Annotated in this window: 38 protein-coding genes and 4 tRNA genes (1 of these 42 cut by a window edge); 19 read left to right on the forward strand and 23 right to left on the reverse strand. The window is 71.7% G+C overall.

Annotated elements, in window-relative coordinates; genetic code table 11:
* Positions 1–186, reverse strand: the 5' end (the start) of a protein-coding gene (locus J3P36_RS10225; protein ID WP_307807037.1) for a peptidoglycan DD-metalloendopeptidase family protein. Its footprint begins 1,065 nt before the window's first position; the window shows 186 of its 1,251 coding nt (coding positions 1–186); it begins with the start codon at positions 184–186; the stop codon falls past the left edge of the window.
* 261 nt (positions 187–447) lie between these two features.
* Here J3P36_RS10225 and J3P36_RS10230 point away from each other — a divergent pair.
* From J3P36_RS10230 to J3P36_RS10240, 3 genes are all read left to right on the forward strand, one after another.
* Positions 448–520, forward strand: a tRNA-Glu gene (locus J3P36_RS10230).
* Positions 521–550: 30 nt separating this feature from the next.
* Positions 551–624 (forward strand) — tRNA-Asp (locus tag J3P36_RS10235).
* Positions 625–667: 43 nt separating this feature from the next.
* Positions 668–740 (forward strand) — tRNA-Phe (locus J3P36_RS10240).
* A gap of 3 nt (positions 741–743) precedes the next feature.
* Here the strand turns inward: J3P36_RS10240 and J3P36_RS10245 are convergent.
* Entirely contained in the window at positions 744–1,730 is a 987-nt protein-coding gene (locus J3P36_RS10245) for a site-specific integrase (RefSeq protein WP_210507708.1), read from the reverse strand.
* A 94-nt stretch (positions 1,731–1,824) separates the two neighbouring features.
* On the opposite strand from J3P36_RS10245, the gene J3P36_RS10250 reads away from it, so the two are divergent.
* On the forward strand, positions 1,825–2,238 hold the full coding sequence (locus tag J3P36_RS10250; RefSeq protein WP_210507710.1) for a hypothetical protein: 414 nt from the start codon (positions 1,825–1,827) through the stop codon (positions 2,236–2,238).
* Positions 2,239–2,265: 27 nt separating this feature from the next.
* On the opposite strand, the gene J3P36_RS10255 is transcribed toward J3P36_RS10250, so the two are convergent.
* Entirely contained in the window at positions 2,266–4,176 is a 1,911-nt protein-coding gene (locus J3P36_RS10255) for an AAA family ATPase (protein ID WP_210507712.1), read from the reverse strand.
* A 376-nt stretch (positions 4,177–4,552) separates the two neighbouring features.
* Entirely contained in the window at positions 4,553–5,614 is a 1,062-nt protein-coding gene (locus tag J3P36_RS10260; protein ID WP_210507714.1) for a replication initiator, read from the reverse strand.
* Between J3P36_RS10260 and J3P36_RS10265 the strand changes: the two genes are divergently transcribed.
* A tRNA-Ser gene (locus J3P36_RS10265) sits at positions 5,607–5,686 on the forward strand. The two genes, J3P36_RS10260 and J3P36_RS10265, sit on opposite strands and share 8 nt — an antisense overlap.
* Positions 5,687–5,801: 115 nt before the next feature.
* Here J3P36_RS10265 and J3P36_RS10270 read toward each other — a convergent pair.
* A complete protein-coding gene (locus J3P36_RS10270; protein WP_307807038.1) occupies positions 5,802–7,037 on the reverse strand; it encodes an FAD-dependent oxidoreductase in 1,236 nt (411 codons plus the stop codon).
* 7 nt (positions 7,038–7,044) lie between these two features.
* Positions 7,045–7,242 carry a ferredoxin gene (locus J3P36_RS10275; RefSeq protein WP_210507718.1) on the reverse strand — a complete coding sequence of 66 codons (198 nt, stop codon included), beginning with the start codon at positions 7,240–7,242 and terminating at the stop codon, positions 7,045–7,047.
* A 173-nt stretch (positions 7,243–7,415) separates the two neighbouring features.
* Here J3P36_RS10275 and J3P36_RS10280 point away from each other — a divergent pair, with 173 nt between their 5' ends.
* Positions 7,416–8,270, forward strand: a complete 855-nt coding sequence (locus J3P36_RS10280) for a zinc-ribbon domain-containing protein (protein ID WP_210507720.1) — start codon at positions 7,416–7,418, stop codon at positions 8,268–8,270.
* Positions 8,271–8,274: 4 nt separating this feature from the next.
* On the opposite strand, the gene J3P36_RS10285 is transcribed toward J3P36_RS10280, so the two are convergent.
* Complete coding sequence (locus tag J3P36_RS10285; protein WP_210507722.1) at positions 8,275–8,850, reverse strand: GIY-YIG nuclease family protein; 576 nt, start codon at positions 8,848–8,850, stop codon at positions 8,275–8,277.
* Between the two features lie 122 nt (positions 8,851–8,972).
* On the opposite strand from J3P36_RS10285, the gene J3P36_RS10290 reads away from it, so the two are divergent.
* Positions 8,973–9,263 carry an antibiotic biosynthesis monooxygenase gene (locus J3P36_RS10290; RefSeq protein ID WP_210507724.1) on the forward strand — a complete coding sequence of 97 codons (291 nt, stop codon included), beginning with the start codon at positions 8,973–8,975 and terminating at the stop codon, positions 9,261–9,263.
* Positions 9,264–9,345: 82 nt separating this feature from the next.
* A complete protein-coding gene (locus tag J3P36_RS10295; protein ID WP_210507726.1) occupies positions 9,346–10,386 on the forward strand; it encodes an SDR family oxidoreductase in 1,041 nt (346 codons plus the stop codon).
* Positions 10,387–10,474: 88 nt separating this feature from the next.
* On the opposite strand, the gene epsC is transcribed toward J3P36_RS10295, so the two are convergent.
* The 9 genes from epsC to recQ form a co-directional block, all read right to left on the reverse strand.
* Positions 10,475–11,011, reverse strand: a complete 537-nt coding sequence (gene epsC / locus J3P36_RS10300; RefSeq protein ID WP_210507728.1) for a serine O-acetyltransferase EpsC — start codon at positions 11,009–11,011, stop codon at positions 10,475–10,477.
* Position 11,012: 1 nt separating this feature from the next.
* Positions 11,013–11,948, reverse strand: coding sequence for a cysteine synthase A (gene cysK / locus J3P36_RS10305; protein WP_210507730.1), 936 nt, complete (start codon positions 11,946–11,948; stop codon positions 11,013–11,015).
* A gap of 10 nt (positions 11,949–11,958) precedes the next feature.
* A complete protein-coding gene (locus J3P36_RS10310; protein ID WP_210507732.1) occupies positions 11,959–12,540 on the reverse strand; it encodes an HdeD family acid-resistance protein in 582 nt (193 codons plus the stop codon).
* Between the two features lie 94 nt (positions 12,541–12,634).
* A complete protein-coding gene (gene pip, locus J3P36_RS10315; protein ID WP_210507734.1) occupies positions 12,635–13,591 on the reverse strand; it encodes a prolyl aminopeptidase in 957 nt (318 codons plus the stop codon).
* A 1-nt stretch (position 13,592) separates the two neighbouring features.
* Positions 13,593–14,531 (reverse strand): cation diffusion facilitator family transporter, encoded by a 939-nt coding sequence (locus J3P36_RS10320; RefSeq protein ID WP_210507736.1) that lies wholly within the window; start codon positions 14,529–14,531, stop codon positions 13,593–13,595.
* 22 nt (positions 14,532–14,553) lie between these two features.
* Positions 14,554–15,426, reverse strand: coding sequence for a neutral zinc metallopeptidase (locus J3P36_RS10325; RefSeq protein WP_210507738.1), 873 nt, complete (start codon positions 15,424–15,426; stop codon positions 14,554–14,556).
* A gap of 101 nt (positions 15,427–15,527) precedes the next feature.
* Entirely contained in the window at positions 15,528–17,096 is a 1,569-nt protein-coding gene (locus tag J3P36_RS10330) for an ATP-dependent DNA ligase (RefSeq protein WP_210507740.1), read from the reverse strand.
* A 204-nt stretch (positions 17,097–17,300) separates the two neighbouring features.
* The gene (locus J3P36_RS10335) at positions 17,301–17,903 is read right to left on the reverse strand and encodes a GNAT family N-acetyltransferase (protein WP_210507742.1); all 603 of its coding nucleotides are present in this window, start codon (positions 17,901–17,903) and stop codon (positions 17,301–17,303) included.
* A complete protein-coding gene (gene recQ / locus J3P36_RS10340) occupies positions 17,903–19,741 on the reverse strand; it encodes a DNA helicase RecQ (RefSeq protein ID WP_210507749.1) in 1,839 nt (612 codons plus the stop codon). The genes J3P36_RS10335 and recQ overlap by 1 nt, the downstream gene beginning before the upstream one ends.
* Before the next feature lie 130 nt (positions 19,742–19,871).
* Here recQ and J3P36_RS10345 point away from each other — a divergent pair, with 130 nt between their 5' ends.
* Positions 19,872–20,732: a DMT family transporter gene (locus J3P36_RS10345; RefSeq protein ID WP_210507750.1), complete on the forward strand. Its 861-nt coding sequence runs from the start codon at positions 19,872–19,874 to the stop codon at positions 20,730–20,732.
* Positions 20,733–20,758: 26 nt separating this feature from the next.
* Here J3P36_RS10345 and J3P36_RS10350 read toward each other — a convergent pair whose 3' ends face one another.
* From J3P36_RS10350 to J3P36_RS10360, 3 genes are all read right to left on the reverse strand, one after another.
* Positions 20,759–22,384 (reverse strand): hypothetical protein, encoded by a 1,626-nt coding sequence (locus tag J3P36_RS10350; protein WP_210507751.1) that lies wholly within the window; start codon positions 22,382–22,384, stop codon positions 20,759–20,761.
* Between the two features lie 469 nt (positions 22,385–22,853).
* Positions 22,854–24,941 (reverse strand): DEAD/DEAH box helicase, encoded by a 2,088-nt coding sequence (locus J3P36_RS10355; protein ID WP_210507752.1) that lies wholly within the window; start codon positions 24,939–24,941, stop codon positions 22,854–22,856.
* 330 nt (positions 24,942–25,271) lie between these two features.
* Positions 25,272–28,355 carry an efflux RND transporter permease subunit gene (locus J3P36_RS10360; protein ID WP_210507753.1) on the reverse strand — a complete coding sequence of 1,028 codons (3,084 nt, stop codon included), beginning with the start codon at positions 28,353–28,355 and terminating at the stop codon, positions 25,272–25,274.
* Between the two features lie 103 nt (positions 28,356–28,458).
* Between J3P36_RS10360 and J3P36_RS10365 the strand changes: the two genes are divergently transcribed.
* The 3 genes from J3P36_RS10365 (at position 28,459) to J3P36_RS10375 (ending at position 32,090) form a co-directional block, all read left to right on the forward strand.
* Positions 28,459–29,283: a DUF4097 family beta strand repeat-containing protein gene (locus J3P36_RS10365; protein ID WP_210507755.1), complete on the forward strand. Its 825-nt coding sequence runs from the start codon at positions 28,459–28,461 to the stop codon at positions 29,281–29,283.
* Positions 29,280–29,942 (forward strand): PadR family transcriptional regulator, encoded by a 663-nt coding sequence (locus J3P36_RS10370; RefSeq protein ID WP_210507763.1) that lies wholly within the window; start codon positions 29,280–29,282, stop codon positions 29,940–29,942. Before J3P36_RS10365 ends, J3P36_RS10370 begins: the two co-directional genes overlap by 4 nt.
* Before the next feature lie 108 nt (positions 29,943–30,050).
* Positions 30,051–32,090: a glycogen debranching N-terminal domain-containing protein gene (locus J3P36_RS10375; RefSeq protein ID WP_210507765.1), complete on the forward strand. Its 2,040-nt coding sequence runs from the start codon at positions 30,051–30,053 to the stop codon at positions 32,088–32,090.
* Between the two features lie 66 nt (positions 32,091–32,156).
* Here J3P36_RS10375 and J3P36_RS10380 read toward each other — a convergent pair whose 3' ends face one another.
* A complete protein-coding gene (locus J3P36_RS10380) occupies positions 32,157–33,410 on the reverse strand; it encodes an NAD(P)-binding domain-containing protein (RefSeq protein WP_307807039.1) in 1,254 nt (417 codons plus the stop codon).
* 184 nt (positions 33,411–33,594) lie between these two features.
* Between J3P36_RS10380 and J3P36_RS10385 the strand changes: the two genes are divergently transcribed.
* A complete protein-coding gene (locus J3P36_RS10385; RefSeq protein WP_374100716.1) occupies positions 33,595–33,759 on the forward strand; it encodes a DUF3073 family protein in 165 nt (54 codons plus the stop codon).
* An 89-nt stretch (positions 33,760–33,848) separates the two neighbouring features.
* Entirely contained in the window at positions 33,849–34,478 is a 630-nt protein-coding gene (locus J3P36_RS10390) for a DUF6518 family protein (RefSeq protein WP_210507771.1), read from the forward strand.
* Positions 34,479–34,482: 4 nt separating this feature from the next.
* Here J3P36_RS10390 and purM read toward each other — a convergent pair whose 3' ends face one another.
* Positions 34,483–35,583 (reverse strand): phosphoribosylformylglycinamidine cyclo-ligase, encoded by a 1,101-nt coding sequence (gene purM / locus J3P36_RS10395; protein WP_210507773.1) that lies wholly within the window; start codon positions 35,581–35,583, stop codon positions 34,483–34,485.
* Between the two features lie 72 nt (positions 35,584–35,655).
* Between purM and purF the strand changes: the two genes are divergently transcribed.
* Positions 35,656–37,113 carry an amidophosphoribosyltransferase gene (gene purF, locus J3P36_RS10400; RefSeq protein ID WP_210507775.1) on the forward strand — a complete coding sequence of 486 codons (1,458 nt, stop codon included), beginning with the start codon at positions 35,656–35,658 and terminating at the stop codon, positions 37,111–37,113.
* Between the two features lie 111 nt (positions 37,114–37,224).
* On the opposite strand, the gene J3P36_RS10405 is transcribed toward purF, so the two are convergent.
* Positions 37,225–37,620 carry a hypothetical protein gene (locus tag J3P36_RS10405; RefSeq protein ID WP_210507777.1) on the reverse strand — a complete coding sequence of 132 codons (396 nt, stop codon included), beginning with the start codon at positions 37,618–37,620 and terminating at the stop codon, positions 37,225–37,227.
* Complete coding sequence (locus J3P36_RS10410) at positions 37,617–37,997, reverse strand: sterol carrier family protein (protein ID WP_307807040.1); 381 nt, start codon at positions 37,995–37,997, stop codon at positions 37,617–37,619. Before J3P36_RS10410 ends, J3P36_RS10405 begins: the two co-directional genes overlap by 4 nt.
* Before the next feature lie 148 nt (positions 37,998–38,145).
* Here J3P36_RS10410 and purD point away from each other — a divergent pair, with 148 nt between their 5' ends.
* The 4 genes from purD (at position 38,146) to J3P36_RS10430 (ending at position 42,275) form a co-directional block, all read left to right on the forward strand.
* Positions 38,146–39,426 (forward strand): phosphoribosylamine--glycine ligase, encoded by a 1,281-nt coding sequence (purD, locus tag J3P36_RS10415; RefSeq protein WP_210507781.1) that lies wholly within the window; start codon positions 38,146–38,148, stop codon positions 39,424–39,426.
* Positions 39,423–40,277 carry a phosphoribosylaminoimidazolesuccinocarboxamide synthase gene (locus J3P36_RS10420; RefSeq protein ID WP_210507783.1) on the forward strand — a complete coding sequence of 285 codons (855 nt, stop codon included), beginning with the start codon at positions 39,423–39,425 and terminating at the stop codon, positions 40,275–40,277. Before purD ends, J3P36_RS10420 begins: the two co-directional genes overlap by 4 nt.
* 91 nt (positions 40,278–40,368) lie before the next feature.
* Positions 40,369–41,628, forward strand: a complete 1,260-nt coding sequence (locus J3P36_RS10425) for a sensor histidine kinase (RefSeq protein ID WP_210507784.1) — start codon at positions 40,369–40,371, stop codon at positions 41,626–41,628.
* Positions 41,625–42,275, forward strand: coding sequence for a response regulator transcription factor (locus J3P36_RS10430; protein ID WP_210507786.1), 651 nt, complete (start codon positions 41,625–41,627; stop codon positions 42,273–42,275). The genes J3P36_RS10425 and J3P36_RS10430 overlap by 4 nt, the downstream gene beginning before the upstream one ends.
* Positions 42,276–42,585: the final 310 nt, after the last annotated feature.

Genomic DNA, 42,585 nt, shown 5'->3' on the forward strand with positions numbered 1-42,585 from the left:
GGCGATGAGCCCCTGGATGCGGGCGATCTCGGCCTGCTTGGCCTGCTCGTTCTCGCGGGCGGCGAGCACGTCGCTCCAGGAGGGATACTCGACGGCCCAGGCGGGCGACGCGATCCCGAGCACGACGGCGGCGACGAGGACAGCGACAGCCGCCACGAAGCGGCGCAGGAAGGCAGGAATGCGCACGCCGATCACCCCCCGCCTTCCATCAAACCTCGAACCAGCACTTGAAGGTAACCCCCGTTCGCGGGGTGCCGCCACTCGACCCCCGGCGTGCCGCCCGTCCCGCCGGCGCCCTCGCCGCGGGAGAAGCGATCTCGCCGCGGGCGTTGTTTCCCTGGCCGGGAGGCTGTTTCGCCCGCGGCGACGACAGTGAGGGCGGCTCGTGTTGGAGGAGTGTCCGGAGTGCCGTATGCTTGTCGACCGTTGAGTTCTCAACTGGGATTCGGCCCCATCGTCTAGTGGCCTAGGACGGCGCCCTTTCACGGCGCTAACACGGGTTCGAATCCCGTTGGGGTCACGAGGCCCTAGACTGGAACTCAACAAGCAAGGCCCTGTAGCGCAGTTGGTTAGCGTGCCGCCCTGTCACGGCGGAGGTCGCGGGTTCAAGTCCCGTCAGGGTCGCGAGTAGCGGCGAGAGCCGCTCCACCCGGATGCGATCCGGTACGGCTCTGTAGCTCAGTTGGTAGAGCGCACGACTGAAAATCGTGAGGTCACGGGATCGACGCCCGTCGGAGCCACAATCAAATTCCCAGGTGGGAGCCCGAATCTGCGGGTGACTCACCCCCTCCCAGTTGACTGTCCGACTGCGAGAAGAAGTTCGACAACAGCGGGCCACCTCGACGCGCCGCCTCTCGGCGAGTGTCGGCATACATCTGCGTCACAAGCAGCGTGGAGTGCCCCAACAGTGCCTGGACGTCGGGAGCAGGCAGTCCCGCACGGAAGAAGAAGACCGCGGCGGTGTGCCTGAGGTCGTGCCAGTGCAGCGGCGGCTCGCCGGGTGCAAAGGTCTTCACCTGATCGCGCCACTGGTGCCAATTCAGCGCGCGGCTGAGGTTCTTCGAGTTGATGAACCCGCCGCGCGGGCCGGCGAACAAGTAGTCGTGCTGCCCTTTGCCTTCTGCCGCCTCGCGGAGGATCGGCTCGAGCTGGGTGATCACAGGTACAACCCTGAGTCGCCGCCCCTTGGTCGGCCCGACGCGACCATTCGTGACGGTGCGTGCGACCAGCAGGGTGCGCCCCTCCCAATCCACGTCAGACAGTCGCAGGCCGGCAATCTCGCCTAAACGGCACCCGGTGTACGGCATTGCGAGCACGAATCGGCGATACGGCCCCGACGCGGGCAGAAGCGCGCGCAGGCGATCGAATTCCTCGAGGCTCAGCGCCCGCCCGGCCACGTCCGCGGCCTGCTCGCGGCGGCGCTCCACGCCATGACACGGGTTCGACGCGATGTAGCCCCCTTTGACGGCCACCGCACAGAGGGACGAGAGCACGCTCAGAGCGTCCCCACGCGTCGATTCGCCCCCCGTCCACGAGGCAAACGCCACTTCCACGTCGAGAGTCGTCAGCGACCCAACAGGCAGGTGCGCGAGCGACGGCGCCACACGCTTGCCCCAGGCGTACCGATAACCGCGCTGTGTCGAGTCCGCGAGCTTCCGGAGGACCACGCCGTTATAGCGCTCCCAAAGGACGCTGAGCGGCGTCGACGGATCGGGAACAGGGAGGGTCATGTTCCGACCCTACACTGCTTGTTCCTTTTCGGATGTCTCTGTATGCGTTCGCTATCGCCGTACTACTGTCGCCGATCCTCACTACCCTGGCGACATGAGCGGCAACAACGACGAGGCGACGGACAGTGAGGGCGCGGCGGATCGTCTGCTCGCCGACGTGGGAATCCACGACATCGGGCAACGACTCATCGACCTGGGCGAGCAGCTGGTTGCAATCGGGCGGCACACCGACAGCGCGAAGCTCCGCGAACACATCTCCACCGCCGACGAAGTCGGGGTCGACGCCGTCTGGGACGAGGTTGACCGAGAGATGACGACTGCTATCCGCCGGACGCTGAGTGGACTGGGCGCCTTCCGAAAGGAGTACGCCAACTGGGAGCGGCTGACCGTTGAGTACGCGCTCTCTCGCAGGAACTTCACCCAGCGCGACGTGGCACAGCTACTCGGTGTTGGATTGACCACGGTGAATCGGTGGGCTCAGCACCCGCTCACCCACGACCAGGACTGACCCTCTCCCGAAATTTCCCCTACAGGATCAAGAGAGCGTCGCGTTGAGCGCCACAAACAGTGCCTCGAAGTTGTCCAGAGTCGCCGCGCTGAACTTGCCGGTCACCTTGTCGCGGTTCCGCAGCAGGTAGTCGGCCGGCTTGCCATGGTCTGTGAAGTCCGCACCCTTGAGCCGCCCAATCCGCGCGACGATCCTGTCCGTGCCGTTCAGCGCCGATACCTTCACCGAGTCCCCGAACGCTCCGTTGTAGAGCACCAGGTAGTCGCCGGGGGTGAACAGATCTTCAATATCTGACCCGGAAACGCTCGTGAACTGGTCAGTCAGCAACACCCGCTTGTTCGCCAGGTAACCCCTCGCCGCGAGATCAGAAACCTTGGCCACACTCGACTTCGTGCTGCCGTCCACAAGCACCGTTACATCGAGCGCACGCCCGATGAGAGCTACGAAGGTTGGGATGTTGGAAGCGCCCCCCACAGGCAAGACCCGCCAGCGTTCGTCCAAGGACGGCCTACCCGCATCGCGAAGGACATCGCTAAGCACCTGGATGTACGTGTAGTCACTGGTGCCCTCGACTAGTAGGTTGTCTGGCCCGACGAAGAGGTTCTGCGCGATGTCGTAACCGAGTGCCGCCTGTAGCGGAAACAGCGAGTCCGACCCGACGGTGAGAGCCTCCTCGGAGACCACGGAACCAAGCTTGGACCCCTTGTCCTCGACAATCCGGACGCGTTGCAACTGGGCCGAGTCAACCATGAAGGGCGAATGCGTCGAGTAGACGACCTGCGCTGTCTTCGCGAGTTCGTCCTCGATGTAGCGCAAGTAGTCCGCCTGCGCTCGACCATGCAACGTGAGGGCAGGCTCGTCTAGCAGCACCACCACTCCATGCTCGTAGCCCTCAAACTCGCTGAACGCGGCGAGGAAACTGAAAAACCACCTGAAACCGCTCGAGCGCTGCGAGAAGTTGTTAGTGAAGCCATGCCGCGCATCTCGCACGCGAATGTCCAGGAACCGCACGACCGCGACTTGCCCATGCGGATGCGTCTTCGTCTCCTTATCCGCCTGGATCTGGATGCTCAGGTCCGCGTTCTGCTGCCAGTACTGGAAGACCCGCTCGGTGAGTTCATTGCTCACGGCTTCCAGCTCGGCAGTTCGTTCCTCAAAGTCCTCGTCGGTCAGCGAACTGGCGTCGGTGTAGGCGAGCTTCAGGAGCGCGCGGGCGGTTTGGAGGTCCGACTGCCCGGGCTCCTCGTTGCCCGCAAGCTCGGTCACGTTGATCCGCCCCGGGAGGGTCTGGTAGTCGGCGAAGTAGAACATCTTCGGAAGACGCGAGACAAGCAAGGCTGCCACGGCGCCCTCGGTGTTTTTCCCACCAGTCCGCGCCGTCACCGCTGTGGAGAGCTCAGTTCGGTCCGTCTCAGTCCAGCCGGCTTCCTCGTCGGGAGCCGGCAGCGACTTCAACGCCCCCGCAACATTGCCTAGTAGCTTCTGAGTCTCGGTGAGCTGCTCCAGGAGCGCATTCGGCGTTCCGACCTCCTCGACGACATTGTTGAACGCCGCAGCAGCGTCGACGTCCACGGAGTACTTTGCAGGCAGGTTGTAGTACCGCTCGACGACAAGCGTCGTCCCGGTCAAGACGTTCGAGCCAAACGCGGTTTCTACGGCCGCCCTGTCGTCGTCCTCGATCATGAACTCGGCACGTACGACCGGGTCCGCGTCGATCACGCCTCCTCGACGGTCAGTGACAAGTCGCCAACGTGGATAGTGCTGGCTCTCATTGAAATCCGCCTCATGGACCGGATTCACCCGATAGAGCGCCTCGAGGATCGCGCTCTTGCCGCTCTCGTTCTTACCCACCAGAGCCGAAATCGCCGGGTCGAAATTGATCGAACCCGAGTCGAGAACATTCTTGAACTTTCGCACGCGGGCGACAAAGAGACGCATCCGCCCATTCTGGCAGTACCGCGGGGCGCGACCATCAAGCAGCGGGCGGGACACACGTGGCCGGGCGCCCCACCGAAGCCGCCAGCATCGCCCCTCCGCTCCGGGCGTCAACCCTGCTGCGCATCCGTCGGACTGCGGGGTTGACGCCCTCCGCTCACGGAGCGGTGCCTCTGGCTATCGGTGGGATGCCCTCGTTAGCGGCGCAGCTGTCGTCATACGTCGAGCAGGCAGGCCCCGCACAGCTCACGGCCGGCGGGGCTGGCCTCCAGGTGTTCCCGGAAGGCGACGTTTCCGCACACGTCGCAGGTGCGGTAGCCCATCAACTCGCACGTCCCACAATCAGCAGCAGCCATAATCGATCACCCCCTCCCCTGACTCAGGGCAGCACCGCAGAACGGGCCACATCGATCCGTCGCAACACGTCCGACCGGGCAGCATCAGCCCCGTCCTGACGCTCAGGCGCCGTCGCGGGCTCCGCCGCTCCCGCGGCTGCCGCCCGCGCCGCCACCCAAGCCGCACGGGACTCCCGCTGAGACCGCCGGGTCATCCCGGTGAACGACCACCCCGACCGATGGCGAGTGCGCCGCGACGCGCTCACTACGTGCGAGCGGGATCCGTAGCGGTCGTGTACCCGGCTCGCACACTCATCCGGGTCGCAGTCGCGAGAGCAGCGGATCGCCCGCGCCGCCTGACCGAGGCGAGTCAAGTGCTCCCAGGCGAAATTGCTCCCTCGACCGGACATAGCCGCCAACGCGGTGTCCTTCATCACGTAGTTCAGCGCCTTCGACAGGTACCAAATCGTCTTCGCACCGTCGCCGTCCGCGCGGAACCGCTTTGCGTCCGCTTGGGGACCCCAGCCGACGCACGCACCGTCGACCGGCGATACCGCCTGCACCGTGCGAGCGACCTCGCGAAGCACCGCTGCCTCGGGCGCGCCCCCGCGGTCGATCCGGACGAGCGCGTGCAGGTGCAGGACGCCGCGGTCCTGCCACTCCCGGACCAGGAACAGCTCGACCGATGGCCACCAGTCGCGGAAGCGGCGGCGAGTGCGATCCCACAGGACGCCCGCGTCCCGATTCCACGCCACCTGCCCGGCGTAGTCGTACGAATCCATGTCGAGCGGGACGCCGCGCAGCCCCGCATCACGGACGTCGTGCGTCGCCCCGCATCCGCACCGCTTCAGTCGTGCACCGGGTGACCGCGGCACCCGGTGCACGCGCCCGAAGGATGGCGCAGTGAGCGTAAGCAGGTAGAAGCGATACCGCGACACGTCCGCGTCGAAGACGCCCGAGCGCGCGATCGCTGCCCAGTCACCGCGATAGAGCTCCGCGCACGAGGGGCAGAGCGAGCGCACCCGCGACTGACACCGGACGAAGACACCCGACTTGAGTTTGTGCGGGCGAACACACCCGATAGGTACCGATTCGGCGGGCTCCATAAGGAAGCCGCAGAGTCCGCAGCTCGCCTAAAAATCGTGAGGTCACGGGATCGACGCCCGTCGGAGCCACCACGAGAGAAGACCCCTGGGAGACCAGGGGTCTTCGTCGTTCCGGGTGGCTTCCGCGGGCCGTGCGGACACTCGCGGGTGGTAGACCGTCGCGAGTTGTCCGCAGCACCCGCGCGCTCTATCGGGCGGGTTCCCCGATCGGGACGTGCCCGTAGCGCGACACCTCGTCCCGGTGCTTCAGCACCTCGGAGCGCATACCGATGCCGCAGACACCCACCATCCGGTCACCGACGAAGTAGCCGTAGACGCAGTCGCCGCCGGCCTTCCCCGCGAGCAGCTCGACGCGGTCGGCCAGGGCGGGCAGCCCGTAGGCGAGCAGGGACATGTCGTACTGGTCGCTCCAGAACGACGGCACCGGGGCGAACCGCTCCGCGATCGCCGCGTCGAGTCTCGGATCCTCGGCCAGCTGCAGAGCGAGGATGCGGCTCGCGCGCTTGGCGGTCTCGGTGGGGATGTTCCAGTGCTCGATGGATGCGGGCTCGTCGCCGTAGATCGCGTTCGGGAAGCGGGCCACGTCGCCGACCGCGAACACGTCCCGCCATGAGCTCCCATCGGCTCGCAGCACGCGCATCGCCGAGTCCGTGCGCAGGCCCTGCGCGGCGTTCACGTCGTTCCCGTCGAGCCACTCGGTGTTGTGCAGGGAGCCGATCGCCTCGACGAGGACCTGGCAGGCGACCTCCGACCCGTCGGCGAGCCGCACGCCCTCCACCGCCTCCTGCCCCAGCGCCTCGGCGACGTGGGTTCCCATGCGGAAACGGACGCCTCGCTCCACGTGGCGCCGCATCACATCCTCGGCGAGCGCTGAGCCGAGCGGTCCCAGCATCGGCAGCTCGGCGGAACCCACGACCGTGACCTCGCAGCCCAGCTGACGGGCGGTCGCCGCCACCTCGCAGCCGACGAAGCCCGAGCCGGCGATCACGACCTGCACCCCGGGGTGCAGCGCATTCCTGAGGGCGGCGGCGTCATCCAGCGTGCGCAGCGCGAACGCGCCGGCCAGCGTCGCCGTGCGGGGGGACAGCCGCTTGGGGCGGAGGCCGGTCGCCACGACGAGGGCGCGGTAGCGGACCTCCTCGCCGTCCGTCGTCCGGATCGACCGCTGCTCCAGGTCCGCCGACCGGATGCGGGTGCCGAGTCGCCACTCGACGTCGGAGGTCGCCGCCCGCTGCGGGAAGGCGACCGCGGCGTGCGTGACCTCTCCGCCGAGGACGTCCTTCGACAGGGGCGGCCGGTTGTAGGGAGCATGCGGCTCGTCACCGAAGACGGTGATCGGGCCGGCGTACCCGCATCGCCGGAGTGCTTCGGCGCTGCGCAGGCCTCCGAGGGACGCCCCGACGATGACGACGGGTGGGCTCACTCGGCCGCTACCGCCCGAGTGCCAGCGAGATCGCCTGCATCGGGCACACGTCGACCGCCGCCTCGACGTTGTCGAGCTCGGCATCTTCCACGTCGGGGGTGTACTCCATCTCGTCTCTGGAGTTCAGCCGGAAGACGTTCGGCGCCTCGACGACGCACTGCCCGAAGTTCTGGCACTGCGTCCGATCCACTTCCACCTTCAGCATGCGGGAACCTTCCTCGAGCCGACCATCACAGGACGATCGTCCCACGCGTCCTTGAGGGGCCGCCGCGTCGCGCTGGTCGTGCGGACCTCCGCCCCCTGGCGGACGGTCTCGAGGTGTCCGCAGGACCCGCGGCGCCGGTGTCGCTGTCGGCGGGTGCGCGTACCCTGCCCGGCATGGCCGAGCCGATCCGGGACTGGTGGGCGCGCCGCCAGTTCTCGCGCGGCGTCGACGTGCCCTACCCGGTCGGCACCTACCGGGAGGCGTGGGCGCCGTTCCCCGTCCTGATTCGGCAATACCACCCCGACCTCAACGCCGGGATCGTGCTCACCCAGATCCCGCCCGCCGCCGACGTGCTGCTGCAGTGGCAGTGCGACGCCGGGCACGTCTTCGTCGCGACGCCCGAGGAGCAGCGCAGCCGCCCCGGGCGGGAGCGGCGCCGCTCCTCGTGGTGCCCGGAGTGCGTCGCGGCCGCGAAGCCGAAGCCGGTGCTGCCCGTCGGCGCGTGGGCCGCCGCGGGCGTCCCCCTCCCCCGCACGCGCCCACCGAAGCCGACCGGTGGCGTCGAGCTCTGCACCCGGACCCCCGACCTGCCCGTCGGCGAACCCTTCACGAGCGTCTGCGCGCCGAAGCCGGCCTCCTCCGTCGAGGCGCAGCTGCGGGCCGAACTCGGCGAGCGGCTCGACTACACGACCGGCTTCAACGCGGTCCGGGTGCGCCGCCCCTTCTTCGACCACCTGGAGGTGTGGCCGGACATCCTGCTGCCCGAGCTGCGGATCGCGGTCGAGTACGACAGCACCGGCCGGCACGGACTCGAGCACGTCGGCCGTCGCGAGGAGGTCGACCGGCGCAAGGACCGCACGCTGCGGGCTGCCGGGTGGGAGGTGGTCCGGATCCGCACCGGGCGACTCGAGAAGCTCGGCCCGCACGACCTCCAGCTCGCCGGGCTCGGCAAGTCGGCGTACGCGGCGATCCTCGACGAGTTCCGGACCATCCGCGGGCCCTTCCTGGTCGACGCCTACCTCCGCTAGGCCCTCAGCCGCCCAGCGCGACCGCCTCGCTTCTCCATCGCGCGTACAGATCCCAAGGGTCCACACCGCCGGCGGTGACTCTCTCGAGATGCTCGCGGATGGCGGGCGACAGCCGGAACCACTCGGATGAGGTCGTGTAGCGGTCCCCCGCGAACTGGGCATGGCGCCGCTGCTCGAGGTGCCGGCCGCCCCGCTCGAACGCGAGCACCTCCTCGTGCCAGATGCGCGCCAGTCGCTGTCGCGGGTTCGAGGATGTGCCGATCTTCACCCGGTCCTCGTAGCGGAGGTAGTAGACGACGTCGACCCGAGGCGGCGGCAGCTCGTCGTCGAGCACCTCGCCCACCCGCCACTCGCAGACGGCGCAGAGCCAGCCGGACGGGTAGCGCACACCGAGGCGCGACCCGCACAGACGGCACGGCGACGGCAGCAGGTCGGTCATCCCGTCCTCCCGGTGCACCCAGTCGGCGGCGAGCACGAGGTGCAGCTCGCAGAGGTCGAGAGGAGCGTCCGGCGGCACGGCACCGCGGCACACGCCGGTCGCGGCGAGCGCGCAGGTCCGCTGTGCGGGGTCTCCGGGCATGGGCGGCGCTTCCTCGAGGTCGGGAGCAGGTCCGGCCACCTGCGCACTCGAAGGGTAGCCCGGGCCGCCGACCGCGCGCCGGGTGGGGCACTCGCGACGTGACCCGCCGCCAGGATGGGGAGGTGATCCTCGAACACGCCCTGCTGCCTGTCCGCCCCGGCGAGGAGGCGGAGTTCGAAGCGGCGTTCCGCCGCGCGCGCCCGATCATCGCGGCGTCGCCGGGTTTCCGCGCCCTCACGCTGTCCCGCTGCGTGGAGCGGCCGTCGACCTACCTGCTGCTCGTCGAATGGGAGCGGCTGGAGGACCACACCGAGGGCTTCCGCGGATCTCCGGCTTACGCCGAGTGGCGGGCGCTTCTGCACCGCTTCTACGAGCCCTTTCCGGTCGTCGAGCACTTCCAGCGCGTTCTCTGACCGGAGCGCCCGCAACCCGTTGACCCCCGCGACGGAGCGGGAGAGCCTGGATGGGTGCGTCGCCGGGCGCGGAGGAGGGAACATGTCGAAGCAGCGCGTTGCGGTCATCACCGGGGCGTCGAGCGGCATCGGCCGCGCGACCGCACTCCGGTTCGCCGACGACGGATGGTCGGTCGTCCTCGCGAGCCGCCGCGGCGACGCCCTCGAGGAGCTCGCCGACGAGTGCCGGGCGCGGGGCGGCAGCGCCCTCGCCGTGCCCACCGACGTCGCGGACGAGAACGCCGTCGAGTCGCTGGCCCTCGCCGCGGTCGAGCGCTTCAACCGGATCGACGTGTGGGTGAACAACGCCGCCGTCTCCGTCTTCTCGCCCTTCCTCGACATGCCGATGGACGACTTCCGCCGCGTGATCGACGTCAACGTGATGGGCTACGTCTACGGGTCCCGCGCCGCGCTCGAGGTGATGACGCGGCAGGAGAAGGGCGTCCTCATTAACGTGGCGTCGATCGTCGGCGAGGTGCCGCAGCCCTACACGGCGCCCTACGGCATGTCCAAGGCGGCGGTCCGCGCGCTCAGCGTGAGCCTGCGCCAGGAGCTCTGGCTGCAGGGGCTGAAGAAGGTGCGGGTCTGCACCGTCCTGCCCGCGACGATCGACACCCCCTTCTTCCGGCACTCCGCCAATTACACCGGCCGCAAGGTCGTCGCGATGCCGCCCGTGTACCCGGCCGACCAGGTCGCGGTGGCCATCCGCGACCTCGCGAAGGCTCCCGCCGACGAGGTGATCGTGGGCGGCGCCGGCAAGATGATGGTGCGCCAGCACCGGGTGACGCCGGGGCCGGTGGAGCTGCAGATGGCGGTGCAGGTGGAGAAGACCCACCTGTCGCGCGAGGAGCAGGCCGAGGACACCACGGCCGCCATCTACGAGCCGTTCGCCGACCCGTCCGACCCGGACATCGGCGGGGGCTGGGAGGGCAGGAAGCGCAAGAACCGGCGCCGGCTCCTCACCTGGACGGCGGCTCTCGCGGGCGGCGCCGTCCTCGCCTCGAAGACGCTGGGCGGCAAGTCGGGACTGCTGGCCGGAACCGCCGCCGCGAAGGCGCTGAAGCAGAAGGCCCGGAGCCGCTGAGGCTCGTCGCAACCGAACGGACTATTCGCAACGGCACACGGTTGCGGAATGTCCGCACGGTTGCGAGCGGCCGGCGCTGAGCTGCGGTTCAGCCGCCGGCGATGCTGCCGGCGTCGATCCGGCGAGCGCGGACGACCGCCGGCACGCCGACGAGCAGCGAGTGCGCCGGGGCGTCCTGCAGCACGACGGCGCCCGCGCCGACGAGGCAGTCGTCGCCGATCGTCACCGGCCCCAGGATGGTCGCGCCGGCGCCGAGGACGACCCGGTCCCCGATCGTCGGGTGCCGCTTCTCGTGCCGGAGGCTCGTGCCGCCGAGCGTGACGCCGTGGTACATCAGCACGTCGTCGCCGACCTCGGCCGTCTCCCCGATGACGACGCCCATGCCGTGGTCGATGAAGAGCCGCCGGCCGATCCGGGCGCCGGGATGGATCTCCACACCGGTGAGGAACCGGGCGAACTGCGACAGCATCCGCGCGGGCAGCCGGAACCCTGCCCGCCACAAGCGCGAGCTGACCCGGTGGAACCACACGGCGTGCAGGCCGGGGTAGGTGAGCGCCACCTCGACCCGGCTGCGCGCCGCCGGATCCCGGGTGAGCGCGCTCGAGACGTCCTCGCGAACGCCCAACTCAGTCCTGGAGGTCCGCGTAGAGCACCGTCGAGAGGTACCGCTCGCCGTAGCTCGCGACGATGACGACGATCGTCTTGCCCTCGTTCTCCGGCCGCTTCGCCAGCTCGACGGCGGCGTGCACGGTGGCGCCCGATGAGATGCCGGCGAGGATGCCCTCCTCCGCGCCGAGGCGGCGGGCCATCGCGACGGACTCGGTGATGTCGACGTCGAACACCTCGTCGTAGACGCTGCGGTCGAGGATCTCGGGCACGAAGTTCGCGCCGATGCCCTGGATCTTGTGCGGCCCGGGCTGGCCGCCGTTGAGGATGGGCGACTCCTTCGGCTCCACCGCGACCACCGTCATGCCGGGCTTCTGCTCCTTCAGGTAGCGGCCCGCGCCGGTGATGGTGCCGCCGGTGCCGATGCCGGACACGAAGACGTCGACGGCGCCTTCGGTGTCCTCCCAGACCTCGGGGCCGGTGGTGCGGTAGTGCACCGCGGGGTTCGCCTCGTTCTCGAACTGGCGAGCGCGGACGGATCCGGGGGTGTTCGAGTGGATCTCCGCCGCCTTCGCGACCGCGCCCTTCATGCCCTCGGAGCCGGGCGTGAGCACGACCTCGGCGCCGTATGCCTTGAGCAGCATGCGACGCTCGATGCTCATCGTCTCCGGCATGGTGAGCACCACCCGGTACCCCCGCGCCGCGCCGACCATGGCGAGCGCGATGCCGGTGTTGCCGCTGGTCGCCTCGATGATCGTGCCGCCCGGCTGCAGCTCGCCGGACGCCTCGGCGGCATCGACGATGGCGATGCCGATACGGTCCTTGACGCTCGAGGACGGGTTGTAGAACTCGAGCTTCGCGAGCACCGTCGCGCCGGCACCCTCGGTCACCCGGTTGAGGCGGACGAGCGGGGTGCGGCCGAAGGCCTCGGTGATGGACGAGGAGATGCGGGCCATTGGGGTCCTTTCAGGCGGTCCGGCTGTCGGCGGTGCGGGGTCGGGCCCGGCGGGGGATCATCAGGAGGGTCGTGAGGCTCACCACGATGAGCAGGACGGAGCCGATCAGCACGAGCGCCGCGACGCCGGCGGCCGGCAGCACGAACATCGCCACTCCCGCCGCGATGGACACGATGCCGCTCACGTAGCCGAACCAGCGGGGCCGGGTCGCGCTGCGCAGGCCGGCCACGAAGTCGACGACGCCGTCCATGATCCAGCCGAAGCCGATGACGAAGGCGAGGACGACGAGCGACTCGAAGGGATCGGCGATGCACATGATGCCGGCGATGACGACGAGGACCCCGAGCACGGCGCTCAGCCAGCGCAGTGGCGTCGAGAGCTCGTCGGCGATCACGGCCGACATGATGCGGAAGATGCCGGTGGCGACGAGGAAGCTGCCGAACAGGATGGCGACGGTGAAGAGCGTGGCGCCGGGGAAGACCAGGCCGATCACGCCGAGCAGCAGCCCGAGCACCGCGATCGCGATGATCTGGCCGCGGTGGACGCGGGAGAACCAGCCCAGAGTGAGGGAACTGGAAGGGGTCGTCGTCATCGGTGCCTTCTTCCCGGAGCGGTGTGCCCCCACAGTCTGGCAGGCGCGCCCCCGCCTCGCGTCACGCGGCGGAGCCGAACGGTCGCGGGCCTGCTCATCGTCCGGCGAAGCGGTCGGTCGCCTCGATCAGGGCGTCGAGGATGCCCGGCTCGTCGTAGGCGTGCCCCGCGTCCGGGATCATCCGGAAGTCGGCTTCGGGCCAGGCACGGTGCAGGTCCCATGCCGTGGTCGGCGGGGTGCAGATGTCATAGCGGCCCTGCACGATCACGCCGGGGATGTTCGCGAGGCGGGAGGCGTCGCGGATCAGCTGCCCGTCCTCCATCCAGCCGCCGTGCACGAAGTAGTGGTTCTCGATCCGCGCGAAGGCGAGCGCGTAGCGGGGGTCGGCGAAGTTCGTCACGATGTCCTCGCGTCGCCGCAGCGTGATGGTCGAGCCCTCCCAGGTGGACCACGCAACGGCCGCCGGCCCGTGCACGGCGGGGTCGGGGTCGCTCAGCAGCCGCGAGTAGGCGCCCATCAGGTCGCCGCGCTCCTCCTCCGGCACGGGCGCGAGGAAGCCCTCCCAGAGATCAGGGAACAGGGCCGAGGCTCCGCCCTCGTAGAACCACTCGAGCTCAGAGCGGCGCAGCGTGAAGATTCCGCGCAGGACGAGCTCGGTGACCCGCTCAGGATGCGTCTCCGCGTAGGCCAGGGCGAGGGTGCTCCCCCACGAGCCGCCGAACACGAGCCAGCGGTCGATGCCCAGCGCCTCCCGCAGCCGCTCGAGGTCCGCCACGAGGTGCCACGTGGTGTTGACCTCGAGGTCTGCGCCGTCGGCGACGTGCGGCACGCTCCGCCCGCAGCCGCGCTGGTCGAGCAGCACGATCCGGTAGCGCTCCGGGTCGAACAGCCGCCGATGGTCGGCGCTCGATCCGCCGCCGGGTCCGCCGTGCAGGAACACCGCCGGCTTGCCGTCCGGGTTGCCGACCGTCTCCCAGTAGACGCGCTGGCCGTCGCCGACGTCGAGCAGGCCGCTGTCGTACGGCTCGATCGGGGGATAGAGGGTCCTCATGTCAGGCGCGGGCGTCCACCTCGGCCGAGGCCGGCTGGTAGACCGCGGGCTCGAGGTAGATCACGCGGGCGACCGGCACCGCCTCGCGGATGCGCGACTCGACGGCGTCGATCCGCTGAGTGATCTCGGCCAGCGGGGTGCCGGCGGCCATCGAGACCTTGGCGGCGACGAGCAGCTCGTCGGGGCCCAGGTAGAGGGTCTTGGCGTGGATGATCCGGTCCACCTCGGGACCCGCGGTGATCGCCGCGGTGATCCTCGTCATGTCGGCGCTGGTCGCGCCCTCGCCGACGAGGAGGCTGCCCATCTCGAGACCGAGGACCACGGCGACCGCGATGAGCAGCACACCGATCATGATCGTGCCGATGCCGTCCCAGACGACGTCGCCGGTGATCCAGGCGAGGCTCACGCCGACGAGCGCGAACACGAGGCCGAGGAGGGCGGCGATGTCCTCGAGCAGCACGACCGGGAGCTCCGGGGCCTTCGCACGGCGCACGAACTGGACCCAGCTCTGGTCGCCGCGGACGTGGTTCGACTCCCGCACGGCGGTGCGGAGCGAGAACGACTCGAGGATGATCGCGATCACGAGCACCAGCACCGGCAGCCACGGGATCTCGAGGGGGTGCGGGTGGGTGAGCTTCTCGACGCCCTCGTACAGCGAGAACACGCCGCCGACCGAGAACAGGATGATCGCCACGATGAATGCGTAGACGTAGCGGCTGCGGCCGTAGCCGAAGGGGTGCTCCGCGGTCGGAGCCCGGCGGGCCCGCTTGCCGCCGACGAGCAGCAGCACCTGGTTCGCGGAGTCGGCGAGGGAGTGCACGCCCTCCGCGAGCATCGAGGCGGAACCCGAGAAGAAGGCGGCGATGAACTTCGTCACCGCGATCCCCAGGTTCGCGAAGAGGGCGGCGACGATGGCCTTGGTGCCTCCGGATGCGCTCATGGTCTCATTCTGTCCGAATCGCTCAGGGCACCGCGGGCGCGAAGGTGTCGCAGCCGCCGGGGCCGTTCTGGTAGCCGATGATGAACCACTTCTGGCGCTGCTCCGCAGAGCCGTGCGTCCAGGTGTGGGAGTTCGCGTCGGTGCCCTGGATGCGATCGTCCCCGACCGCGGCGGCGGCGCTCAGTGCGTCCCGGACCTGGGCATCGGTGACGGTCTCGAGCAGCGGGGTGCCCGACGGGTCGTCGGTCCCCGAGGCGGCGGCCGTCCAGGCGCCGGCGTAGCAGTCCGCCTGCAGCTCGACCCGCACGCCGGCCGAGGCGGGGCCGGTCTCGCCGTCACGCGAGCTCTCGAGGACCCCGGTGAGGTTCTGGATGTGGTGCCCCCACTCGTGGGCGACGACGTAGAGCTCGGCGAGCGATCCGCCGTTCGCGCCGAACCTGGTGCGGAGGTCCTCGTAGAAGCCGGTGTCGAGGTAGATGGAGGTGTCGGCCGGGCAGTAGAAGGGCCCGACCGCGGAGGTGGCGTTGCCGCAGCCGGTCTGCGTCGCCTGCGAGAAGAGGTAGAACTCGGGGGTGAAGTAGTCGTTCACGCCGACGGTGGGCGCCGCCTCGAGCCAGTAGTCGTCGAGTGAGGTCGCCGCGCCGACCATCCGGCAGTCGACGGAGGCGTTGGCGTCCTCGCCGGTCTGGCACTCCTCGAGCGCCTGTCCCTGGTCCTGGGTGGTGCCGCCGGGCACGCCGCCTCCGCCGACGAGGCCGGTGAGGTCGACGCCGAGGAGCTGGGAGATGAGGAACACGGCGATCAGGCCCACGCCGCCGCCGACGCCGACACCCGTCGCGGTCCGCCGCCGCTTCACCTTGCTCGGGTCGAGGCGCGCCCGGTCGTTGAACGTCATGGTCCGACGGTATCCGCGGGCGGCGCCGCCGCACCGACTCGGCCGGAGGGGTTGACGGATCCTCGGATCGCCGCCAGCGGTCGTCCGCGCGGCGGCTCGGGTCAGGCGACCGTGTCGTCGGGTCCGTCGGTCTCGGTCCGGGTCGAGGCGAGGGCGCGCACCGCATCGATGGTGTCCGCCTCCGCCGCGGTCTTGTCGTCCCGATAGCGGAGCACCCGCGCGAACCGGAGCGCCAGCCCGCCCGGGTACCGGCTGGAGCGCTGCAGCCCGTCGAAGGCGATCTCGACGACCTGCTCCGGCCGGAGCCGCACCGTCCAGCCGTCGTCCTCGACCGCGAGCTCGCTGAATCGCCGGGTCTGCCAGGCGAGCATCTCGTCGGTCATCCCCTTGAAGGTCTTGCCGAGCATGACGAAGCCACCCTCGGGGTCCCGCGCGCCGAGATGGATGTTGGAGAGGAGTCCGCTGCGACGGCCCGAGCCGCGCTCCACGGCGAGCACGACCAGGTCGAGTGCGTGCCGCGGCTTCACCTTCACCCATGCGGAGCCGCGGCGGCCCGCCTCGTAGCCGGCCGCCGCATCCTTCACAATGACGCCCTCCTGACCGGCGGCCACCCAGCGCGCGAAGGCGTCCTGGGCCACCCCGGCGTCGGCGGTCGACACCCGCTCGACGACGTTCCCCGGCGCGATCTCGTCGAGCACGGCGAGACGCTCCATCAGCGGGAGGTCGAGCAGATCGCGGCCGTCGACGTGCAGGACGTCGAAGAAGAAGGGGGTCAAGGTGACGGCCGAGGCGACCTCGGCGTCGCTCGTCGCGCTGCGCGCCGCCGTCTCCTGGAAGGGGCGCGGCCGCCCCGCCTCGTCGAGCGCGATCGCCTCGCCGTCGAGGACCGCGTCCTCGACTCGCATCCGCTGCACCACGGCGACGATCTCCGGCACGCGCTCCGTGATGTCGTCGAGGCTCCGGGTGTAGACGCGCACGAGGTCGCCCGCGCGGTGCACCTGGATGCGGATGCCGTCGAGCTTCGCGTCCACGATCACGCCGCGGCCGCCGAAGCCCTCCACCGCCGCGGCGACGTCGGGCGCGGATCCGGCCAGCATCGGGCGGACCGGACGGCCGACCGTGAGGCCGAACGCGCCCAAGGCCGCGAGGGCGGCCTCGGGGTCATCCGCAGCGAGCGCGGCCTCGGCGACCGGCTCGGTGCCGCCGGCGAGCATCGCGGCGCGACGGACGGCCTCGGCCGGCACACCGGCGGCCTCGGCGACGGCGTCGAGGAGGAGCGAGTCGAGGGCGCCCTGGCGCAGCTCGCCCGCGACCAGGCCGCGCAGGAGCGCCTGCTCCTCGGCGGTGGCCGCGGCGAAGAGCTCGGCGGCGAGCGCGATGCGGGCGGCGGCCGATCCGGGACCGGCGAGGGCGGCCATCCGCTCGAACGCGGCGTCTACGTCGAGCACGCCGAGGGAGGGCTCGGCCGCGGGCGAGGGCATGCCGTTGAGGGAGCGCCAGCCGAGGCCGGTGCGGCGCTGCCGGAGCTCGCCGGCCAGGTAGCGCGCGACGACCGGCACCTCCTCCGGCTCGGTGCGGCGCAGCAGGTCGGCGAGAAGCCGCCGCTTCTTGATCCGGGAACTCGTCGCGGCGAGCGCTGAGGAGGTGGCGGCGACCTCGGCGAGCATCATGGCCCCATCCTGCCGCGCCGTGGTGGCCTCCGAGTCCGCCACTTCGGTGGTGCGGAACCCAGCCACTCCGGTGGTTGAGGAGCCGCCGCAGGCGGCGTCTCGAAACCACGCAAGGTCGCCTGTGGACTCAGCCACCCTCTCGTTCTGCGTGGCTGGGTCCTGACGGACGTCGCGTGATTTCGTGACGGGGCCTGCGGCCCCTCCTCAATCACCGGAGGGTCGAGACGGGGCCTGCGGCCCCTCCTCAATCACCGAGGCCCACGCCTCCCGGCGGAGGCGGTAGAGGACGTGCGGGCGGAGGGGGTGGCCCTCCGGGAGCGACGGGTGCTCGAAGTCGTCGGACGGGTCGCGGCGCATCCCCAGCCGCTCCATCACCGAGCGCGAGCGGAGGTTGCCGACCGCGGTGAGGGCCACGATCTCGTCGAGGCCGACCTCTTCGAAGCCGACGCGGAGCGCGGCCCGCGCCGCCTCGCTGGCGTAGCCGCTCCCCCACGCCCATTGCGCGAGCCGCCAGCCCGCCTCCACCGCCGGGGTGAAGTGCGTCTCGTAGCGGATCGGGGTGATCCCGGTGAAGCCCGCGAATCCGGTGCGCGGACCGTCGACGACCTCCAGCGCCCAGAGTCCCCATCCCCGCTCCTCGATCTCGGTGCGGAGGCGGGTCGCGAGGGAGTCGCTTTCCTCCCGGCGGAGCGGCGCGGGGAAGTGCCGCATCACCTCGGGGTCGGCGTTGAGGGCGGCGAACGGCTCGAGATCCTCGTCCCGCCACTGCCGGAGGAGCAGCCGAGGCGTGCGGATGCGCTCGTGCATCAGGCGGCCGAGAGCACCTCGAGCAGCGCGTCGCCGTAGCGGTCGAGCTTCGCCTGACCGATGCCGGTGACCCCCGCGAGCGCACCGAGGTCCCCGGGGCGGACGGTGGCGAGCTCGCGGAGGGTCGCGTCGTTGAACACGACGTAGGCGGGAACGCCCTGCTCGCGCGCCTCCCCGGCACGCCACTCGCGGAGCTTCTCGAACAGCGGAAGCGCGTCCGCGGGCAGGTCGGCGGCCGGTCGACGCGAGGAGCCGCGGACCCGCTCGGCCCGCTCCGGATCCTTGCGCAGCAGCACCTGGCGGGCGCCCGAGAGCACCTCCGCGCTGCCGGCCGACAGGATGAGGGTGCCGTAGCCGTCCTCGGTGACGCCGATCAGGTTCTGAGCGAGCATCTGGCGCAGCACCCCGCGCCACTGCTGCTCGCTGAGGTCGGTGCCGATGCCCCACGTGCTGAGGTTCTCGTGCCCGTGCTGGCGGGTCCGCGGCGTCTCCTTGCCGCGCAGGATGTCGATGATCTGCCCGCCGCCGAACCGCTGGTTGCGCTCCCGCTGCAGCCGGACCACGGTCGAGAGGAACTTCTGCGCGGGCACGGTGCCGTCCCAGGTCTCCGGCTTCTCGAGGCACGTGTCGCAGTTGCCGCAGCTCTGGGCGCCCTCCTGACCGAAGTAGGCGAGCAGGCGGCCGCGGCGGCAGTCGACGGTCTCGCAGAGGGCGAGCATCGCGTCGAGGTTGGCGGACAGCCGGCGCCGGTGGGCGGCGTCGCCCTCGGACGTGTCGATCATCCGCCGCTGCTGGACGACGTCCTGCAGGCCATAGGCGAGCCAGGCGGTGGAGGGCAGGCCGTCGCGGCCCGCGCGTCCGGTCTCCTGGTAGTAGCCCTCGACCGACTTCGGCAGGTCGATGTGGGCCACGAAGCGCACGTCGGGCTTGTCGATGCCCATGCCGAACGCGATCGTCGCCACCATCACGATGCCGTCCTCGCGGAGGAACCGCTGCTGGTGCCGCTCGCGGACGCGGGCGTCGAGGCCCGCGTGGTACGGGAGGGCGGGGATGCCGTTGGCGACGAGGAACTCGGCGGTCTGCTCGACGCTCGCGCGGGAGAGCGCGTAGACGATGCCGGCATCGCCCGCGTGCTCGGCGCGGAGGAAGGAGAGCAGCTGCTTGCGCGGCTCGTTCTTCGCCACGATGCGGTACTGGATGTTGGGCCGGTCGAAGCTGGAGACGAAGGAGCGGGCGTCCTCGAGGCGGAGGCGCCCGACGAGCTCGCGGTGGGTGGCGCGGGTCGCAGTGGCCGTGAGCGCGATGCGGGGCACTCCCGGCCACCGCTCGCCGAGGTCGCCGAGGGTCAGGTAGTCGGGACGGAAGTCGTGGCCCCACTGGCTGACACAGTGCGCCTCGTCGATGGCCAGCACTGAGAGTCCGACGCGCGCCTCGACGTTGTCGAGTAGCCGGCGCGTGCTCTCGAGGGAGAGCCGCTCCGGCGCGACGTAAAGGAGGTCGACCTCGCCCTCGAGCAGCGCGGCCTCGACGCGGGACCGCTCGGCGGAGTCCTGCGTGGAGTTGAGGAACTCGGCCCGGGCACCGACGGCGCGCAGCGCATCCACCTGGTCCTGCATGAGCGCGATGAGCGGGGAGACGACCACTCCGACGCCCCGGCGCGCGAGGGCGGGGATCTGGTAGCAGAGCGACTTGCCGCCGCCGGTCGGCATCAGCACGACGGCGTCGCCGCCGGCCGTGACGTGCTCGATGATGTCGCCCTGGTCGCCCCGGAAGGAGTCGTAGCCGAACACCGAGCGGAGGATGTCGAGGGGGTCTCTCGCGAGGACGGCGTCGGGCATGCCGACGATGCTAACCCGCGCCTCCGACGCCGCCGGGGGCGACCGGCGCGTCGCCGTCGACCCTGTCGCTCCTTCCGCGGCTGGGGAGGACCGCGGCCGCTGCCGCCTCCCGGATGACAGGATGAGGAGGATGTCGGGCCTCCTCGCCGCGCTGTTCGGCCTGTCGGGCGCGATCGTCTACGGCGCCGCCGACTTCTTCGGCGGACTCGCCTCGCGCCGCCTCGGCGCGCTCCGCTCGGCGGGCCTCGCCGCGGTGTCCGGACTGGTGGTCCTCCTGCTCGCGGTGCCGCTGTTCGGCGCCGCCTGGTCACCGGAGGCGCTCCTCTACGGCGCGCTGTCCGGCGTCGCGGGCGCGCTCGGCCTCTCCCTCCTCTACGGGTGCCTCGCGATCGGGCCGATGAGCGTGCTCTCTCCCATCACCGCTCTGGTGTCGGCCGTCGTTCCGCTCACGTGGGGGCTGCTTCGCGGCGAGCGCGTCGGCCCGCTCGGCACGGTGGGGCTCGTCCTCGCGCTTCTCGCGGTGGTGCTGGTCGCGTTCGTGCCCGAGCGCACGGCGGTGCGGGCGACGCCGCGGGGCATCCTGATGGCCCTCGGCGCCGGCACCATGATCGGCCTCTTCCTCGTGCTCATCGACGCGGCGCCGGACGAGTCGGGCCTCGCGCCGCTGCTCGCGAACCGGCTCGTCAACGCCACCATCATGTTCACCGCCGTCGCGGTGGTGGCGCTGGCCGGGCGGGCACCGCGGATCGTGGATGCGCGCCGGGGCCTCTGGCTCGCCCTCGCCTGCGGTGCGCTCGACGGCACGGCGAACGCGCTGCTGCTCGCCGGCGTGCGGACCGGCGACCTCACGATCATGTCGGTGCTCACGGCCCTCTATCCGGCGGGCACCATCGCACTCGCGGCCCTCGTGCTGCGCGAGCGGATCACTCTCGTGCAGGGGTCCGGGCTCGCGCTCGCCGGAGTGGCCGCCGTGCTGCTCGCGGTGGGGTGAGCGCGCGCGCCTCCTGGTAGGTCCGCCTACTGGTAGGTGATGAGATCCGGGGTCGGGGCGACGCCGCTCATCGTCTGCTCGGGGCTCAGCATCGGGGCGTCCTCGTCGTAGAAGTTCTTCCAGCCCCACCACGGGATGGTGGTGTCGCGGCGCAGGGTGTTCCAGGTGTCCTGCTTCGCGCCCTGGCCGCCCTGGCCGTCGGCGTGCACGAGGACCGTCACCTGCGGGCGGCTCGTGTCCACCCGATCGCGGTCGGTGATCATGCTGAGCCGGAACTGGTGCAGCACGAGGAGCTTCGGCGGGAGGCTCTTCTCGTCCGCGAGCTGCGCGAGCCAGTCGACGACCGAGTTGATCTCGTCGGCGCCGACGCTGCCGATCTGGACGAGGTGCTTCTGGTCGGGGCCGATCCGCCACTCCGGGTCGAGGGCGAGGCCGACCCACGGGTAGGAGAGCAGGGCCTCGTAGCGCTTGGCCTGGGTGAGGAAGTCGGTGCGGCCCGGCTGCAGGTCGAGCACCACGTAGAGGCCCTGCCGCCCCGCCTCCTCCACCCACGGGCGCAGCGACTCGAGGTCGATCTCGCTCGAGTAGTCGCCGTCGGTGGTCGGCGAGCCGGAGGCGATGCTCGTGATGATCTCGAAGGCCGGCACGACCTCGCGGTCCGTGAGCGCGCGGTACGGGTCGGCGTGCTGCCGGGCGCGTTCGATGCTCGCGGGCAGGTCCTGCTCGCCGAGGATGCCGAGCACGGGAGCGCCCGGCGTGCCGTAGATGGCGACCACGAAGTGGTTGGGGAACAGCACCTGGCCCCCGCCCGGCAGCTGCCAGCCGGTGCGGGCGCTGCGGATACGCCAGTCGAGGGCGGCGTCCTCCGCGAATCCGGCCCCGACCGCGAGGACCGCGTTCGTCTCCTGCGCGCTGAGGGCGGCGATGGCGTCGGGCGATCGCTGAGGGTTCAGGTCGTCGGGCGGCAGGAGAACGGTGCGGGTGCCGGCCGCGCGCGCCGTCGCGGCGGCGGCGAGGCCGGTGCCGTCGCCGGCGAGCAGGGCGACGGCGGAGGGGACGGGTTCGCCCCTCGGGATCTTCGGCAGGGCGGCCGCGTCGGGGGCGGGAGAGGGCGTCGACGTCGCCTCGGCCTCGATGAGGCACGGCGCCGCAGGGTCGAGGGCGAGGATGTCGGCGACCGCGGATCCGCCGGAGCACGCCGGCAGGTCGACGCCGAGCGCGTCGGACGCGTCCGCCGCGGTGCGGGGAAGGGCGACCGTGTCGACGCCGTCCAGCTCGGCGTCGGTGCCATCGGCGACCACGGCGTACCGGGCGCCGAGGCGCTCCAATTCGGCCTGCAGGGGCTTCGGCTCCTCGCCCGCCACCAGGTGGGGGACGCCGAGGGCGACGGCCGCCGACGCGGCGGTGGCGTCGTCGGGGGCGCCGACCACGGCCGCCGGGGCGGACGCGAACAGGGCCTCGCTGAGGGCGATGCTCGCCGCGCCGGGGTCCGAGTCGGCCACCACGGTGAGCGGGTCGGCGGGAGCGCGGGGCTCGACCGCCGGGAGCGCCTCCGGCGACGGCGTCGCGGCCGGCGCGGCGTCGATGCATCCGGTCAGGGCCACGATCAGGCCGAGACCGACGAGGGAGAGCAGTCGCCTCGGTGCGGACACCCTCCCACCGTAGATCTCACCTGCGACAGGAGGGAGGCATGAGGCGGGCATGTCCCCCTTTCGGGGGCCGCGTGCAGGCGCCGGTCGGCGGGCGGTCGGCGGTGGCTCTCGACGTCGGGCAGACCTCGTGTTCAGCAGGAGCCGAAGCGGCTCAGCAGGCACCCCGAGGTCGCTTCTGCCTGCTGAAGGACCTCGCCGCCTGCTGAACAGGTGGTGTTGCCCGCTGGAGGTCGTCACCGCCTGCTGAACCAGGTGGGGTCGCCTGCTGGAGGTCGTCGCCGCCTGCTGAACAGGTGGGGTTGCCCGCCGAGCGCCTCCCCTGTCCGGACTGAGGGCCGGAGGGTCCACCGCTCAGCAGGACTTTCGGCCGCCGGCAGGACATCCGGGGTGCGGATGTCCTGCCGAGCGCAGGAAGTCCTGCCGAACGCAGGACGTCCTGCCGACGGGCGAGGGGGTCAGGCGGAGGGGGTCAGGCGGTGGCGAGCTCCGCGGGGAGGTCACCGCCGGAGGGGATGACCGTGACCTCGGGCTCGATCTCGGCGCGCTGGAGGAGCTCCTCGAGGCGACGGCGGCGCGAGCGGGCGATGAGGGTGACGACAGTGCCCTGTCGACCGGCCCGACCGGTGCGGCCGGAGCGGTGCAGGTACGTCTTGTACTCCTCCGGGGCGTCCGCCTGCACGACGAGGCCGATGTCGTCGACGTGGATGCCGCGGGCCGCGACATCGGTCGCGACGAGGACGTTGACCCGGCCGCTCGTGAGACGCTCCAGGTTGCGGGTGCGCTTCGCCTGGTTGAGGTCGCCGTGCAGGCTGGTGGCCGGAACGCCGGCGTCGCTCAGCTCCTCCGCCAGCTGCTCCGCGAACGCGCGGGTGCGGGCGAACACGAGCGTCTTGCCCGGTCCGGACGCCAGCTCGGTGACGAACCGGATCTTGTCCTGCTGATCGATCAGCAGCACGCGGTGCTCGATGGTCGAGGACGCCTGGTCCTCGCCCGCCACCTCGTGCACGGCCGGGTCGGCGAGGAACTCGTCGACGAGCGCCTTCACCGCTGCGTCGAGCGTCGCGGAGAAGAGGAGGCGCTGACCGCCCGGACGGGTCTCGCGGAGGATGCGCTGCACCGGCTCCAGGAAGCCGAGGTCGGTCATGTGGTCGGCCTCGTCGAGGACGACCATCTCGACGTCGCCGAGGTCCAGGTGTCCCTGCTCGACGAGGTCCTCGACGCGGCCGGGCGTGCCGATCACGATGTCGACGCCGCGGCGGAGCGCGCCCACCTGGCGGGCCTGCGGCACGCCGCCGTAGATCTGCGTGGTGAACAGGCCGACGCTGCGGGCGATCGGCTGCACGGTGTCGTCGATCTGCAGGGCGAGCTCGCGGGTCGGGGCGAGGATCAGGGCCTTCGGCGCCCGGCCGGCGGCGCGCTTCGATCCGGCGCCCGCCTGCAGGATGCGCTCCACGAGGGGAGCACCGAAGGCGATCGTCTTGCCCGAGCCGGTGCGGCCGCGGCCGAGCACGTTGCGGCCGGCGAGGACGTCGGGGATGGTCGCGGCCTGGATCGGGAACGGCGACGTCGCGCCCAGCTCGCCCAGGGCGCGGACGATGTTGGCGCCGAGGCCGAGCTCGGCGAAGCCGACGCCCTCCGCCTCATCCGCGGTGTGCGCGACGGCGTCGAGGCGCTCGTGCACGACGTCGTCGACCTCGTTCATGTGGCGGTCGGGTCGGCCGAACGGGGCCCGGTCGTCGCGGCGGGGGCCACGGTTGCGCTCCTGGAACTCGACGTAGCGGCGCTCGCGATCGCCCGTCTCGCGCGGCTCGCGGTGGGGACGCACGTGCGACTCCTCGCGCGGTCCGCCGAAGCGGCGGCGCTCTCCCCGCTCCTCGAAGCGGCCCGCGGGACGCTCACCGCGGTCCTCGAATCGACGGGCGGGGCGCTCGTCGAACCGGCGGTCGCCGCGGTCGTCGTTCCGGCGCGCGGGACGCTCGTCGAAGCGGCCGGTGCCCCGGTCATCGCTGCGACGGGCGGGACGCTCGTCGAACCGGCGGTCACCGCGGTCGTCGAAGCGGCCGGTGCCCCGGTCATCATTGCGACGGGCGGAACGCTCGTCGAACCGGCGCTCGCCACGATCCTCGGATCGGCGGGCGGGACGCTCGTCGAAGCGACGCTCGCCGCGGTCCTCGAATCGGCGCTGCGGACGCTCGTCGTAGCGGCTGGTGCCGCGGTCGTCGCCCCGGCGGGCGGGACGCTCGTCGTAGCGGCGGTCACCGCCGCGGTCGTCCCGGCGGTCGGAGCGGCCATCGGCGGGGCGGCCGAAGCGCTGGCCGGCGACGCGACCGCGGGTGGGGCGGTGCTCCGGCGGCGTCCAGTCGGGACGGCGGTCGCCGCGGTCGGCCTCGCGGTCGCCCGGCCGGCCCTGCTGGGCCTCCGCGCGGCGGGAGGTGCTCCAGCGGTTCTTCGCGGGGGCCTCGTCCGGGCGGTAGCCGCGATGCTTGGGGCTGACACTGCCGGGCTTGCGGGCCGGCGTGCGACCGGAGGGCGTCGAGCGGGAAGGGTTCTTGGGCATGACGGGACGTATCCGTTCCAGGGAGGCCGCGCTGATGGCGGCGAAGAGGACCCCGGGCAGTCACTGGCCGGGCCGATCGAAAGAGGGATGCCAGCGGATCCACTGGCGGACCGGCCCCGAGTGACACACACCTGCACACCGAACGCATCCGGCGCCCTCGTCACGAGCCGACCGGGCAACGATACGCGAGGAAGATGCTGGGCGCCACCGGGCGGGGATCCGGTGGCTGCACATTCGCGCGCGTCGCGTGTGTTTCGGGGCGCGCACTGAGCGCTCCTCAGCTACGCGGATCAGTGCCGCGCGCGCTCCTCACCCGCCCGGGTTGTGCAATCAGCCGGCGCGGGTGACCGCCCTCGCCTCGCGGCGGGCGTGGGCGCCCTCCTTGACCCGCTCGACCACGTAGTAGAGGACGGGCAGCACGATGAGGGTGAGCACGGTCGACGACGTGAGGCCGCCGATCACGACGAGCGCGAGCGGCTGCGAGATGAAGCCGCCCTCGCCGGTCAGCCCGAGCGCCATCGGCAGGAGCGCGAACACGGTCGCGAGCGCCGTCATGAGGATGGGCCGCAGGCGCCGGGTCGCGCCGTCGAGCAGCGCCTGCCGGAGCGGCTCCCCCTGCCGCCGGTACTGGTTCACGAGGTCGACGAGCACGATCGCGTTCGTCACGACGATGCCGATGAGCATCAGCACGCCGATGATCGAGGGGACGCCGAGCGGGATGCCGGTCAGCACCTGCAGCAGGATGGCGCCGGTCGCGGCGAACGGCACCGAGATGAGCAGCAGGAACGGCTGCAGCAGGCTGCGGAACGTGGCCACCATGACGATGTAGACGATGAGGATCGCCACCAGCAGCGCGATGCCGAGCTGGCTGAACGCGTCGCGCTGGTCGGCGCTCACCCCGCCGAGCTCCGCGGAGGCCCCCGCGGGGAGGTCGGCGCCGTCGAGCGCGGCGAGGACTGCGGCGTTCGCCGTGGTGAGGTCCTCCTCGGCGGGTGTCACCGTCACCGTTGCGGTGCGGGCTCCGTCGACCGTGGTGATCGTCGCCGGGCCGTTGACCACGTCGACAGCGGCGAGGGTGTCGAGCCGGACCGGCCCCGCCGCCGTGGGCACGGGCAGCGCGGCGAGCGCCGCGGTCGAGGTGGGCGCATCCTGTGCCGCCAGGTAGATCGTGTATCGGTCGTCGTCGATCGTGATGCGGCCGATCGAGGCGGGCAGGCCCGCCTGCGAGACGAACCCGGCGAGCGCGACCTCGGTGAAGCCGGCGGCCGCCGCGGCGGCGCGGTTCACCTGCACCTGCAGGAACGGCTGCGCCGCCTGCAGGTTGCTCGACGCCTCGGCAACCTCGTCGAGGTCGCGGACCGAGGCGAGGATCGCGTCGGAGGCCGCCTGCAGCTCGTCCTGCCCCGGCGCCGTGATGTCGACCTCGATGTTGCTCGACGTGCCGAAGCCGGCCGACGCCTGCACGGAGATGTCGCCCGCCTCCTCCAGCCCGTCGAGGCGGTCGCGGACGTCCGTCTGGATCGCGTCCTGGTCGGCGCCCTCGTCGGTCGTGATCGAGTACACGGCACGGCTGCCGCCGCCGCCGCGGCCGAAGGCGGCGAGGAGCGAGCTGCCGCCCCCGATGGTGGCCTGCACGGTCTCGACGCCGTCGACCTGCTCGAGCTCGTCCTCGACCTGGCGCGCGGCGGCGTCCTGCACGTCGAGGCTGGTGCCCGGCTCGAAGGTCTGCGTCACCGAGAGGGTGTTCTGTCCGCTCGAGCCGAGGAAGTTCGTCTTCATCAGCGGCAGCAGGGCGACGGAGCCGCCGAGCACGAGCGCGGCGACGAGCAGGGTGACGAGCGGGCGCGCGAGCGTGAAGGCGAGGATCGGCCGGTACGCCTTCTGCAGGCGCCCGTCGCTCTCCGCCTCCGGGGAGCCCGAGTGCCGGTGGATCTTCGGCGCCCGCAGGAACCAGTAGGCGAGCACCGGCACGATCGTCAGCGAGACGACGAGCGACGCGAGCAGCGCGATCGTGACGGTGAGCGCGAACGGGCGGAACAGCTCGCCGGTGGCGCCCTCGACGAACGAGATGGGCAGGAAGACGGTGACGGTGGTGAGCGTCGACGCGGTGACCGCGCCCGCGACCTCACGGACGGCGCGGCCGATGACCCGGACCTTGCCCTGCTCGCCCGGCGCCTCGTCGCGCATGGCGAGGTGCCGCTTGATGTTCTCGATCACGACGATGGAGTCGTCGACGATGCGGCCGATCGCGATCGTCAGTCCGCCGAGGGTGAGCAGGTTGAGCGAGTAGTCGGCGAACTGCAGCCCCACGAAGGTGATGAGGACCGATGTCGGGATCGAGATCGCGGTCACGATCGTCGCGCGGACGCTCAGCAGGAAGACGAGGATGACGAGCACCGCGAACGCGAGCCCGAGCATGCCCTCAGTCGCGAGCGACTCGATCGACTGCTCGATGTAGGGCGCCTGGTCGAACACGATGGTGAAGCCGGCGCCGGCGAGGGCCTCCTCGAGGTCCGGCAGCGCATCCCGGACCTGGTGGGACACGTCGACGGTGTTCGCGTCCGGCACCTTGGTGACGGCGACGGTCAGCGCCGGCTCGCCGTCGACGCGCGAGAGCGTCGTGACGGGATCGTCGGTGAGCTCGACGGCGGCGACGTCGCCGACGGTCGCGGCTCCGCCGACCAGGGGCAGCGCGGCGATGTCGTCGACGCTGCCGAGCTGCGTGCCCGCCTGGACCGACAGGGTGCGGCCGTCCTCGGTGAGAGTGCCGGCGGGGACGAGGACGCCGCTCGACTGCACGGCGTCGCGGATGGCCGTGCCGGGGATGCCGCGTGCCGCGAGCGCCGCCGGGTCCGGGGTGACGACGACGCGCTGGCCCGGCACGCCGGACACGTCGGCCGCGCGCACGCCGTCGAGGTCCTCGAGCGCGGGCGTGACGAGCCGCCGCACGTCGTTCGCGAGCGCGCGCTCGTCCTCGCCGCCCGTGACGGCGATCTGGATCACGGGGAAGTCGTCGATGCTGCCGCTCAGCACCTGCGGGTCGACGCCCTCGGGCAGGGCGGATCGGATGCGGTTCACCGCCTGGGAGATCTTGTTCTCCGTCGAGGGCAGGTCGGTGCCGTAGGCGAACGAGGCGGACACGACGCTGCGCCCGGCGCTCGACGTGGTCGAGGTCGTCTCGAGACCGGCGACGCCCTGGATGGCCTGCTCGATGGGCACGCTGACGCTCTGGTCGACCACCTCGGGCGACGCGCCCTGGTAGGTGGTCAGCACCGCGAGCTGCGGGAAGGAGACGGAGGGGATCAGCTCCTGCTTGAGCGAGCCGAGTGCCAGCCCGCCGAACACCGCCGCGACGATCGTGACGAGGGCGATGAGCGCCCGGTTCTTCAGACTCGCGATGGCCAGCAGGTGCACTCGCGCGATTATCCGGCATCGAAGTTGAGAGAGTGTTGCACAATCCGAATTCGCGATATATCGTGTCGGTCATCAACGCGATATATCGCGAGAGGAGAGCACCGTGGCTCAGGAGAAGTGGCTCGTCACCGGGCCCAAGACCATCGACCTGCCGCTCGTGCGGTCGGTGAAGATCAGCCTCATCGGCGGACGCATCGACGTCATCGGCACCGACGAGCCGACCGCTCGGGTCGAGGTGTCGGAGGTCACCGGCCGCGACCTGCTCGTGCAGATCGACGGCGACCACCTGGAGATCGACCACCCGCAGCTGCGGTGGGACAACTTCCTCGATGTCTTCCGGTCGTTCACCGGCAAGGCCAGCACCACCGTCAGCCTGCTCGTGCCACGCTCCGCCTCGCTGCGGCTCGGCGTCGTGGGCGCCGACGCCCTGATCAGCGGCATGAGCGCCGGCGGTCGCCTCAACACCGTGTCCGGCAGCCTGATGGTCGACGACAGCGAGGGCGCGATCGACCTCAACAGCGTGAGCGGCTCGCTCGTCGTCCGCGACCACCGCGGCATCGTCACCGCGCACACCGTCTCCGGCGACGTCTCCGCGACCGGCGCGCTGACCGCGTTCTCCTGCGACGGCGTCAGCGGCGACGTGTTCATCGACGTGACCGGCATCCCGGACAAGATCGACACGAACACGGTGAGCGGCATGACGACCCTCCGCCTGCCCGCGGAGGTGGGCGCCCGATACACCGTGAACACGGTCAGCGGAACCGCACAGCTCGACGACCGCGTGTTCCGCGGCATCCGCGGGCGCGGCGAGAGCTGGAGCACCGGCGACCTGTCCGGCCGCTGGACGGACGTGAAGGCCAACTCGGTGTCCGGCGACATCGTCGTCGTCCGCGCCGCCGCCACCGCCGGAACGGGGACGACGGCGTGAACGTGTTCGGTCACGGCCGGCTGCGGCTCTACGTCCTGTCGCTCCTCGCGGAACGTCCGCGGCACGGCTACGAGCTCATCCAGGCGCTCGAGGAGCGCTCGGGCGGCACCTACTCGCCGAGCGCCGGCACCATCTACCCCCGGCTCGCGAAGCTCGAGGAGGACGGCCTCGTCCGCCGCGACTCGGACGGCCGCCGCACCGTCTACGCGATCACGGACGCCGGCCGCCGCGAGCTCGACGAGCGCCGCGACGAGCTCGCGGGCATCGAGAACGACCTCTCCGACTCGGTGCGCCGCATCGCCGACGAGGTGCGCTCCGGCGTCGACGCCGCGATGAAGAGCCTGCGGGCAGAGCTCGCCGCCGCCGCCTCGGCCGCCCGGGGCGAGGCGAGGTCCGCGTCGGCGTCCGCGTCCGCGTCGTCCTCGGCACCGGGGCCCGAGCCGGGATCGGGAGAGTCCGCCGACGGGCACCGCTCGGCCTGGCGCGACACCGGGACCGAGCTGCGGAACGCCGAGGTGGTGCTCGCGGACTTCCGGCACCGTGTGCGCGGCGACCTGCGGGCGGCGAGCGCGCGCGGCGGCATCCCGGCCGACGTTGTGCCCCTCCTCGAGGAGCGCCTCGCCGCCCTCCGCACGGAGATCAGCGGCCGCCTCCCCTGATCCCTCCCACGGATGCGAGGCGGGAGCTGTCAACCCGACGCCTCCCGATGGTCGTCTCGCGGCGACGACCCACATAGTGGGAGCGACTCGTCGACGAAGGGACGCCCGATGACCGCGGGACTTCAGCCGCTGCTGCACGACGCCGTCGTGGTGCTCGCCGCGCCGTCGCAGGCCTGGGGGGACCGCGGTGGCGACATCGCGGTCGGCGGGATCGCCGGCTTCTACGACGGGGACCGCCGCATCCTGTCGGAGCTCATCGTCACCGTCGACGGCGCCTCACCCGAGCCGATCGCGACCGCGACTCCCTCGGCGTCCGAGGCGGAGTTCGTCGGCCTGCTGCGCCTCCTCGACGACGAGTCGACCGACCCGCGCCTGCGCCTGCTGCGCCTCCGCACCGTGGCACCGGGCTCCCTCACCGAGCGGCTCCTCCTCGAGTCGACGCTCGAGCACGACGTGGACACGACCGTGGTCGCGTCGATCTCGAGCGACCTCGCCACGATGCACGCGGTGAAGGCGGGGCTCGGCGCCGACGAGGCGCCGCCCACACTCCTCGCGCACGCCGAGGGACTCGCCTGGTCAGATCAGGGCGTCACGGCAGGGCTCTCCGCGCCGGGTGCCGACGTGTCCGCCACCGGACCCGGACGCGGCGAGGCGAGCTGGACCGTCACCGTGCCCGCCAAGTCGTCCGTGAGCCTCGAGCTGACCGTGAGCGTCGCCGCGGACGATCCGGTCGTCACCGCGCCGGCCGGCACCGCCGAGTGGGACTCTGCCCGGATCGTCGCCGGCGACAACCGGCTCAGCCGCTGGCTGCAGGCGGCACTCGACGATCTGACCGCCCTGCGGATGAGCACCCGAACCCGTCCGGACGCCGCCTTCCTCGCTGCCGGCGCCCCCTGGTTCTTCACCCTCTTCGGGCGCGACTCGATCTGGGCGGCCCGCATGCTGCTGCCGTTCGGCACCGACCTCGCGCGCGACACCCTCCGGGTGCTGGCGGACCTGCAAGGCGTCGAGAGCGACCCGGACACCGCCGAGCAGCCCGGCAAGATCATGCACGAGCTGCGGGCCGCGCCCCTCGAGATCCCCGGCGAGGGGGTCGTGCTCCCGCCCCTCTACTACGGCACGGTGGATGCGACGGCGCTGTGGGCGTGCCTGCTCGTCGACGCCTGGCGGTGGGGTCTGGCCGACGAGGTCGTGGAGGAGCTGCTGCCCACCCTGGAGGCGGCCCTCGCCTGGCTGCGCGACCACGGCGACAGCGACGGCGACGGATTCCTCGAGTACGTGGACGAGAGCGGCCGCGGCCTCGTCCACCAGGGCTGGAAGGACTCGGGCGATTCCGTTCAGTGGCGCGACGGCCGGCTCGCGCAGGGCCCCATCGCGCTCTGCGAGGTGCAGGGGTACGCGTACGAGGCGGCGCTCGGCGGCGCCGAGCTCCTCGAGCGCTTCGGCCGCGGCGGTGCCGAGCAGTGGCGGGCGTGGGCGGCACAGCTCAAGCAGCGCTTCGCGGACAGCTTCTGGGTCGAGGACGAGCGGGGCCGCTACCCCGCCATCGCCCTCGACAACGAGAAGCGGGCCGTCGATTCCCTAACCAGCAACATCGGGCACCTGCTCGGCACCGGCATCCTCGAGCCGGAGGAGGCACGCCTGGTCGCCGAGCGCCTCGCCGCCCCGGAGCTCGCGTCCGGCTACGGGCTGCGCACGATGTCGGTCGACGAGGTCGGATACTGGCCGCTCAGCTACCACGGCGGGTCCGTGTGGGCGCACGACACCGCGATCGCCATCACCGGCCTCGCCCGTGAGGGGTTCGGCGACGAGGCGGAGCAGCTCGCCGAGGGCCTGCTCGCCGCGGCGGAGGGCTTCGGGTACCGGATGCCGGAGCTGCACTCCGGCGACGCGGCCGGCATCGTCGGCGCTCCCATCCCGTATCCCGCCGCGTGCCGTCCGCAGGCGTGGTCGGCGGCGGCATCCGTCGCGGTGCTGTCCGCCCTGCTCGGCCTCACTCCCGACCGGGAGGAGCGCGTGGTGCGCTCGCGTCCACTGCAGGCGGCGAAGGCCTCGGGCGTCTCCGTGGAGGGCCTGCGGATGGCGGGGCGGGCGTTCCTCGTGACGACGGGCACCGGCGACACGGGAGTCGTCACCGCCGTCCACTGAGCGGCGTTCACTCCCGGTGACTTCGAGAAGGCGCGTGCGGCGCCTCCTCGATCACCGGGTGAAGCGTCAGTCGTCGGCGAAGAAGCGGGCCAGGATTGAGACGCCGTCGCGGTCCTCGGCGGGCGCCGCGGTCACCGGGACCGCGTCCTCGCGGAAGGTGACCGGAACCTCGCCCGTGGCGGGCCGGAAGCTGCCGCGCGCCCGCGCCGGTGCCGGCGGCTGGTTCGGGCGCGGCGGAGCCGGCACGCGGCCGCCGATCGCGGAGAACACCTGCCGGGCGACCGTGCGCCCGGAGCGGTTGGCGCCGATGGTGCTGGCCGTCGGTCCATAGCCGGCGAAGAATATGCGCGGGTCGCGCTCGGCGGCGCCTGTCGAGACGACGATGCCGCCCTCCTTCTCGTGGAGGTGCAGCGGGCTGAGGTGCCGCACGTCGGGGCGGAAGCCGGTCGCCCAGATGATCGAGTCGATCGGCTCGCGGGTCCCGTCCTCCCACACCGCGGCCGTGTCGTCGATGCGCTCGAACATGGGCCGCGGGTCGAGCACGCCGCGTGCGATGCCGGCCGCGATGCGGCGCGTCCTCGGCACGCCCGTCCCGCTCACGATGCTCGGCAGGGCGTGGCCGGCGCGGGCGGCGGCATCCTGGGCGGAGACCGCCGTGACGGCGTCCTCGAGGTCAAGCGTGCCGTGGTCCAGGAAGTCGACGGGCCGGCGGGTGACCCAGGTGGTCTTCGCGGCGACGCCTTCGAGCTCGAGCAGGAAGCCGATCGCCGAGGTTCCGCCGCCGATGACGAGCACACGCTGACCGCGGAAGTCCTCCGCCGAGCGGTAGGTCGCGGTATGCACCTGCTTGCCGCGGAACTGCAGCACGCCCGGGTAGTAGGGCACGAACGGGGCGCCCCACGTGCCGGTCGCGTTGACGACGGCGTGCGTCGCGACATCGCCAGCGTCCGAGCGCACGATGAGGTCGGCACCGCGGTTGAAGACCGCGCTGACCGAGACGGGCCGGTGCACGCGGAGGTCGTAGTGCATCTCGTACTGCGAGTAGTACTCCATGACCACGTCGCGGGCGGGACGGCTGCGGTCGGCGTCGTCGAAGCTCAGGCCGATCGCCTTCATGCCGGGAAGGTCATGGACCCGGTGGGCGGAACCGAGGCGGAGGGACTCCCAGCGGTGCTGCCAGGCGCCGCCCGCACCGGGGCCCTGATCGAGGACCAGGAAGTCCGTGCCGGCGCGCATGCCGAGTCGCTGCAGGTAGTACGCGACCGACAGACCCGCCTGCCCGGCTCCGATGATCACGACCGAGGTGGACTCGTCCAGCACATGCCCTCCTTCGCCCAGGGGGCCGTCACCCCCATGTCCCATCGTGCCCCATGAGGCCCGTGCTAAAGTAGCGCCCAGTTTTCTAATCCCTGTTGAGGTCCGCCGCGCCTTCTGAAGCCCGGCGAAGAATGGTGAGGGGGTCACGCATATGGGGCGCGGCCGTCAAAAGGCAAAGCACACCAAGGTGGCCCGCGAGCTGAAGTACTACAGCCCGCAGACCAACTACGACGCGCTCGAGCGTGAGCTGACGGGTCACTCGCACGGCGAGGACTCCAGCGAATACGACAAGTGGGCGGAATACGCAACGGAGGACGACCCGTCCGCGGAGGAGCGCTCGCAGACCGCCTGACCGCGGGCTATCGAGATCGTCCGTCCGGCGGATGGCGATCATCCCTCCGGCCGAAGAGCCGGGCGGAACCCGGGCGACAGACTCGGCGGGTGACCGCTCTTCCCGTCCCGCGCGCGAGCATCCGCCTCGCGCTGCGCTCGGCGCTCATCGTCCTGATGCTCGGCGCGGCGGTCGGCGGTCTGACCTCACTCGGGCAGCTGGCGGGGCTGGGGCCGCTCGCGAACTCGGCGTCCGCCTGGACGATCCCCACGGCGGCCGCAGTGCTGCTGGTCCGGGCCGACCTGCGCGTCGCTCCGATCTTCGGCACGCTCGGCTTCGCGGCGGACATCCTCGGCTACACCGTCGTCTCGAACCTGCGGGCCCACCCCTTCGACCCGTCCTTCTGGCTGGTCGTCGGACTCGTCGCGGGCCCGGTTGTCGGTGTCGCGGCGGCGCTGCTGCGGCAGGCGGACCGGCGCCGAGTCGCCGTCGGGATCGGCGTGCTCGCCGGGATTCTCGTCGGCGAGGGCGTCTACGGCCTGACGACGGTCGCGGCGACCACGGGACCGTCAGGCTGGATCGTGCTGATGGCCCTCGCCGTCGCCGCGTTCGCCGCGGTCGCCCTCCGCCGGCTCCGGTCCGCTGCGCCTCTCGCTTTCGCCGCGGCGGTCACCGTCGCCGTCGCCGCCGCGTTCCTCGTCGGGTACGGCGTCGTGCTGCCGGCGGTGCTGCTGGCGTGACCGGTCAGTCGGCGTAGGCGCCCGTCAGGCGGACGGCGCCGCCGTCCACGCCCTTCGCGCCCTGCTCGAAGCCGCCGAGGTCGCGGTCGCCGACCCTGACGGTGCCGGCCTGCCAAGCCTCGATGCCGTGCGCCGCCAGAGTCGCAGCGACCTCGCCCGCATAGTCGGACTCGACGATCGCGAACATTCCGATGCCGAGGTTCCAGGTGCCCTCGTGGTCGGTCAGGCGGGTGCCGCTGAGATCGGTGAGCACCCGGAACACCGGGGACGGAGACCAGCTGCCACGATCGAGCTCGGCCCACGCACCCTTGGGCAGCACCCGCGCGAGGTTGGCGGCGATGCCGCCACCGGTGACGTGGCTGAACGCGTGCACTGCGCCGCCCGAGACCGGGTCCCCGAGAAGGGCGAGCAGCGCCGACGTGTAGAGCCGGGTCGGCTCGAGCAGCGCGAGGCCCACCGGTCCGCCGAGCTCGTCGAGCCGGTCGGTGTAGCCGAGGCCGCGATCGGCGAGGATCTTGCGCACGAGGGAGAAGCCGTTGCTGTGCAGGCCGGAGGAGGCGAGCGCGATGACGGCGTCGCCGTCGCGCACGCGGTCGGGGCCGAGCAGCTCGTCGGCCTCCACGACGCCGACGGCGGCGCCTGCGAGGTCGTAGTCGTCCGGCCCCATCAACCCTGGGTGCTCGGCGGTTTCGCCGCCGACGAGCGCGGTTCCGGTGGCGGCGCAGGCGTCGGCCACCCCGCGGACGATCTCGGCGATCCGCTCGGGCACGAGGCGGCCGCAGGCGATGTAGTCGGTGAGGAACAGCGGCTTCGCGCCGACGACGACGATGTCGTCGACGATCATGCCGACCAGGTCCTGACCGACGGTGTCGTGCTTGTCGAGGGCCTGCGCGATCGCGACCTTCGTGCCGACGCCGTCCGTGCCGGTGGCGAGCAGCGGGCGCCGGTAGTCGCGCAGCGCGGACGCGTCGAAGAGGCCCGCGAACCCGCCGACGCCGCCCAGCACCTCGGGTCCGTGGGTGCGGCCGACCGCGGCGCGCATGAGCTCCACCGCCCGATCCCCGGCCGCAGTGTCGACGCCGGCTGCGGCGTAGCTGTCGCTCATTCGGTCATCCGTTCGAGGCATGGCAGACTTCTCCGGTAAGCCCCCACTCTATGGTCTGGAGCTCTTCGCCGAATGTGCGGCATCGTCGGCCTCGTCTCACCCGAGCCGGTCAACCAGCTCGTCTATGACAGCCTCCTTCTGCTCCAGCACCGCGGGCAGGACTCGACCGGCATCGCCACCACTGAGGGCAAGACCCTGCACATGCGGAAGGCGCGCGGCCAGGTCCGCGAGGCCTATCGCACGCGGGACATGCGGGCCCTCCCCGGCACGATGGGGCTCGGTCACGTCCGGTACGCCACCAAGGGGTCGGCGGCCAACGAGGAGGAGACTCAGCCGTTCTATGTGAACGCGCCGTACGGCATCGTCATGGTGCACAACGGCAACCTCACGAACACGCGCGAGCTCACCGACGAGCTCTACCGGGTGGACCGCCGCCACCTCAACACGAGCTCCGACACCGAGCTGCTCATCAACATCCTCGCCAACGAGCTGCAGGCGCAGATCTCCGGCACGGACCTCGACCTCGACCAGCTGTTCACCGCGGTGTCCCGCGTGCACGAGCGGGTCGAGGGCTCCTACGCGACGATCGCGCTGATCGCCGGCCACGGACTGCTCGCGTTCCGCGACCCGTTCGGCATCCGCCCGCTCGTGCTCGGCAGGCGCCAGATCGGGCTGCTCGGCACCGAGTGGATCGTGGCGTCCGAGACCGTCGCCCTCGAGAGCCAGGGCTTCGAGGTGGTCCGCGACGTCGAGCCCGGCGAGGCCGTCTTCATCACGGTGAGCGGGGAGCTGCACACGCGCCAGTGCGCGAAGAACCCGACCCTCGTGCCCTGTTCGTTCGAGTACGTCTACCTCGCGCGCCCCGACTCGATTATGAACGGCATCTCCGTCTACGAGGCGCGGCTGCGACTCGGCAATCGCCTCGCCGACACCATCGAGCGCTACACGCCGCGCGGCGACATCGACGTCGTGATGCCGATCCCCGACTCGTCACGGCCCGCCGCCATGCAGGTCGCGCAGAAGCTCGGCATCGAGTACCGCGAGGGCTTCTACAAGAACCGCTACGTCGGCCGGACGTTCATCATGCCGGGGCAGGCGGAGCGCAAGAAGTCGGTGCGGCAGAAGCTCAACGCGATGGGCTCCGAGTTCCGAGGCAAGAACATCCTCATCGTCGACGACTCGATCGTGCGCGGCACGACGAGCAAGGAGATCGTCGACATGGCGCGGGCCGCCGGTGCCAACAAGGTGACGTTCACGTCGGCGGCGCCGCCCGTCCGCTTCCCGCACGTGTACGGCATCAACATGCCCTCGCGCCGGGAGCTGGTCGCCTTCGACCGGAAGATCCCCGAGATCGCGACCGAGCTCGGCGCCGACTACCTCATCTACCAGGAGGTGGCCGACATGCAGTCGGCCATCGTCGAGGGCTCCCGGGTCACCGACCTCGAGAAGAGCTGCTTCGACGGCCGCTACATCACCGGCACGGTGACGGAGGAGTACCTCCGCTGGGTGGAGAAGACCCAGCTCAGCTGACCCGTCGCGGGCCTGCGGCGCCCGCGACTGCGGCCGAGTTGCCGATTTCCGCCCTCATTCCGCGCGAACAGCGGCGGATATCGGCAACTCGCCCACCTATGGGCTGCGGGGTCAGGGGCGCGGCGTGCCCGCAGGGCCGGAGGACGGGGCGTCGTCGCCGTCCACCGGGCTGGGGGCGGCGGTGTCCGCGGAGCGCTCGGGCTCCTCGGGGGCGAGGGTGACCTCGCGGATCGCGTCGACCTCACGTGTTCTGCGCTGCAGGGCGCGGTCGAGGAGCACGGCGACGAGGCCGCCGAGAGCGGCGCCCAGCACGACGCCGAGCAGCACCAGGAACCCGAGGACCTGGCTCGTCGGATACTGCTCGTTCTCCGGGAAGGCGAACGTGGCGATCAGCGCGACGACGGCGCCCAGCACCGCTCCGGTGAGCAGGAAGTTGAGGATCTTCGCCGAACGGCGGACGCGCACCTGCTCGGGGCGCTCCCCGGAGGGCGGCGGAGTGGCGGTCATGCGCGGGTCCTCAGGGATGCGATCGGCGGGATCGGGACGTAGCCGGTGAGGTCGGCGCGCTGTCCCGAGGCGGCCACCCGGTGCGCCGCGAGCGCGTCGGACCAGGTCAGCGTGCCGGAGGCGAGAGCCAGCCAGGTCGGGGCGTCCATCTCGATGACGTTGGGCGGGGTGCCGCGCGTGTGCCGCGGCCCGGGAATGCACTGCACCGCACCGAACGGGGGCACGCGCACCTCGACCGTGTTTCCCTCGGCACGCTCGGCGAGCAGCTGCAGGGTGTAGCGGACGGCGGTCGCGACCGTGTTCCGGGGTGCCTCGCCCGCGAGTGCGGTCGCCACGGCGGGCTCCCCGACCTCGGCGCCGATCCTCGCTCGTCCCACGCCTCCACGGTACCCCGCGCCGCCGGAGCGGCCGCTCGCAACCGAACGGCCATCTCGCAACGGCACGCGGTTGCAGAACGGTCGTCCGGTTGCAGCGGCCTCCGACCCCGGGAGGCGGCCATCCCGGCACCGCCGATAGCCTGGACGGGTGCGGATCCTCGTCCTCGGCTCCGGCGCGCGCGAGCACGCCATCCTCGACGCCCTCCTCGCCGATCCGGCGGGCCATGACGTCACCGTCTCGCCCGGCAACGGCGGCATCGCGGAGGCGTCGGCCACCGTCGTCTTCGGCGACATCACCGACGACGAGCTCGTCGCCGACTGGGTGCAGGCGAACCCGTTCGACCTGGTCGTCATCGGGCCCGAGGCGCCCCTCATCGCCGGCGTCGCCGACGGACTCCGCGAGCGCGGCGTCCCCGTGTTCGGCCCCGGCAGGGCGGCCGCGCAGCTCGAGGGCAGCAAGGCCTTCGCGAAGCGGATCATGGCGGAGGCGGGCGTTCCGACCGGTCGCGCCGTCCGCGCCGGCACCCTGACCGAGGTGGAGGCGGCGCTCGACGAGCTCGGCGCGCCGTACGTGGTGAAGGCGGACGGCCTCGCCGCCGGCAAGGGCGTGCTCGTCACCGACGACCGCGCCGCCGCGCTCGACCACGCGACGCACTACCTGCAGCAGGGCGCGGTGCTGCTCGAGGAGCACCTCACCGGCCGCGAGGTGTCCCTCTTCTTCCTCTCCGACGGCCACACCGTGCTGCCGCTCTCCCCTGCCCAGGACTTCAAGCGCCTCGGGGACGGCGACGCGGGCCCGAATACGGGCGGCATGGGCGCCTACTCGCCGCTTCCCTGGCTCGCCGACTCGTTCGGCGGCGAGGAGGCCTTCGTCCGGCGCGTGCTCGAGACCGTCGCCGAGCCGGTCGTGCGTCAGCTCGAGGACGAGGACACCCCCTTCATCGGCCTGCTCTACTGCGGCCTGATCGTCGAGGGCGACGACATCCGCGTCATCGAGTTCAACGCCCGCTTCGGCGACCCGGAGACGCAGGTCGTGCTGCCGCGCCTCGTCACCCCGCTGGCCGGCCTGCTCTTCGCGGCCGCGAGCGGCGAGCTCGCCGGGATGCCGTGGCCCGAGTTCAGCGATCAGGCTGCCGTCGGCGTCGTCCTCGCCAGCGAGGGCTACCCGGAGGCGCCGGTGACGGGCCGCCCGATCTACGGCTTCCGGGACGCGCTCACCGTTCCCGGCATCCGCATCGACCACGCGGCGACCGCGTGGAGCGACGAGCACGACACCCTGCTCGCCACCGGAGGCCGGGTGCTCACCGTCGTGGCCGTCGCCGACGACTTCAGGGAGGCGCGCTCCCGCGTGTACGCCGCGGTGGACGCGCTCGACCTGGAGGGCGGCCAGTACCGCACCGACATCGCCGCGGCGGTGGTGGCGGAATGACCGAGCCGATGCGCCTGGCCGGCTGGGAGCACGTCTACTCCGGCAAGGTCCGCGAGCTGTACCGCCCCGCGAACGGCGCCGGCGACCGGATGCTCGTCGTCGCCACGGACCGCGTCAGCGCCTTCGACCACGTGCTCGAGCCCGGGATCCCGGCCAAGGGCGAGCTGCTCACCACCCTCAGCCTGTGGTGGTTCGGGAAGCTCGGCGTGCCCGACCACCTGGTCGAGCCGCAGGAGGTGCCCGCCGAGGTGCAGGGCCGCGCGATGCTCGTGAAGGCCCTCGACATGTACCCGATCGAGTGCGTCGTGCGCGGCTACCTGACCGGCAGCGGCTGGGCGGAGTACCGGGAGACGCAGAGCGTGTGCGGCGTCCAGCTGCCGGCCGGCCTTCAGGACGGCGACCGGCTGCCCGAGCCGATCTACACCCCGGCGTGGAAGGCGCCCCAGGGCGAGCACGACGAGAACATCCCCTTTGAGCGCGCGGTCGAGCTGGTCGGGCAGGAGCGTGCGGAGGAGCTGCGCCGGCTGTCCCTCGACGTCTTCGCCGCGGCGTCCGCCATCGCCGAGGAGCACGGCGTGATCCTCGCCGACACCAAGTTCGAATTCGGCGCCGACCCGGGGACGGGGCGCACGCTGCTGGCCGACGAGGTGCTGACGAGCGACTCCAGCCGCTACTGGGACGCCGACGAGTGGCACCGGGGCATCCGCGGCCGCAGCTTCGACAAGCAGATCGTGCGCGACTGGCTCGCCGCGAACTGGGATCGGACCGGCACCCCGCCGCGCCTGCCCGACGAGATCGTCGAGCGCACCGCCGCCCGATACCGCGAGCTGATCGAGCGCTTCACCGGCTGACCCGTCTCGTCGCACCCTCCTCCTCGCGGGGGACGGCCGCGTCCGTCTCGAGGCGGAGGCCTGCGGCGAGCGCCGGCGATAGCGTGGATCGATGGCCGATCCGCAGACCGACGAGTGGGTGCGACCGGCACCGAGCCGGAGCGACCTGCGCCGCGACGTAATCACCGCCGTCGCCCTGGCGGGCGGGGTGACCCTCAGCGTCGTCCTCTATTCGATCGGCGGCGTCTACGACAACCCGGCGCCGTGGTGGGCGAGCGCGCTCTACGTCGCGTTCACGACCCTGCCCCTCGCCCTGCGGCGCCGCTGCCCGGGCGTCGTGGCGGTCGTCGTCTCCGTCGCCTACGGCGTCGGCATGGGCGCGAGCGTGCCCGACCTGTTCTTCGGCAACGTCACGCTGTTCCTCGCGTTCTACTCCCTCGGCGCGTGGGGCCGGAACCGCGCCGCCTCCCGCCTCCTGCGGATGCTGATCATCGTCGGCATGTTCCTGTGGCTGTTCCTCGACCTCGGAATCCGGTTCTCGAATCCCGAGCTGCTAGCGCAGTACACGCCGGGCGCCTCACCGCAGGCGGCCGTCGCGATCGCGCTGCTCAGCATCCTCATCAATCTCCTCTTCTTCGGCGCCGCGTACGTGTTCGGCGACCGCGCCTGGGCATCCGCGCGCGCCTTCGCGACGCTCGAGCAGCGGACCGCCGAGCTCACCGCCGAGCGCGAGCGCACCGCCGCGCAGGCGGTCGTCCTCGAGCGGGTCCGCATCGCGCGCGAGCTGCACGACGTCGTGGCGCACCACGTCTCCGTCATGGGCGTGCAGGCCGGTGCCGCCCGCCGCGTCCTCGACCGCGACCCGGCCCGCGCCGCGGAGTCGCTCGCCGCGATCGAGGAGAGCGCCCGGTCGGCGGTCGACGACCTGCACCGGATGCTCGGCACGCTCCGCAGCGAGGAGACGGAGAGCGCGCCGCCGCCCAGCACCCTCGGGGTCGAGCAGCTGGACGACCTCGTGCGTCAGGCGGGTGCCGACGGCCGGACCGCCCGCTACGCCACCGTCGGAACGCCTCGCCCGCTCGAGGGCACGGTCGGCAACACCCTGTACCGCGTGACCCAGGAGGCTCTCACGAACTCGATCAAGCACGCCGGGCCCGCCGCCGAGATCGATGTGCGCCTGCGCTACCTCGACGACGCGGTCGAGCTCGAGGTCAGCGACACCGGCGGCCGGCCCGCCCGGCACGCGGGCGGCGCCGGCCTCGGCCAGGTCGGCATGCGGGAGCGGGTGGGCGCCGTCGGCGGCACCCTCGAGCTCGGACCGTCGTCCCGCGGCGGCTACCTCGTGCGGGCGAGCATCCCGACCGGCCGATGAGCGACATCCGAGTCGTCCTCGCCGACGACCAGGACCTCGTGCGCCGCGGCTTCCGGATGATCCTCGAGTCCGAGCCGGGGATCGCCGTCGTCGGCGAGGCGAAGGACGGCGATCAGGCGGTGCGCGAGGTGGAGCGCCTCCGGCCCGACGTGGTGTGCCTCGATGTGCAGATGCCCGGCGTCGACGGGCTCGAGGCCGCACGCCGCATCGCGGCGAGCGGCGCCTCCACGGCGGTGCTCGTGCTCACGACGTTCGACCGCGACGACTACCTCTTCGAGGCGCTCCGCGCGGGCGCGAGCGGGTTCCTGCTGAAGACGACGTCGCCGGAGAAGCTGATCGAGGCGGTGCAGGTGGTGGCCGCCGGCGACGCGCTGCTCTCCCCCGACGTGACGAAGCGCGTCATCCAGCGGTTCGCGTCCGGCGCCGTGCGAGCGCCGCATCCCGCCCTGGCGGAGCTGACCGAGCGCGAGACCGAGGTGCTCTCCCTCCTCGGCCGCGGGATGTCGAACGCCGAGATCGCGGGCGCGCTCTTCCTCGGCGAGGCCACGGTGAAGACCCACGTGTCGAAGGTGCTCTTCAAGCTGGAGCTGCGCGACCGCGTGCACGCGGCGGTGTTCGCGCAGGAGAACGGCCTCGCGGGCCGCTGATCCGCCCCCTCGGTGATCGAGGAGCCGACTCAGGTCCCCCACCCCCGGTGATTGAGGAGCCGACCGCAGGTCGGCGTCTCGAAATCACGCGACGTCCCTTCGGACTCAGCCACGTCAGGGAGGGCAGGGCCAGGTTCGAAGAGCGGCTCGCGTGATTTCGAGACGGCCGCTCCGCGGCCTCCTCAATCACCGGGAAGAGGGGCGCGGTTCGAAGCGGCTCGCGTGATCTCGAGACGGCCGCTCCGCGGCCTCCTCAATCACCGGGAAGAGGGGCGCGGTTCGAAGCGGCTCGCGTGATCTCGAGACGGTC

The organism is Naasia sp. SYSU D00057 (genome assembly GCF_017916505.1).
Taxonomy (GTDB): Bacteria; Actinomycetota; Actinomycetes; order Actinomycetales; family Microbacteriaceae; genus Naasia.

What these genes read in the sequence shown, in the direction of transcription:
- recQ (WP_210507749.1), bottom strand. Translation starts at nt 19,741, where the DNA reads ATGCCCGACGCCGTCCTCGCGAGAGACCCCCTCGACATCCTCCGCTCG.
- J3P36_RS10255 (WP_210507712.1), bottom strand. Translation starts at nt 4,176, where the DNA reads ATGCGTCTCTTTGTCGCCCGCGTGCGAAAGTTCAAGAATGTTCTCGAC.
- J3P36_RS10275 (WP_210507718.1), bottom strand. Translation starts at nt 7,242, where the DNA reads ATGCTGAAGGTGGAAGTGGATCGGACGCAGTGCCAGAACTTCGGGCAG.
- J3P36_RS10245 (WP_210507708.1), bottom strand. Translation starts at nt 1,730, where the DNA reads ATGACCCTCCCTGTTCCCGATCCGTCGACGCCGCTCAGCGTCCTTTGG.
- J3P36_RS10320 (WP_210507736.1), bottom strand. Translation starts at nt 14,531, where the DNA reads ATGAGCGCATCCGGAGGCACCAAGGCCATCGTCGCCGCCCTCTTCGCG.
- J3P36_RS10250 (WP_210507710.1), top strand. Translation starts at nt 1,825, where the DNA reads ATGAGCGGCAACAACGACGAGGCGACGGACAGTGAGGGCGCGGCGGAT.
- J3P36_RS10430 (WP_210507786.1), top strand. Translation starts at nt 41,625, where the DNA reads ATGAGCGACATCCGAGTCGTCCTCGCCGACGACCAGGACCTCGTGCGC.
- cysK (WP_210507730.1), bottom strand. Translation starts at nt 11,948, where the DNA reads ATGGCCCGCATCTCCTCGTCCATCACCGAGGCCTTCGGCCGCACCCCG.
- J3P36_RS10325 (WP_210507738.1), bottom strand. Translation starts at nt 15,426, where the DNA reads ATGACGTTCAACGACCGGGCGCGCCTCGACCCGAGCAAGGTGAAGCGG.
- J3P36_RS10355 (WP_210507752.1), bottom strand. Translation starts at nt 24,941, where the DNA reads ATGCCCAAGAACCCTTCCCGCTCGACGCCCTCCGGTCGCACGCCGGCC.
- J3P36_RS10280 (WP_210507720.1), top strand. Translation starts at nt 7,416, where the DNA reads ATGGCCGAGCCGATCCGGGACTGGTGGGCGCGCCGCCAGTTCTCGCGC.
- pip (WP_210507734.1), bottom strand. Translation starts at nt 13,591, where the DNA reads ATGAGGACCCTCTATCCCCCGATCGAGCCGTACGACAGCGGCCTGCTC.
- purF (WP_210507775.1), top strand. Translation starts at nt 35,656, where the DNA reads ATGTGCGGCATCGTCGGCCTCGTCTCACCCGAGCCGGTCAACCAGCTC.
- J3P36_RS10375 (WP_210507765.1), top strand. Translation starts at nt 30,051, where the DNA reads ATGACCGCGGGACTTCAGCCGCTGCTGCACGACGCCGTCGTGGTGCTC.
- J3P36_RS10330 (WP_210507740.1), bottom strand. Translation starts at nt 17,096, where the DNA reads ATGATGCTCGCCGAGGTCGCCGCCACCTCCTCAGCGCTCGCCGCGACG.
- J3P36_RS10310 (WP_210507732.1), bottom strand. Translation starts at nt 12,540, where the DNA reads ATGACGACGACCCCTTCCAGTTCCCTCACTCTGGGCTGGTTCTCCCGC.
- J3P36_RS10295 (WP_210507726.1), top strand. Translation starts at nt 9,346, where the DNA reads ATGTCGAAGCAGCGCGTTGCGGTCATCACCGGGGCGTCGAGCGGCATC.
- J3P36_RS10260 (WP_210507714.1), bottom strand. Translation starts at nt 5,614, where the DNA reads ATGGAGCCCGCCGAATCGGTACCTATCGGGTGTGTTCGCCCGCACAAA.
- J3P36_RS10405 (WP_210507777.1), bottom strand. Translation starts at nt 37,620, where the DNA reads ATGACCGCCACTCCGCCGCCCTCCGGGGAGCGCCCCGAGCAGGTGCGC.
- J3P36_RS10335 (WP_210507742.1), bottom strand. Translation starts at nt 17,903, where the DNA reads ATGCACGAGCGCATCCGCACGCCTCGGCTGCTCCTCCGGCAGTGGCGG.
- J3P36_RS10345 (WP_210507750.1), top strand. Translation starts at nt 19,872, where the DNA reads ATGTCGGGCCTCCTCGCCGCGCTGTTCGGCCTGTCGGGCGCGATCGTC.
- purM (WP_210507773.1), bottom strand. Translation starts at nt 35,583, where the DNA reads ATGAGCGACAGCTACGCCGCAGCCGGCGTCGACACTGCGGCCGGGGAT.
- J3P36_RS10425 (WP_210507784.1), top strand. Translation starts at nt 40,369, where the DNA reads ATGGCCGATCCGCAGACCGACGAGTGGGTGCGACCGGCACCGAGCCGG.
- J3P36_RS10285 (WP_210507722.1), bottom strand. Translation starts at nt 8,850, where the DNA reads ATGCCCGGAGACCCCGCACAGCGGACCTGCGCGCTCGCCGCGACCGGC.
- J3P36_RS10420 (WP_210507783.1), top strand. Translation starts at nt 39,423, where the DNA reads ATGACCGAGCCGATGCGCCTGGCCGGCTGGGAGCACGTCTACTCCGGC.